52 protein-coding genes, 1 tRNA gene and 3 pseudogenes (1 of these 56 only partly in view) are annotated in these 56319 nt (G+C 64.3%); 18 read left to right on the top strand and 38 right to left on the bottom strand.

Annotated features, from left to right (window positions below; genetic code table 11):
- On the bottom strand, positions 1 to 209 hold the 5' portion of the coding sequence (locus tag G5A46_RS19175) for a MerR family transcriptional regulator (RefSeq protein WP_163852163.1). The gene continues 202 nt to the left of window position 1, outside the view; the window shows 209 of its 411 coding nt (coding positions 1–209); its start codon is at positions 207 to 209; the stop codon falls past the left edge of the window.
- A gap of 66 nt (positions 210 to 275) precedes the next feature.
- Between G5A46_RS19175 and G5A46_RS19170 the strand changes: the two genes are divergently transcribed.
- Positions 276 to 914, top strand: a complete 639-nt coding sequence (locus tag G5A46_RS19170) for a cation efflux transmembrane domain-containing protein (RefSeq protein WP_163852161.1) — start codon at positions 276 to 278, stop codon at positions 912 to 914.
- A 13-nt stretch (positions 915 to 927) separates the two neighbouring features.
- The gene (locus G5A46_RS19165) at positions 928 to 1206 is read left to right on the top strand and encodes a helix-turn-helix domain-containing protein (protein ID WP_204318817.1); all 279 of its coding nucleotides are present in this window, start codon (positions 928 to 930) and stop codon (positions 1204 to 1206) included.
- Positions 1207 to 1379: 173 nt separating this feature from the next.
- Here the strand turns inward: G5A46_RS19165 and G5A46_RS19160 are convergent, their stop codons facing one another.
- Positions 1380 to 2420, bottom strand: coding sequence for a zinc ABC transporter substrate-binding protein (locus G5A46_RS19160; RefSeq protein ID WP_163852156.1), 1041 nt, complete (start codon positions 2418 to 2420; stop codon positions 1380 to 1382).
- Between the two features lie 86 nt (positions 2421 to 2506).
- On the opposite strand from G5A46_RS19160, the gene G5A46_RS19155 reads away from it, so the two are divergent.
- The 3 genes from G5A46_RS19155 to G5A46_RS19145 are packed head-to-tail and all read left to right on the top strand — an operon-like array spanning position 2507 to position 4532.
- Complete coding sequence (locus tag G5A46_RS19155) at positions 2507 to 2992, top strand: helix-turn-helix domain-containing protein (protein ID WP_163852154.1); 486 nt, start codon at positions 2507 to 2509, stop codon at positions 2990 to 2992.
- Entirely contained in the window at positions 2989 to 3723 is a 735-nt protein-coding gene (locus G5A46_RS19150) for an ATP-binding cassette domain-containing protein (protein WP_163852152.1), read from the top strand. Before G5A46_RS19155 ends, G5A46_RS19150 begins: the two co-directional genes overlap by 4 nt.
- Positions 3720 to 4532: a metal ABC transporter permease gene (locus G5A46_RS19145; RefSeq protein ID WP_163852150.1), complete on the top strand. Its 813-nt coding sequence runs from the start codon at positions 3720 to 3722 to the stop codon at positions 4530 to 4532. Before G5A46_RS19150 ends, G5A46_RS19145 begins: the two co-directional genes overlap by 4 nt.
- Before the next feature lie 7 nt (positions 4533 to 4539).
- On the opposite strand, the gene G5A46_RS19140 is transcribed toward G5A46_RS19145, so the two are convergent.
- From G5A46_RS19140 to zigA, 3 genes are read right to left on the bottom strand one after another with little or no spacing between them, the layout of a single operon-like run.
- On the bottom strand, positions 4540 to 5019 hold the full coding sequence (locus G5A46_RS19140) for a methyltransferase domain-containing protein (protein WP_163852148.1): 480 nt from the start codon (positions 5017 to 5019) through the stop codon (positions 4540 to 4542).
- 6 nt (positions 5020 to 5025) lie between these two features.
- Positions 5026 to 5388 (bottom strand): DUF1826 domain-containing protein, encoded by a 363-nt coding sequence (locus G5A46_RS19135; protein ID WP_163852146.1) that lies wholly within the window; start codon positions 5386 to 5388, stop codon positions 5026 to 5028.
- Positions 5388 to 6608, bottom strand: a complete 1221-nt coding sequence (gene zigA, locus G5A46_RS19130) for a zinc metallochaperone GTPase ZigA (RefSeq protein ID WP_163852143.1) — start codon at positions 6606 to 6608, stop codon at positions 5388 to 5390. Before zigA ends, G5A46_RS19135 begins: the two co-directional genes overlap by 1 nt.
- 143 nt (positions 6609 to 6751) lie before the next feature.
- On the opposite strand from zigA, the gene G5A46_RS19125 reads away from it, so the two are divergent.
- Positions 6752 to 7966, top strand: coding sequence for a metallochaperone AztD (locus tag G5A46_RS19125; protein WP_239521125.1), 1215 nt, complete (start codon positions 6752 to 6754; stop codon positions 7964 to 7966).
- An 88-nt stretch (positions 7967 to 8054) separates the two neighbouring features.
- Here G5A46_RS19125 and G5A46_RS19120 read toward each other — a convergent pair whose 3' ends face one another.
- Entirely contained in the window at positions 8055 to 9218 is a 1164-nt protein-coding gene (locus G5A46_RS19120) for an S-(hydroxymethyl)glutathione dehydrogenase/class III alcohol dehydrogenase (protein ID WP_163852142.1), read from the bottom strand.
- Between the two features lie 122 nt (positions 9219 to 9340).
- Between G5A46_RS19120 and G5A46_RS19115 the strand changes: the two genes are divergently transcribed.
- Positions 9341 to 10357: a GlxA family transcriptional regulator gene (locus tag G5A46_RS19115; RefSeq protein WP_163852140.1), complete on the top strand. Its 1017-nt coding sequence runs from the start codon at positions 9341 to 9343 to the stop codon at positions 10355 to 10357.
- 40 nt (positions 10358 to 10397) lie between these two features.
- Here the strand turns inward: G5A46_RS19115 and G5A46_RS19110 are convergent, their stop codons facing one another.
- The 5 genes from G5A46_RS19110 to G5A46_RS19090 all read right to left on the bottom strand — a co-directional run bounded on the left by G5A46_RS19110 (position 10398) and on the right by G5A46_RS19090 (position 14940).
- Entirely contained in the window at positions 10398 to 11045 is a 648-nt protein-coding gene (locus tag G5A46_RS19110) for a DUF1826 domain-containing protein (RefSeq protein ID WP_163852138.1), read from the bottom strand.
- Complete coding sequence (locus tag G5A46_RS19105; protein ID WP_163852136.1) at positions 11042 to 11530, bottom strand: phosphoribosyl-AMP cyclohydrolase; 489 nt, start codon at positions 11528 to 11530, stop codon at positions 11042 to 11044. The genes G5A46_RS19110 and G5A46_RS19105 overlap by 4 nt, the downstream gene beginning before the upstream one ends.
- A gap of 20 nt (positions 11531 to 11550) precedes the next feature.
- Positions 11551 to 13485, bottom strand: coding sequence for a threonine--tRNA ligase (gene thrS / locus G5A46_RS19100; protein WP_163852134.1), 1935 nt, complete (start codon positions 13483 to 13485; stop codon positions 11551 to 11553).
- Entirely contained in the window at positions 13482 to 13712 is a 231-nt protein-coding gene (gene yidD, locus G5A46_RS19095; protein ID WP_420821369.1) for a membrane protein insertion efficiency factor YidD, read from the bottom strand. Before yidD ends, thrS begins: the two co-directional genes overlap by 4 nt.
- Positions 13713 to 13800: 88 nt before the next feature.
- A complete protein-coding gene (locus tag G5A46_RS19090; protein WP_163852130.1) occupies positions 13801 to 14940 on the bottom strand; it encodes a CobW family GTP-binding protein in 1140 nt (379 codons plus the stop codon).
- Positions 14941 to 15042: 102 nt separating this feature from the next.
- Here G5A46_RS19090 and hisI point away from each other — a divergent pair, with 102 nt between their 5' ends.
- Genes hisI through G5A46_RS19075 form a run of 3 tightly spaced genes read left to right on the top strand, consistent with a single transcriptional unit; the run spans position 15043 to position 16452 of the window.
- Positions 15043 to 15507, top strand: a complete 465-nt coding sequence (gene hisI / locus G5A46_RS19085) for a phosphoribosyl-AMP cyclohydrolase (protein ID WP_204318816.1) — start codon at positions 15043 to 15045, stop codon at positions 15505 to 15507.
- 10 nt (positions 15508 to 15517) lie between these two features.
- Positions 15518 to 16201: a bifunctional diaminohydroxyphosphoribosylaminopyrimidine deaminase/5-amino-6-(5-phosphoribosylamino)uracil reductase RibD gene (ribD, locus tag G5A46_RS19080; RefSeq protein ID WP_239521122.1), complete on the top strand. Its 684-nt coding sequence runs from the start codon at positions 15518 to 15520 to the stop codon at positions 16199 to 16201.
- Positions 16198 to 16452 carry a hypothetical protein gene (locus G5A46_RS19075; RefSeq protein WP_163852126.1) on the top strand — a complete coding sequence of 85 codons (255 nt, stop codon included), beginning with the start codon at positions 16198 to 16200 and terminating at the stop codon, positions 16450 to 16452. The genes ribD and G5A46_RS19075 overlap by 4 nt, the downstream gene beginning before the upstream one ends.
- Before the next feature lie 379 nt (positions 16453 to 16831).
- Here the strand turns inward: G5A46_RS19075 and G5A46_RS19830 are convergent.
- A pseudogene (locus G5A46_RS19830) lies at positions 16832 to 17038 on the bottom strand (nucleotidyl transferase AbiEii/AbiGii toxin family protein); the annotation flags it as partial.
- On the opposite strand from G5A46_RS19830, the gene G5A46_RS19065 reads away from it, so the two are divergent.
- The 5 genes and pseudogenes from G5A46_RS19065 to G5A46_RS19955 all read left to right on the top strand — a co-directional run.
- Complete coding sequence (locus G5A46_RS19065) at positions 17009 to 17851, top strand: IS110 family RNA-guided transposase (protein WP_163852124.1); 843 nt, start codon at positions 17009 to 17011, stop codon at positions 17849 to 17851. The pseudogene G5A46_RS19830 and the gene G5A46_RS19065 sit on opposite strands and share 30 nt — an antisense overlap.
- Positions 17852 to 17916: 65 nt before the next feature.
- A tRNA-Arg gene (locus G5A46_RS19060) sits at positions 17917 to 17993 on the top strand.
- A 403-nt stretch (positions 17994 to 18396) separates the two neighbouring features.
- Positions 18397 to 19271: pseudogene (locus G5A46_RS19055) on the top strand (IS91 family transposase); the annotation flags it as partial.
- An 86-nt stretch (positions 19272 to 19357) separates the two neighbouring features.
- Positions 19358 to 20469, top strand: a protein-coding gene (locus G5A46_RS19050; protein ID WP_163852255.1) for an IS3 family transposase whose coding sequence is annotated in 2 segments (ribosomal slippage) — positions 19358 to 19625 and positions 19625 to 20469 — 1113 coding nt in all. Because the reading frame shifts where the segments join, the coding sequence is not laid out codon by codon here.
- Positions 20470 to 21267: 798 nt separating this feature from the next.
- Positions 21268 to 22680: pseudogene (locus G5A46_RS19955) on the top strand (P-loop ATPase, Sll1717 family); the annotation flags it as partial.
- Between the two features lie 108 nt (positions 22681 to 22788).
- Here the strand turns inward: G5A46_RS19955 and G5A46_RS19045 are convergent.
- Both G5A46_RS19045 and G5A46_RS19040 read right to left on the bottom strand, forming a co-directional pair.
- A complete protein-coding gene (locus tag G5A46_RS19045; RefSeq protein ID WP_163852122.1) occupies positions 22789 to 24723 on the bottom strand; it encodes a TRAP transporter permease in 1935 nt (644 codons plus the stop codon).
- Positions 24724 to 24804: 81 nt separating this feature from the next.
- Positions 24805 to 25809, bottom strand: coding sequence for a TAXI family TRAP transporter solute-binding subunit (locus tag G5A46_RS19040; RefSeq protein ID WP_163852120.1), 1005 nt, complete (start codon positions 25807 to 25809; stop codon positions 24805 to 24807).
- 225 nt (positions 25810 to 26034) lie between these two features.
- Here G5A46_RS19040 and G5A46_RS19035 point away from each other — a divergent pair, with 225 nt between their 5' ends.
- Together G5A46_RS19035 and G5A46_RS19030 are read left to right on the top strand one after the other, a co-directional pair.
- Complete coding sequence (locus G5A46_RS19035) at positions 26035 to 26919, top strand: ABC transporter substrate-binding protein (protein ID WP_163852118.1); 885 nt, start codon at positions 26035 to 26037, stop codon at positions 26917 to 26919.
- A 70-nt stretch (positions 26920 to 26989) separates the two neighbouring features.
- Complete coding sequence (locus tag G5A46_RS19030) at positions 26990 to 27280, top strand: putative quinol monooxygenase (protein WP_163852117.1); 291 nt, start codon at positions 26990 to 26992, stop codon at positions 27278 to 27280.
- A gap of 53 nt (positions 27281 to 27333) precedes the next feature.
- On the opposite strand, the gene G5A46_RS19025 is transcribed toward G5A46_RS19030, so the two are convergent.
- The 11 genes from G5A46_RS19025 to G5A46_RS18975 form a co-directional block, all read right to left on the bottom strand.
- Entirely contained in the window at positions 27334 to 28767 is a 1434-nt protein-coding gene (locus G5A46_RS19025; RefSeq protein WP_163852115.1) for a hypothetical protein, read from the bottom strand.
- Between the two features lie 4 nt (positions 28768 to 28771).
- Entirely contained in the window at positions 28772 to 29617 is an 846-nt protein-coding gene (locus G5A46_RS19020) for a fumarylacetoacetate hydrolase family protein (RefSeq protein WP_163852113.1), read from the bottom strand.
- 37 nt (positions 29618 to 29654) lie between these two features.
- A complete protein-coding gene (locus tag G5A46_RS19015) occupies positions 29655 to 30611 on the bottom strand; it encodes a C-terminal binding protein (protein ID WP_163852111.1) in 957 nt (318 codons plus the stop codon).
- 52 nt (positions 30612 to 30663) lie between these two features.
- On the bottom strand, positions 30664 to 31452 hold the full coding sequence (locus tag G5A46_RS19010; RefSeq protein ID WP_204318814.1) for a FadR/GntR family transcriptional regulator: 789 nt from the start codon (positions 31450 to 31452) through the stop codon (positions 30664 to 30666).
- Positions 31453 to 31783: 331 nt separating this feature from the next.
- Positions 31784 to 32818 (bottom strand): siderophore-interacting protein, encoded by a 1035-nt coding sequence (locus G5A46_RS19005; protein ID WP_239521120.1) that lies wholly within the window; start codon positions 32816 to 32818, stop codon positions 31784 to 31786.
- Positions 32802 to 34949, bottom strand: a complete 2148-nt coding sequence (locus G5A46_RS19000; protein ID WP_163852107.1) for a TonB-dependent receptor — start codon at positions 34947 to 34949, stop codon at positions 32802 to 32804. The genes G5A46_RS19005 and G5A46_RS19000 overlap by 17 nt, the downstream gene beginning before the upstream one ends.
- A 134-nt stretch (positions 34950 to 35083) precedes the next feature.
- Complete coding sequence (locus tag G5A46_RS18995) at positions 35084 to 35908, bottom strand: ABC transporter ATP-binding protein (RefSeq protein ID WP_163852105.1); 825 nt, start codon at positions 35906 to 35908, stop codon at positions 35084 to 35086.
- Complete coding sequence (locus tag G5A46_RS18990) at positions 35901 to 36908, bottom strand: FecCD family ABC transporter permease (RefSeq protein ID WP_163852103.1); 1008 nt, start codon at positions 36906 to 36908, stop codon at positions 35901 to 35903. Before G5A46_RS18990 ends, G5A46_RS18995 begins: the two co-directional genes overlap by 8 nt.
- The gene (locus G5A46_RS18985) at positions 36905 to 37930 is read right to left on the bottom strand and encodes a FecCD family ABC transporter permease (RefSeq protein ID WP_204318813.1); all 1026 of its coding nucleotides are present in this window, start codon (positions 37928 to 37930) and stop codon (positions 36905 to 36907) included. Before G5A46_RS18985 ends, G5A46_RS18990 begins: the two co-directional genes overlap by 4 nt.
- Complete coding sequence (locus tag G5A46_RS18980; protein WP_163852101.1) at positions 37927 to 38859, bottom strand: iron-siderophore ABC transporter substrate-binding protein; 933 nt, start codon at positions 38857 to 38859, stop codon at positions 37927 to 37929. Before G5A46_RS18980 ends, G5A46_RS18985 begins: the two co-directional genes overlap by 4 nt.
- A 207-nt stretch (positions 38860 to 39066) precedes the next feature.
- Entirely contained in the window at positions 39067 to 39927 is an 861-nt protein-coding gene (locus tag G5A46_RS18975; RefSeq protein ID WP_163852098.1) for a LysR family transcriptional regulator, read from the bottom strand.
- 95 nt (positions 39928 to 40022) lie between these two features.
- Here G5A46_RS18975 and G5A46_RS18970 point away from each other — a divergent pair, with 95 nt between their 5' ends.
- Positions 40023 to 41033, top strand: a complete 1011-nt coding sequence (locus G5A46_RS18970; protein ID WP_163852097.1) for a permease — start codon at positions 40023 to 40025, stop codon at positions 41031 to 41033.
- A 16-nt stretch (positions 41034 to 41049) separates the two neighbouring features.
- Here G5A46_RS18970 and G5A46_RS18965 read toward each other — a convergent pair whose 3' ends face one another.
- The 13 genes from G5A46_RS18965 to G5A46_RS18905 form a co-directional block, all read right to left on the bottom strand.
- Positions 41050 to 41754, bottom strand: coding sequence for a hypothetical protein (locus G5A46_RS18965; protein ID WP_239521111.1), 705 nt, complete (start codon positions 41752 to 41754; stop codon positions 41050 to 41052).
- The gene (locus tag G5A46_RS18960) at positions 41754 to 42161 is read right to left on the bottom strand and encodes a response regulator (RefSeq protein ID WP_163852095.1); all 408 of its coding nucleotides are present in this window, start codon (positions 42159 to 42161) and stop codon (positions 41754 to 41756) included. Before G5A46_RS18960 ends, G5A46_RS18965 begins: the two co-directional genes overlap by 1 nt.
- A complete protein-coding gene (locus tag G5A46_RS18955) occupies positions 42158 to 44155 on the bottom strand; it encodes an ATP-binding protein (RefSeq protein ID WP_163852094.1) in 1998 nt (665 codons plus the stop codon). The genes G5A46_RS18960 and G5A46_RS18955 overlap by 4 nt, the downstream gene beginning before the upstream one ends.
- Before the next feature lie 3 nt (positions 44156 to 44158).
- Positions 44159 to 45091, bottom strand: coding sequence for a response regulator (locus G5A46_RS18950; RefSeq protein ID WP_163852092.1), 933 nt, complete (start codon positions 45089 to 45091; stop codon positions 44159 to 44161).
- Positions 45092 to 45101: 10 nt separating this feature from the next.
- Positions 45102 to 46511, bottom strand: coding sequence for a hypothetical protein (locus G5A46_RS18945; protein ID WP_163852090.1), 1410 nt, complete (start codon positions 46509 to 46511; stop codon positions 45102 to 45104).
- Positions 46508 to 48421 (bottom strand): glycosyltransferase family 2 protein, encoded by a 1914-nt coding sequence (locus tag G5A46_RS18940; RefSeq protein ID WP_163852089.1) that lies wholly within the window; start codon positions 48419 to 48421, stop codon positions 46508 to 46510. The genes G5A46_RS18945 and G5A46_RS18940 overlap by 4 nt, the downstream gene beginning before the upstream one ends.
- 6 nt (positions 48422 to 48427) lie before the next feature.
- Complete coding sequence (locus G5A46_RS18935) at positions 48428 to 50371, bottom strand: cellulose biosynthesis cyclic di-GMP-binding regulatory protein BcsB (RefSeq protein ID WP_163852087.1); 1944 nt, start codon at positions 50369 to 50371, stop codon at positions 48428 to 48430.
- Positions 50372 to 50395: 24 nt separating this feature from the next.
- Positions 50396 to 50746 carry an Hpt domain-containing protein gene (locus G5A46_RS18930; RefSeq protein WP_163852085.1) on the bottom strand — a complete coding sequence of 117 codons (351 nt, stop codon included), beginning with the start codon at positions 50744 to 50746 and terminating at the stop codon, positions 50396 to 50398.
- A 262-nt stretch (positions 50747 to 51008) separates the two neighbouring features.
- Positions 51009 to 51623 (bottom strand): hypothetical protein, encoded by a 615-nt coding sequence (locus tag G5A46_RS18925; protein WP_204318812.1) that lies wholly within the window; start codon positions 51621 to 51623, stop codon positions 51009 to 51011.
- 245 nt (positions 51624 to 51868) lie between these two features.
- Positions 51869 to 53152, bottom strand: a complete 1284-nt coding sequence (locus G5A46_RS18920) for a TRAP transporter large permease (protein ID WP_163852081.1) — start codon at positions 53150 to 53152, stop codon at positions 51869 to 51871.
- Entirely contained in the window at positions 53152 to 53772 is a 621-nt protein-coding gene (locus G5A46_RS18915) for a TRAP transporter small permease subunit (protein ID WP_163852079.1), read from the bottom strand. The genes G5A46_RS18920 and G5A46_RS18915 overlap by 1 nt, the downstream gene beginning before the upstream one ends.
- Positions 53769 to 54806, bottom strand: a complete 1038-nt coding sequence (locus G5A46_RS18910; RefSeq protein ID WP_163852078.1) for a TRAP transporter substrate-binding protein — start codon at positions 54804 to 54806, stop codon at positions 53769 to 53771. The genes G5A46_RS18915 and G5A46_RS18910 overlap by 4 nt, the downstream gene beginning before the upstream one ends.
- 28 nt (positions 54807 to 54834) lie before the next feature.
- Positions 54835 to 56319, bottom strand: a 1485-nt coding sequence (locus tag G5A46_RS18905) for a hydantoinase/oxoprolinase family protein (RefSeq protein WP_163852076.1), incomplete at its 5' end; no start/stop codon positions are given.

Raw genomic sequence — 56319 nt, 5'->3', positions numbered from 1 at the left:
TCCCGGATCTGTTCGATCGAAAAGCCAAGTGAACGGCACCGTCGAATGAAGCGCAGGCGGTCTATCTGCACGTTGCCATAGACCCTCTGGTTGCTCGCGCTGCGCAGTGCGGCGGGCATCAGGCCTGTCTGTTCGTAGTACCGAATGGTCGGAACCTTCGTGCCGGTCAGTTTTGCCAGATCGCCGATGCGGATGTTTTCGGTTTTCATGCCTTGCCCCTCAAGTGGCTAGAGGGGCTATGCATAGTCCGAATCAAACGCCTTTGCGAGGTCGCCATGCCATGCTGTTCCACTGATACCTGTGCCTCCTCGAACGCTGCGACTGCGGACGAACGGTTCCGCCGTGTGCTCTGGGTCGTCCTCGTCATCAACGCGGGCATGTTCATGCTGGAGCTGGCCGCAGGGATGATTGCGGGCTCTGCGGCACTACAGGCCGATGCGCTGGATTTTCTGGCTGATGCGGCGAACTACGCGATCAGCCTGGCGGTCATCGGGGCGGGCTTGCGCTGGCGCGCGGGGGCGGCATGGGTCAAAGGCGCATCCATGGGCCTTTTCGGGCTTTGGGTGCTGGGGACGATCCTGTGGCACATTGCGAAGGGCTCCGTGCCGGATGCGCCGACGATGGGGGTCATCGGGATGCTGGCGTTGGTGATGAACCTGATCTGCCTGCTTTTGCTGACGGCCTTCCGGGCGGGGGATGCGAACATGCGGTCGGTCTGGATCTGTTCACGCAACGATGTCATTGCGAACGGAGCGGTCCTTCTGGCCGCTGCGGGCGTGTTCGGCACAGGCCATGGCTGGCCCGATTTCACCGTGGCCGGGTTGATGGCCACGCTTGCCCTGCATGGGGCCTGGCAGATCATGCGGGATGCACGCCGTGAATGGCGACTGATGGCTATACCCGCGCTGCACTAGAACAACACTTGGAATGAGGTTTGGAGATATGCTGACATTGCAATCGGATCGCCTGCAGGAGCTGCGCCGTGTCCGCGGTATCGGCCGGACGAAACTGGCCAAGCTTGCGGGGCTGACCGAGCGTCAGATCGCGCGGCTGGAAGGGGCATTGCCGATGAAGGGAGACCTGACGGCAGATGTGGCGCTGCGTCTCGCGGCCGCGTTGCAGGTCGAGCCGGAAACACTGCTGGGCGACAAGGCGTTGACAGATATGGATCTTGCCAGACCCGCACGCAGTTGCAGCTGTTGCTGACACGCGGTCAGGTTTATGCGACGCGTAGGCCCTTGTCGTGACATCGGCTAGGCGAGGCCTCCGCATGGGCCTGAGCCCACCAGGGGGCGGGGCGTCTCGAACGCCTGTCAGCCAAAGCTTGAATGACCTGCGAGTGCAGGAAAGGGCGCCGCATATCGCGGCGCCCTCAGAGGTTAGCCGAGGCAGTCCGTCAGGCTGGAGGCGAGGTTGCGCAGCAGCTGCGGGTAGAGGTCCGCGCCCGGTTCCAGATCTGTGCCCAGCGGGTCCATGATGCCGGTCTGCGCATCGGTGCCACGGAATACCGTTGCGACGAGATCAGGGTTGAACTGTGGCTCGGCAAAGGCGCAGGAAACGCCCAGTTCGGCAACCTTGTGCTGGATCTCCTCGATCCGGGCCGGGCTGGGGTCCGAGGCATCGCCCAGGGTGATCGAGCCGCGGGCCGGAAAGTCGAAGCGGTTTTCAAAGTACTGGTAGGCGTCGTGGAACACCACGAAGTTCGCGCCGCGCACCGGATCGAGCTGGGCCGAGATCTCACCGATCAGGTTCTCGAGGTTGGTCTTTCCGGCCTCTGCATTGGCGCTGTAGGTGGCGGCGTTTTCTGGGTCGAGCTCCGACAGTTCCGACGCGATGACGTCGAGCCAGACGCGCGCGTTCTCCGGGTCTAGCCAGGCGTGCGGGTCATGGCCGTGATGGTCGTGGCCCTCGTGTGCATGCTCGTCATGATCATGGTCGTCGTGTGCATGCTCGTCGTGGTCGTGTTCGTCGTGATCATGTTCCTCGTGGTCGTGATCATGCGCATCTTCATGATCATGGTCGTGGTGATCATCCTCACCGTGATCATGGCTGTGCGCCTCAAAGGTTGCACCTTCACGGAACTCGAGTTCGGTCGTTCCGTCCGTTTCCACCAGCTCGATCACGTGGGCGTTGTCCGCCAGTGCCTCAATCGAGCCTGCCAGCCAGGGCTCAAGCGACTCGCCGATCCAGAAGACTGCATCTGCGCGATTGAGCGCCGCAGCCTCTGAGGGACGCAGCGAATAGCCATGGGGGGATGCGCCGGGCTGGACCAGAAGGTCAGGGGTGCCCAAGTCACCCATGACGATGGAAACCAAGGAATGAACCGGCGGAATGTCGGCGGCAACCGAGGGAACCTCGGCCGAAGCCGCGCTTGCGAGACCCAGGACGGAGACAGCTCCAAGGAGTAGTTTTCTGGACATGACGACCTCTGCGTTATGTTGTAACACTGCGCGATTGGCTATACGTTACGATATCACATTTCAACCCAAAGCTACGGGAGAACCAAATGAAAGTGGTCGGGTTTTCAAAGCATGACCATGCCGTCTGCATGGCAGAGCAGGTCGCCGTGGCAGAGGATCGCTGCGCGGAACGACGCCTTCAGTTCACGCCGGTGCGTCGAAGGGTTCTCGAGATCCTGCTGGAGGATCACAAGGCGCTTGGCGCTTACCAGATCCTCGATCGGCTGAAGGGTGAAGGATGGGGGGGGCAGCCGCCGCTGGCCTACCGGGCGCTGGACTTTCTGGTGACCCACGGTTTCGCGCACAAGGTCGAGCGGCTGAATGCCTATGTGGCCTGCCTGCACCCTGGAGAGACCCATTTCCCTGCCTTCATGATTTGTCGTGTATGCGACTCGGTGGCCGAAACGGTCTCGGCGCCGTCGAAAGGGTTGCTGGGCGCAGCGGCGCGCGCGGCTGGGTTTCGGATTGAGCAGACCGTCGTCGAGGCCCTCGGGGTCTGTCCTGCCTGCATCGAGCAGGGACTTGAGCAATGAGTCTGTTTGAGTTCTCGGACGTCAGCCTGCGCCTGGGAGACAGCCAGATCCTGGCACGTGTTTCGATCAGCATGAAATCGGGTGAGATCGTCACCATCGTCGGGCCGAACGGATCGGGGAAATCGACCCTGCTACGCCTGCTGATTGGCTCTCTTGTCCCAAGCGAAGGCCGCATCACCACTGCGCCGGGGCTGCGTATCGGCTATGTGCCGCAACGACTGGCGCTTGATCCGACGCTGCCGATGACCGTTGCTCGTTTGCTGTCGCTGCGCCGCAAGGTGAGTGCGGCGCAGATTGAACAGGCGCTGGTCGAGGCAGGCGTCGCGGGGCTGTCACGTCGGCAGATCAGCGCCTTGTCGGGCGGGCAGTTGCAGCGGGTCATGCTTGCCCGGGCTTTGCTGGCCAATCCCGATCTTCTGGTGCTCGATGAAGCGACGCAGGGCCTCGACCAACCGGGGGTTGCCGCTTTTTATCGACAGATCGAGGAGGTCCGCCAGAGCCGCGGCTGTGGCGTGTTGATGGTCAGCCACGATCTGCACGTGGTGATGAGCGCCAGTGACAGGGTCATCTGCTTGAACGGCCATGTCTGCTGTCAGGGGGCACCGCAACATGTCGCCTCGGCCCCGGAATACCGTGCTCTCTTTGGCGAGGGCACACGCGGGGCATTGGCCCTTTACACGCATCACCATGATCACCGGCACGATCCGGTTGCGAACGAGGCGGCAGAATGACCCTGGTGAACACCATCCTTGACGATTTCATCCTGCGCGCCGTGCTGGCGGGCCTTGGGCTGGCGCTGGCAACGGCACCGCTTGGCTGCTTCGTGGTCTGGCGCCGCATGGCCTATTTCGGCGACGCCACCGCGCAGGCGGCGATCCTTGGTGTGGCCCTGTCGCTGACCTTTTCCGTGTCGGTCTTCTTGGGCGTGCTGGCGGTGGCTCTGGCCATGGCGCTGACCGTCTCGTCGCTGAGCGGGCGCGGCTTTGCCATGGACACCATGCTGGGCGTTCTGGCGCATTCGGCATTGGCCTTCGGGCTGGTGGCGGCTTCCTTTCTCAGTGGCATCCGCATCGACCTGATGGCCTATCTCTTCGGGGACATTCTGGCGGTCATGCCCGACGATCTTGCAGTGATCTGGGGCGGCGCGGTGCTGGTGCTGGGTCTTGTGGGCTGGCGCTGGTCGGGGCTGCTTACCGCCACGCTCAACCCCGATCTGGCGCGGGCCGAAGGCGTCGATCCGCGGCGCGAACAACTGGTTCTGACGCTGGCGCTGGCGATCACCGTGGCCGTGGCCATCAAGGTGGTGGGGGCGCTTTTGATCACCGCCATGCTGATCATTCCCGCTGCCACCGCCCGCCCTTTCAGCCGCACGCCCGAGGTGATGGCCGGGCTTGCGGTGCTGATCGCGGGTGGCTCGGTGATTGGCGGGATCGAGGCGTCTTACTACTTTGATACGCCGACCGGGCCGACCATCGTCTGCGTGGTCGCGATCCTCTTTGCGCTGTCGGTTTCGACCGCAGGGCTGTGGAGGCGGCGCTAAGCCGGCCTCAGCCGCGGCGCTGGAGAAAGATCACATTGTCCTCCACCCGCGCGGTCTGGCCCTCGGGGCCGCTGGCGTCGCGCGCGATTTTGCAAAGGCAGAGCTTGTGCCAGTCCTGCAGGGCTAAGCGCATGCCTGCCAGCGAATCTTCGGCCGTGGGAAAGTGCGTGTTCTCGGGCGACCAGGACCAAGGCGCGCGCGAGCCATGTTCGGTGATCAGCAGGTGACCATTCGGCGCTACCGCAGCGGCGGCGCGGGCGAGCACCTCAGACCGTGGCCAGTCCTGTGGAGAGTGCAGGAAGCTTGCCGTCACCAGATCGAAACTGCCCTTGGGGAATGAGGTCGCCAGATCGTGCTGGGCAAAGGTGATCCGCTCGGTCACGCCGTTTCGGGCCGCATTCTTGGCGGCGAAGTCAAGCGCGACGGAGGAGACATCCACCGCCGTCACCTGCCAAGTGCAGAGCAGGCGGGCCGGCACGTAATCCACATGGAACTAGCTGCAGGCGTTGCCGCGCACCACGTCAAGCCGGACCTGCAGCCTGTCCGGCCCGGTGATGCGCGCAAACTCGGCGGCGAGCCGCGCGATGTCCTGAGCCAGCAGCGCCTGTCCGGCAGCCGCCCCGCTGCGGGCGGCGCGGCAGGCGCCTTGTACCAGATCCGCGACGTCGCGCAGAGGAACGCTGACGTGCAGTCCGGGCAGGCGGCCGTCTGGCAGAGCGTCGAGCCATTGGCTGAAGAGCGGCGGCAGACGGCGCTGCCAGATCGCGGCGGCACAGCCGGGTCGGTGGAGGTCCCGCAGAACCTCCACCGACCCGCCCTTCACCACATCTGTCGCGCCCTTGGCAAGGTCCAGCATCACGCTGCCTGCGGTGCGCGGCGCCAGCCGGGGAACGGATCGGGCAGATCTTCCCACTGGTGCGGTACGAAGTCTGCCTCGTCTCCGACAAGCGCCGCATCAAGGGCCGCCGTGATTGCAGCCTTGTCCATGCCGGCACCGATGAAGACCAGTTCCTGCCGGCGATCGCCGTAGGGCTCCTGCCAGTGCTGCGCCAGATATTCGCGCGCCTGCGGATGATCGGGCCAGCGGTCTTTTGGAACTGTCGCCCACCACTGTCCCATCGGCGCGATGCTGCTCAGCGCGCCGGCAAGCGAGAATTCCGCCAGCCAATCGGGGCGCGTTGCGATCCAGAAATGCCCCTTGGCGCGGATCACGCCGGGCAGGGGTCCGTTCAGCACATCGTGGATCTTCTGCGGATGGAAAGGGCGCCGTGCCCGGTAAACAAAGGAGGACACGCCATATTCCTCGGTCTCGGGCACATGGTCGGCAAAGCCGTAGAGTTCCTTGGCCCACATCGGGTGCAGATGCGCCTTGTCGAAATCGAACAGGCCGGTGCCCATGATGCGATTGGCCGGTACCTTGCTGTGATCGGTCTCGATGATCTGCGCATCGGGATTGAGCGAGGTGATGATCTTGCGTGCGGCATCCAGCTTGTCCGGCCCGGCGTCCGACACCTTGTTCAGCACCACCACATCGGCGAATTCGATCTGATCGACCAGAAGGTCAACCAGGGTGCGGTCGTCCTCTTCGCCCAGGCTTTCGCCGCGATTCCGAATGAAGTCGTGACTGGAATAGTCGTTCAGCAGGTTCACCGTGTCGACCACGGTCACCATCGTGTCGAGGCGCGCGGTGTCGGAGAGGCTTTCGCCGAATTCGTCGCGGAAGTCGAAGGTCGCGGCGACAGGCAGCGGCTCGGCGATGCCGGTGCTCTCGATCAGCAGATAGTCGAAGCGCCCTTCCTCGGCCAGGCGGCGCACTTCGATCAGCAGGTCGTCGCGCAGCGTGCAGCAGATGCAGCCGTTGGTCATCTCGACCAGCTTTTCCTCGGTCTGGCTAAGGTTGGCGCCGCCATCGCGCACAAGATCGGCGTCGATGTTCACCTCGGACATGTCGTTGACGATAACCGCAACGCGGCGGCCATCGCGGTTGTTCAGCACGTCGTTGAGAAGCGTGGTTTTGCCGGCTCCGAGGAAGCCCGACAGCACGGTGACAGGCAGGCGGGTGTCGCTGGCTGGCATCTTTGTCTCCGCTCTTGAGTTGATATGTTATAGCATAACATACTAGGGAGGCGGCAGGGCGCCCGCAACCGGGATTTCGTGGGCAGGCGACCGCGAAGGCACGGAACCGCCCAACAGTTGACACGAACACAAGGACTTACCTCATGTTGAGAACACGTATGGCGCAAGGTGCCGTGGCAATGCTCGCACTTGCCGCCGCCCAGGGGGCGCTGGCCGACGAAGATCGCACCGCTTGGAGGCTTTTCATCGCCGATCAGGCAGACGGCACGGTGACCGTGGTGGATCGTGACACGCCGGATCAACGGTGGAGCTTTGACTTCGCCGGACCGTCGCGGCTTTACGGGTCGCCCTCCGGGCAGGCCGTGATCGCGGTGCAATCGGATGATGACCGGGTCGACTTCCTCAGCAGCGGCATCGCGCTGGAGGGACATGGCGACCATTCCGACATCGCCATCAGCGATCCCGCAGCGATGGACGCGCATCTGACCGGGCCGCGCCCCTTCCACGTCGTGACCCATGGCCACGAGACAGCGATCAACTTCGATCAGGGCGGCTATGTCTCGTTCCTGTCCGAGGGTCCGTTGCAGGACGGCACGCTCGAGGTCGAGGAGTTTGCGCAGAACCGGGCGCATCATGGGTTTGCCGCCCCGTTGGGGAACGTGATCGTCAGCTCTGTCGCCTCGGAAGGCGAGGTCGCGGAGGGCAGCGCGCCGCCCCGCGTCGGAATCGCGGCCTATGACGCGGACGGCACCCTGATCGGCGACGTCGCCACCTGCACCGACCTGCATGGCGAAGCCTTCTCGGGCAGCTACCTGCTGGCAGGCTGCAAGGAAGGGGTGATTGCGGTGTCCGAGGCCGATGAAGGCGCCGAATTCACCATGTTGTCCTATCCCGAGGACTTCCCCGAAGAGAAAACCGGCACATTGCTGGGCTCTGCAGCGATGCAGATCTTCCTCGGTGATTTTGGCCGTGAGTCGGTGGTGATCATCGACCCCACGACCGAGCCCTATTTCACCCGCGTCGAGCTCTCCTTCCGGCGTGTCGACTTCGTGCTGGATCCTGCCATACCGCAATTCGCTTATATCCTCACCGAGGACGGGACGCTGCACCGGCTCAATATGCTTTCGGCGGAAATCGAAGCATCGGCGCGTATTACCCAGCCCTATTCCATGGATGGTCACTGGCGCGATCCGCGTCCGCGGCTGGCCGTGGCCGGGGATCGCATCGCGCTGACCGATCCGCTGCAAAGCCTGGTGCGGCTGGTCGATCCCGCCAGCCTTGAAGAAACGGCGACCATTCCCGTCGAGGGGCTGCCCTACAACATTCTCGCGATCGGCGGCAGCGGTCTGACCCACTGACGCGCTCTCGGAAGAATAGGGAAAGGGCCCGCCATTGGCGGGCCCTTTCTGATTGGTTTGCTGACTGTGGCCCTTTTGGGGGGGGCGATCACGCGGGGACGATGACACCCGGCAGAGTGTTGTTGAGCATGGTCTCGTTTGGCTGGAAGTGGATGACCGATCGGATCGACTTGCCCGCGTGCAGCAGGTCGAAGGCGGTGTTGATCTGCTCATGCGTCATGTTGTGGGTGATGTAGGGATCGACATCGAAATCCCCTCGCAGCCATTCGTCCACCATGCCCGGCAGCTGACTGCGTCCCAGCACACCGCCGAAGGCAGACCCGCGCCAGACCCGGCCCGTGACCAGCTGGAAGGGCCGGGTCGAGATTTCCTCGCCGGCACCAGCGACGCCGATCACGGTACATTCGCCCCAGCCCTTGTGACAGCATTCCAGCGCCGCCCGCATGACGTTCACATTGCCGATGCACTCGAAGCTGTAGTCGACGCCGCCATTCGTCATCTCGACGATGACCTCCTGGATCGGCTGGGAGAAATCGGCGGGATTGATGCACTCGGTCGCGCCCAACTGCCGCGCCAGCGCGAATTTCTCGGGGTTGGTGTCGATACCGATGATGCGCGACGCGCCCTGCATCTTCGCGCCCTGGATCACGGCCATGCCGACGGCGCCAAGGCCGAAGACGGCAACGGTGGCGCCGATCTCGACTTTTGCGGTGTTGCGCACGGCGCCCATACCGGTCGGGATAGCGCAGCCCATCACCGACGCCTTCGACAGCGGGGCGTCCTTGCTGATCTTGGCCACGGCGATCTCCGGCAGCACGGTGTATTCGGCGAAGGTCGAGGTGCCCATGTAGTGGTGGATCTTCCGCCCCTTGTAGCTGAACCGCGAGGTGCCGTCGGGCATCACGCCCGCGCCCTGCGTCTTGCGGATGGTCTGGCAGAGGTTGGTCTTGCCCGACTTGATGTAGGGGCAGTTCGGATCCTCGGGCGTGTAAAGCGGGATCACGTGATCCCCCGGCTTCACGGATGTCACACCGGCGCCCAGCTCTTCGACGATCCCGACAGCCTCATGGCCCAGAACCGCTGGGAACAGCCCTTCGGGATCGGCGCCGGACAGGGTGAACATGTCGGTATGGCACAGGCTGGTGGTGACGATGCGGATCAGGACTTCGCCTTCCTTGGGGCCGTCGAGGTCGATTTCCTCGATTTCCAGCGGACGGTTCGGCTCCCAGGCGACGGCGGCGCGGATCTTCATGATGCGTTTCCTTCTTGTTGTGCTGGGTATGGGTGTTACATGGTAACGCCCGTGCCGCGAGCGTTCTGACCCGCGCCTTTCAGCCAATCACCGGGCCATATTGGCCACCACAGGACAGGACGATGCTTGAGCAGACCGAGGGCGCCGACCAGAGGCGGCAGAGTGCGCTGATCGTCTACCCCGGCTTCAAGACCCTGGAGGCGACAGGGCCTCTCAGCGTGTTGGGCTATGCGTCGCAGCACCTGGCCGCCGCAGGGCGCCCGGGGGGCTACGATGTGGTCATCGCCGCACCCGAAGCCGGGGCCGTTCCCTCGGACTCGCTGATGTCGTTGGACGCCTCCGTCGCGCTGCGCGATCTGGAAGCGTCCGACACGGTGCTGATCGCCGGCGCTGCCCGGATCGAAGACGCGCTTGCGAGAGAGACGGCGCTGGTGGCGTGGTGCCGGGACCGTGGCCCGAAGGTGACCCGCTGTGCGGCGCTCTGTACGGGGTCGTTCTTTCTGGCAGAGGCCGGTCTGCTGGAGGACAAGCGCGCCGCGACCCACTGGAATTACGCGGACCGGCTCCGCCAGCGCTTTCCGCGGGTCGAGGTGGATGCCGACGCGATCTTCGTGCAGGCGGGTCGCTTCTGGACCTCTGCCGGGGTGACGGCTGCCATCGACCTGACCCTGGCCTTCGTTGAGCAGGACTATGGCCGCGACATCGCGCTGGCCGTGGCGCGCGACATGGTGATGTATCTGAAGCGTCCCGGCGGTCAGTCGCAGTTCAGCACGCTGCTGACGGGCCAGATGGCGGGGCAGGGGGGCGGGCCGAACAGCATGACGGAGGTGCTGGCCTGGATGGGGGCTCGGCTGGGCGAGCCCCTGACTCTCGACGGGATCGCAACTGCCCATGGCATGAGCGTGCGCAGCCTGAGCCGCGCCTTCGCCGCCGAGATCGGTGCCTCGCCGATGGCCACGCTTGAAAGCCTGCGCTGCGACACGGCCAAGGCGCTTTTGCTGGACACTGACCTGCCGATGAAGACCGTCGCCTTTCGTGCGGGGTTCAGAACCGACGAACAGATGCGCAAGGCGTTTCGCCGCCGCTTTTCCCTGTCCCCGCGCGACTACCGCGCCCGCTTTGCGACCGCCGGGATGTAGACGGACGTGTCCCAAGGGTGTTGAAACCCCGGGCGCGCGATCAGTGAATGTAGGCGGTGCCACGCTCCTTCTCTGGATCTTCGACTGGGTCCAATACCAGCAGCAGGCGAGTTTCGCCGGTGCCGGCGATCGGGGGCGAGCGGTGCAGCAGTCCGGAGGGCGGGTTCTCCGACCACCGCGTGCCGCGCAGAACGATGGGCGCGCCGGTCGGAACGGTCAGCACCGTGTTTGGATCATCCCCGTTTGTCGACAGGCCGTATTGCGTTCCGGTGCCGCGATAGGTGCAGATCAGACGGGCGGTCACCGCGTCGATGTGGAATTTGCTACAGGCGTTGGTCTGGATGACATCCAGTCGCAGCTGCAGGTGGGCACATCCCATGACATCGGCAAAGATCGCCGCCAGCGCCGATGCATCTTCGATCAGCATGTTGCGCTCCGCACATTCCGGCGTGCCGCAAAACCGCGACACTTCGATCAGCGCGTCACAGAACGCTTCGGGCCTCAGAATGATGCGCGCCCTTGGTAGTTGCTCGGCCGGCAGGGTGTCGATCCAGCTCTGAAAACGGCTCAGTGGAGTCCGCTCCCAAAGAGCGGCGGCGGTGCCGGGGTTCCGAATGGCGGCCAGTCCTTCGGGGTCGGACGAGACTTGCGTGCAGTGCTGCAACTCTGTTGCTTCGTTGGTGATCATGCCTCGGCCTCCGGCGGCTGGTAGGGCAGGGACGAGTGGTGCAGCACGATCCGCAGGGTGCCCGTCTCGTCCTTCTTGTAGCCAAAGCTCTTGTCGACCGTCGTGACGGACCCGTCCTTGTTGGTGAGCTTGATCCAACCCATCCACATGGCGATGTCGCCCTGAAGGAAGGTCGCGGAGGTGATGTGTTCGCAGGCCCGCCAGCCCATGATCGCAAAGCCGTTGTCGAGGGGGTAGTCTTCTGAATGGCCGCAGAAATAGGCAAGCGCCCCGGCCTTGGTCGAGCGGAAGGTCTGTTCCCCGCTCGCCATCGTCGGTTTGAACAGCACAGGCCCGAGATTGTAGCCATAATATGCGTCGAGATTGGCCGAGGCGACCTGTCGCGCAGCCTCGATGCCCTCCTCCTCGAAAGCCTTGGAAATGGCGATCTTGCCATTGCCCCAGGTGACGAGCGCCTGCGCGATGTCTTCTTCGGTGATCTTCATGTCGGGATCCTTTTGCGTGGTCATTCGGGTTGCGCAGATGCGGCGCCGGGCGCGCGTGCCTCTGTCAGCAGGGCCTGCACGGCATCTTCCAGCGAAAGCGTGCGGGTGTCGGGCGCGCCATGGCGACGAATGGTCACGGTCTTCTCGTCGGCCTCCCGCCCGCCGAGGGCGATCTGCACGGGGATCTTGGCGAGCGCATGTTCCCGGACCTTGTAGCCGATCTTTTCGTTGCGCAGGTCGGTCTCGACCCGCAGCCCCCCAGCCTTTAACCGCTGCGCCACTTCCAGCGCCCAAGCGTCGGCCGCCCCCGTTACCGTCGCGACCACCGCCTGAACGGGTGCCAGCCATAGCGGCAGGTGGCCCGCGTGGTGTTCGATCAGGATGCCGGTGAACCGCTCAAGCGAGCCGAAGAGCGCGCGGTGCAGCATCACCGGGGCCAGCTTGTCGCCCGAGGGGGCGACATAGGTGGTGCCAAAGCGTTCGGGCAGATTGAAATCCACCTGCAGCGTGCCGCACTGCCAGTCCCGCCCGATGGCATCGCGCAGCACGTATTCCAGCTTGGGCCCGTAAAAGGCGCCTTCGCCCTCGAAGATCGTATAGGGATGCCCCGCACGGTCCAGCGCGTCGCGAAGCGCGCCCTCGGAACGGTCCCAGCTTTCGTCGCTGCCGATGCGGTTTTCGGGGCGGGTCGAAAGCTTGATCCGCACGTCCTGGAACCCGAAATCGCGGTAGATCGACAGCACCAGATCGTTGACCTTGAGGCATTCCTCGGTCAGCTGCTCGGGCGTGCAGTAGATATGGGCGTCGTCCTGCGTAAAGCTGCGCACGCGCAGAAGGCCATGCAGCGCGCCGGAGGGCTCATACCGATGCACCTTGCCGAATTCGGCCAGTTTCAGCGGGAGGTCGCGGTAGCTTTTTGTGCCTTGCCCGTAGATCAGCATGTGACCGGGGCAGTTCATCGGCTTCAGCGCATATTCGCGATCATCCACCGTTTCCGCCAGGAACATGTTGGCGCGGTAGTTCTGCCAGTGCCCTGAGGTCTCCCACAACGCGCGGTCCATGATGTCAGGGGAGTTCACCTCGACATAGCCCGCCGCCTCCTGCCGGTCGCGCATGTAACCGATCAGCGTCTGGAACAGCCGCCAGCCCTTGGAATGCCAGAAGACAGAGCCCGGCGCGACCTCCTCGAAATGGAACAGTTTCATCTCGCGGCCCAGCCTGCGGTGGTCGCGTTTCTCTGCCTCGACCATCATGGTCATGTGGGCGTCCAGCGCGGCCTTGTCGGCAAAGGCCACGCCGTAGATCCGGCTGAGCATCTTGTTGTTGCTGTCGCCCCGCCAATAGGCCCCGGCGACGCGGGTCAGCCTGAACGCCGTTCCTGCGTCAGCGGTGGTCCGCATGTGCGGCCCCCGGCACAGGTCAAGCCAATCGCCCTGCCGGTAGATCGTTACCGGCTCGCCCTCGGGGATCGCGTCCAGCAGGGCCAGTTTGTAGGGCTCGCCTGCCGCCTCAAAATGAGCGCGGGCCTTTTCGGGGCGCCATTCCTCGCAGGTAAAAGGGGTCTTGGCCGCGATGATCTTGCGCATCTTCTTCTCGATCACCAGCAGGTCTTCGGGGGTGAAGGGCGTGTCGCGTTCGAAGTCGTAGTAGAAGCCATGCTCGATCGCCGGGCCGATGGCGGTTTTCGTGCCGGGCCAGAGCGCCTGAACCGCCTCGGCCAGCACATGGGCAAGGTCATGGCGGATCAGCTCCAGCGCCCGGGGATCATCGCGGGAGAGCAGTTCGACCGAGGCGCCGTCCGTCAGGGGTGCTGACAGATCGCAGACCCGGCCGTCGACAACCGCCGCAACGGTGCGTTTGGCAAGGCTCGGGCTGATGGCCTGCGCCAGGTCTGCGGCAGAGCTGGACGGGGCGAGCGGACGGGTGGCCCCATCGGGCAGGTGGACATGGATCATTCAGGGGTCTTTCGTTGGAGTATCGGAGCAGGGGGCACCGGGTCGTATCCCGCGCCTCCCCAGGGATGGCAGAGCATCAGGCGGCGCAGGGTCAGCCAAGTGCCGTAAAGCGGGCCGTGACGTTCGAGTGACTCAATGGCGTAGGCGGAACAGGTCGGTTGAAACCGGCAGGCATGCCCGACCCACGGCGACCAGAGCAGGCGATAAGCCCGGACCGGCAGTTTCAGAAGCCAGACGGCCCCTGTGGCAAGGACGGAGCGCTGCGCCGGTCCATCTCTCTTTGCGCGCTGGCAAGGACAGGTCCCGCACATCCGGTCAGAACGGCATTTCGACGGTTTCTGCGATCAGCCCACCAAGGGCGTCAGGCGTTTCCTGCGGCGTCAGCAGCAGCATCCCGAGGCTTGCCTTCAGCTCGGCCTCCTCCATGTCGCGGGCGATGACCACGACGCGGCTGGTGGTGTCGCCCCCGGACCAGGCCTTGAAGGGCACCGGCGCATCGAAGATGTGCTGCACGCCATGAAACACGAAGGGATATTGCAGCCCCTCCACATGCACGATCCCCTTCATCCGCAGAACGTTCGGCCCCTTGAGGGCGATCAGCGTATCCAGCCAGAGATCGAAGACCTCAGCGGGGATCGGCTTGGTGACTTCGATGGAGGCAGTGACGATGCGCTGGTCGTGCCGCCCCTGATGGATCGGCGCGGCGGAATGAAAGGGGGCCGGCATGTCAGAGGGTTTTTTCAGCCCGGAGAGATTCGCCAGCGGATCCGCCTGTGTCGTCTGCTCCATCAGGCCCAGCCATGCGTCGATTTGCGGCGCATCGGCCCCCAGCCGCATGGCGGACAAGCCGAACAGAGTTCCCGGCGGCACGCGGCCGTGTCTTGCGTGAATGCGCGCAGCCCCGGCATTGATCCCAGCAAGCCGCGTCTCGAAGCGCGCCAGCGTGACGGCGTCCGCCAGATCGGTCTTGGACAGGATCAGCACATCGGCCATGGCAACCTGCTGGACCGCTTCAAACTGCTGATCCAGCGTGCCCATCCCAGTTGCCGCATCCGCCAGCGTGGCCACGCCGTCGAGCCGGAAGCTTTGCGCCAACAGCCGATCTGCGGCCAGCGTATGAATGATCGGCGCGGGGTCGGCGATGCCGCTGGTCTCGATCACGACCCGGTCGAAATCCACCCCGCCAGCCGTCCGCCGTTCCTCCAACGCGCCCAGTGTCTTGGCCAGATCCCCCAGAAGCGCGCAGCACAGGCACCCTGATTGCAGCAGGATCGTTTCTTCGGTCGCTTCCTCGATCAGGTCGTGATCCAGACCGACATCGCCGAATTCGTTCATGATCACCGCAATGCGACCGGCTTCGGGGTCGCGTATCAGATGGTTCAGAACGGTTGTCTTCCCTGCGCCAAGAAATCCCGTCAGCAGCGTGACAGGTAGGCGTTTGTCGTCCCATGCCATTCTCGCGTGCACCCCTCTTTACTTCTGATCGCTCCTGGATCACTGGGTGATATGTTATAGCATAACGTATCGCAAGACGATGACGGATGAATGGAGGCAACGATGGAATTTCATGCGCGCCAGAGCATCGAGCAAGTCGAAGAAGGCACCGAGCTTGCACCGAAATTCGGCCCAGACGGTCTGCTGCCCTGCATCACCACGGATGCCGCCAGCGGCGAGGTGCTCATGCTGGGCTGGATGACTGCCGAGGCCTTTCGACTGACCATTGAAACCGGCGAGGCACATTACTTCAGCCGCGCGCGGCAGGTGCTGTGGCACAAGGGGGCGACCTCGGGTCTGGTGCAGAAGGTGGTCGAGGCGCGTATCGACGACGATCAGGATGCGCTGTGGCTGCGTGTCTCGGTGGCCGATTCTGGCGCCTCCTGCCATGTGGGCTATCGGTCGTGCTTTTACCGTTCGGTTCCGCATGGCGATGAGGCCGGAGGCCCGCTGACGTTCCGCGAAGACCACAAGACCTTCGACCCGGTGGCGATGTATGGTGATGCACCCAACCCGACCCAGCTCTGATCTGGGGTGGATGAAGCGCGCGCTTGGTCTTGCGCGGGGCGTGCGCGGTCAGGTCTGGCCGAACCCGCCGGTCGGCTGCGTGGTCGTGCGGGACGGTCAGTTGCTGTCCGAGGCCGCCACCCATCCCGGAGGCCGCCCCCACGCCGAGCGTGCGGCGCTGGAGCAGGCCGTCAATGCGGAGGGCGCAACGCTCTATGTGACGCTGGAGCCCTGCTGTCACTGGGGCCAGACCCCGCCCTGCACCGATGCGGTCATCGCCGCGGGCATCCGCCGGGTGGTCTGCGCCATCAGGGACCCAGATCCACGAGTGAACGGTGGGGGTTTCGCACGGCTGGAAGACGCTGGCATAGCGCTGTCAGTGGGCCTGTGCGCGCAGGAAGCGGCGCTGGTCATGTCGGGCTTCCTTCACCGCGTCAGAACGGGGCAACCGGAACTGTGCATTCTGGCCGGTCCGAAAAACGCCATTCCCGATGGTGTCGACGCCCTTCTCGTGACAATGGGCGGCTGGGTATCTGTGCAAACCAGGACGGAGCAAGACCTGAAAATACCTGACCTTGCCTATCCCATCACAGACGAGTTTCTGACTGTGCTGGGGGATATGGGGTTGACCTCTGTGGCCGTTCCCGCGCGCGATCCAATCGCCGCTATCATGCGCCGCGACACTGCGGCTCGCGCATCGCCGGGCCGTACATGAGCGATCAGAGCGCGCTCCAAACGGCCAGGGATCTGTGGCACCGGCAGCGGATCAAGCGGCTGGTTCGGGACCGCCTCGGCAGAGGGGCGGTTCAGCTGGTGTATGTCCGCAGCACAGTTTGTCTGGATCCCGATTGCCCCGGACCGGCGACAGAAATCCGGGTCGTGGATCTGGCGCTGATGGAGACCCGTTTCGTCATTCACAAGCCTTCGGATCAGGTGTCCGCGGCTGACGTTGCGGCGCTGCTCTGATGGCTGTGAGGAGCAGCTCGGGCCTGATCAGCTTTGCCCTGCTTGCACGCCCGAATAGGAGGCAAGGCGCGATACCCCGGTGTCCGGGTTCAGCGGAACGGCCCCTATCTGTCATTGCGCTGGCGCGCGCTGCAGGGCGTTGAACCGACCTGCCGGAGCAGGAGCTCTTGGCGGATGCGGGGGTGGAAGGCGGTCCGTAGGAACAGGCGGCGGGGCGCGTCGAGGAATCTCGAGCTTGTGCCTGTGCTCTTCGTATAGACGTCCGCGATTTTCAGCCGAGGAGTTTCTCCAGTTCCTCCCCTTGTGCGGCATGCTTCTTGGGGTTTTCTGCTTTCAGCTTGTTCACGTTGATGAGCTTCCATCGGACCGCTGGAAGCTCCGCCGCTTGAGGGCGGTCGATCGCGTCGTTGATCTCGACGAGGCTTTTGGCGCGGTCCTTGACAGGCAGATAGGTCAGATCGATATCGACCGAGAGGCGCGGAAGGTCGCGATAGAAGAGGTTGATGGCCGTCCCGCCCTTGAGCGCATATATCTCCTCCTTGGCGACATTGGGAATGTGCGCACGTCCGATCTCGCTCACAAGCAGGAGGCCGTCCTCTGCTTCGAGGTGACGGGCGGGCAGGAGTGGCGGCTCTGGTCCGCTCTGGACGGCGCTGGCATCGAGGCCCGCCAGGTGCCGCCGGCCCAAGTCAAGGCCTTCGCGCGTAGCTTGGGAACCCGCGCCAAGAGCGATAGGATCGATGCCGAACTCATAGCGCGCTTTCTGATCTTCAGGCCCGACGCCGGACGAACACTTCCGGCGGAACATCTTCGTCTTCTCAGGACCTTGACCACCAAGCGAGCACAGATGGTCGAGATGCGAAAGCGACTCCTGGCCCAGATCCGGGCGCATCGGAAATCCGGAACTGCGGAGCTGTTCGAGGATCTCGATGTGGAGCTGAAGGAGCGGTTGGATGTAGTAATCGCCGAGCTGGAAAGCCGAACTTCAGAGCTTCTCGGTCGCGACATGCGTCTCGCGGACACCGCGCGGATTCTCCGTTCCGTGCCCGGCATCGGACCGGTAGCCAGTTCGACGCTGATCGCCGAACTTCCCGAATTCGGCGCCCTCACAGGCGAAGAAGCTGCGGCGCTGACCGGTCTGGCGCCAGTGGCGCAGGACAGTGGGACGCTGCGCGGCAAGCGAGCCATCGCCGGTGGCAGACGCGCCTTGCGGCATGTTTTGTTCCAGGCGGCACTGGTCGCCTCGCATCACAATCCGACGCTCAAAGCCTTCGTGGATCGGCTCCGAAAAGCCGGGAAACCACACAAGGTCATCGTCACGGCCGTCGCGCGCAAGCTCGTTATCATCGCCAATGCGCTGTGCAAAAGACGGCAGGAATGGGAGCCCAGACACCCCTGAAAGATAAAGATACAGTTGCTAGCTGCTTGCCCAGAAAGCCTTCGACATTTAGAACATCGATCCGTGGCCCCTTAGCTCAGCTGGATAGAGCATCCGCCTTCTAAGCGGACGGCCGAGGGTTCGAATCCTTCAGGGGCCGCCAATTGCATAGCATGTTGAAGATGGCGCATATGAATGCGCAAAATGGCGTTTTGCCATGCACGCCGTGTCAAGAGGTTTTCGAAGCGGAGCCCGAGAAAGATCTCAACATGCTGATAAATATATATTAAAAATAAGAATCAAGCCTCGCGAGCGTCGGGTGCGGGAAGCGCGTCGGGTTCCATGGGAACGTCGACACGGAGTTCCCAAAGTCGTCGATGAGAGAAAAGATTGTACCGTCAGAAAGCCCAGAACCTGAGGTGAGGCCCTCTGACAACGCCAGGATACAAAATTCGACTGATTGGACCTGAAAGATTTATCTCTCTGACCGCGCCTAGAATCCCCTACCTGTATAGCGAGGTCGCGAGGACACCACCTCGACCTAGGGCCCAACCTCACTGAGGTGGTACAATTCCTGCAAGAACCGCCATTGTCCGAAGTGTCAGGGCCGGAAGCGCGTGACTGGATGGCCGCGCGCGCCGAGGACCTGCTGCCCGTAGTGTATCTCCACGTGGTCTTTACCATCCTGGCGGAGATCGCGCAGATCGTCTTCTGGAACAAGAAGGCCGTCTATGGCCTGCTGTTCCGCGCGTCCGCAGAAACGGTCATGACCATCGCCGCCGATCGATCCCAAGCGCCTTGGCGCCCGGCCCGGCATGACCAGCGTGCTGCACACCTGGGGATCGGCGCCGACACATCACCCCCACATCCACATGATTGTGCCGGGCGGAGGCGTGTCGCCGGACGGCACCTGGTGGATTGCCTGCAAGCCCGGGTTCTTCCTGCATGTCCGCGTGCTGTCCCGCCTGTTCCGGCGCTTGTTTCTCGACGGGCTGCAGGCCCTGCATCGCGCCGGGGAACTGGACTTCTACGGCGACCTCCAACGGCTGGCACTTGCTTTGCCGCGTGGCTCGCACCATTCCGCAAATCCGAATGGGTGGTCTATGCCAAGCCGCCGTTCGGTGACCCCGAAGCGGTGCTCGCCTACCTGGGCCGATACACCCACCGCGTCGCGATCTCGAACCACCGCCTGATCAGCGCCGACGCCGAGACTGTCGCGTTCCGCTGGAAGGATTACCGCATCAAGTCTGGCAACCGGCAAAGGGTCATGCGCCTGTCGACGCCAGAGTTCATCCGCCGGTTCCTGATGCACGTGCTCCCTGACGGCTTCCAACGCATCCGGCACTACGGACTGCTGGCCAGCGCGACCCGCAAAGTGAAAATTGATAGGATCCGTGCGTTTCTCAGCGACCCTCGGACCAACCCGGTTTCCGTCCCGGAACACGAGGCAGAGATCCGGTAATCCCCCCCGATCTTAGGGGGATGCGGAAGTAGAATTTTCTCGGCAGGATGAACGAGGAGATTCCGATCAAGAAGACACGATTCACAGAAGCGCAGATCATGGTCGTGCTGCGCCAGATGGAGGGCGGCGTGCCCGCTGCCGAACTCTGCCGCGAACACTGCATGAGCAGCGCCACGCTGTACAAATGGCGTGCGAAGTACGGCGGCATGGATGCCAGCCTGATCAGCGAGGTGAAGGCGATGGCCGAGGAGAACCGCCGCCTGAAGCGCATGTATGCGGATGTCAGTATGCAGAACGATCTGCTGAAGGAAGCGCTCGGAAAAAAATGTTCTGGCCAGCTCAACGCCGAGAGTTGGCCGTGAAAGCGGTGGCGATGAAAGGCTTCAGCATCGCGCTGGCGTGCCGAGCGTTCGATGTCAGCGAGACCTGCTACCGATACAGCCCGAAGCTCGATGACGAGAATGAGCAGATCGCGGATCTGCTGATCGGGCTGACGACGGCAAAGAAGACCTGGGGCTTTGGCCTGTGCTTCCTGTACATGCGCAACGTCCAGGGGCACGGATGGAACCACAAGCGGGTGTACCGGATCTACCGCGAGCTGAAGCTGAACCTTCGGATCAAGCCGCGCAAGCGGCTGAAGCGGGCCAAACCGGACGAGCTGGCTGTGCCGGACGTGCCGAACGAGGTCTGGTCCATGGATTTCATGGCGGATCGCCTCGGCGACGGTCGCCAGTTTCGGCTGCTGAATGTCCTGGACGATTTCAACCGCGAGGGCCTGGGCATCGAGATCGACTTCTCTCTGCCCGCCGAACGCGTCGTCCGGGCCCTGAACCAGATCATCGAATGGAGCGGTGCTCCTGAAACAATTCGTGTCGGTAACGGCCCGGAATACGTCAGTGGCACCCTCAAGGAATGGGCTGAGCACCGGGGCATCACCTTGGCCCATATCCAGCCCGAAAAGCCTCAGCAGAACGCTTACGTCGAGCGCTACAACAGGACGGTCCGACATGAATGGTTGGACCTGCACATCTTCGAAAGCATCGACGAGGTGCGGCAGATTGCCACTGAATGGCTCTGGTCCTACAACAATGAACGTCCGAACATGGGCAACGACGGGATGACACCCGCACAAAAACTGAGAATGGCCGCGCAAAATTCTACGACCAAGCCCCCGTAAGAATGGGGGGATTACCCTTCCACCTTGGGAGGATTTCCAACGTGGGCGACGAAGCGCAAACCGGCACCGTCACACCACGGCCCGCATCGAAAATCCTTCACCTGAGCTGCCATGGAGCACCGCACTCGAATGCTTCAACCGCAGCTCGTATCGCCGACCCTCATGGCTTCTGAACAGAATCCAATCTGCCGCATTCATACTGTGTAGGACATACGCGTCGCATCCTACTCCACTGATGCCTATCAGTGGGCGCTTTCTGCCATTGGCAGCTTGTCATGTGATTTCAGCTTTGCCATGGTCGTCGCATTCAAACCGAGAATAAAACGAGCACATATCATGAACGCGTCGAAGCCGTCCGCTTTCGTAGCCTACACCGGCCGAGACAAAGCATTATCCACACTTATTTTTAATTGAATTGGCAAGGCGAATGCGGTCGACGCTTGCTCCAGGAGATATGAGCCCTGGGAGTATAATGACATTGCAGGTACTCACCTACTGTCACCCATTCTTAAAGGGATTGATTCATCCCCCTTCATTGTTGCGGATATCACCTATTTAAATCCGAACGTGGTTTACGAAATTGGCTTTGCGATTGGGCGGAAGAAGAAAGTTCTCCTAATCAGAAATAGTGACTGCGAAGGGGACCGGGACCTCTCAAAGACCGTAGGTATCTTCGACACAATAGGATATTCAAGCTATCGGACAGAGGATGATCTTCGAAATAAGTTGACCAGCCATATTTCCAACCAAGCCTTGCCATTTGACATTACGCTTAACAGCAAGGCTCCCGTTTACGTGATGCCAGATAATGGAAAGTCCGCAGCTTCTACACATTTGATTGGTCGCGTTAAAAACGCGCGGTATCGGTACAGATCATTCTCGGCGACAGAGGATGTGCGCCTCTCTGCAACTGACGCTATTGCGCAAGTCGCTCAATCGGCTGGCGTAATTTCTATGCTGGATGGCGACAATGTCGAGCAGACAGTGCGCGCGCTATTCATAGCTGGTCTCGCCGATGGTATGAGCAAACCATCCCTCCTTCTATCACCGTATATGGCGGAAACTCCGCTGGACGTTAGGGATATAGCGAAGCCGTACAAAGATCCGAGCGATATAGCGGATATTGTTGCCGATTTTTGTCTTGAAATTAATGCTAAGCTCCAAGAGTCATTACCTCCCCCAATCATCGCCCCGAACTTGCTAGGCCGGATTTCCGTCGGCGACCCCACGGCCGATAATGAGATGACAACTCTGGAGAACTACTACCTGCAAACAGATCAATACCTCAGAGCATCCAGAGGCGAGGTAAATCTTGTAGTTGGGCGAAAGGGCGCTGGAAAAACAGCGCTTTTCATCCGCTTGCGGGATACAACCCGGGCGGACAAAAGGAATATCGTCGTTGACTTAAAGCCCGAGAGTTACCAACTTCTCAAACTTAAAGATGAGATTTTGGAACATTTGGCCGAAGGGTCAAAACAGCACCTTATAACTGCTTTTTGGGAATACCCAATCCTCTTGGAAGTTACTTGCAATCTACTCGAAAAAGATCGGAATACTCATAGGTATAACCACAACATCCATGATCTGTACGAGAAGCTAGAAGATATCTATGCAGGCAGCGAGGGGATATCAGAAGGGGATTTTTCTGAACGTATTATGCAGCTTTCGCAACGTTTGTCCGAAAATTACTCGTCAAAGTTTCACGAAAACGTAACCAAGATCACTGGGCAAAATCTAACCGAGTTACTTTACTCCCATGACTTAAAGTCACTCAAAGAAGTTTTGTCGGAATATTTAGAGCACAAACACAACGTTCTGGTTCTTTTCGACAATTTGGACAAAAGCTGGTCCACAATCGGAGTGGATAAAACCGATGCGACTACACTTCGGTGTTTGATTGACGCCAGCCGTAAAGTTGAACGAGACATGCAAAAGCGGGGCCACGCGTTCCGGTGCATCGTGTTTGTTAGGAACGATGTATATCAGCATTTGATGGCAAACTCGCCAGACTACGGGAAGGAAATGCGGGCCACTCTTGATTGGAGCGACCCTGATTTACTAAGAGAGTTGTTGCGGCTAAGACTAATTTCAAGCTTGGGTGAAGAGTTTGAAGGGGCCAGCTTCCAAGATATCTGGGCGGGAATATCGGAGTCTCACGCTTTCGGCGAAGAAACCTCTAGCTTTGTCATCGATCGATCACTTATGAGACCGCGCAACGTACTGCCGCGATATCCGAGAAGGACAACGCGATCAACTTGGCAATTCCGTGCGGAGCGCGGACCGGCAGAAGGGGGGCACGATCTGTGCCCCCCGTCGGGCCTATGCGGTTTTCTGTTCGTTCTGGGCGGCGCGGGATGTCCGGTGGAAATACACCAGGCAGGCCGTTACCCCGATTGCGCCGATGGAATTGGAAATCATCCCCGGGGTCAGCATGCACATCCCCAGCCCGCCCATGATCAGCCGCATCACGAAGTTCACCGGCACGAACGCCCAGCCGATGGTTGCGATCGCCAGGGCGGCGACGCCGAAGAGACCGGTGGTGAGGGCCATCGCGATCTGGAACGCGCTACCGTCCATCAGCAGCGCGGGCGAGAACACGAACAGGTAGGGGATCAGGAACCCGGCCAGGCCGATCCGTACCGCGGTGAACCCTGTGCGTGACGGATCCGCCCCGGCAAGGCCGGCGGCCGCATAGGAGGCGATCGCCACCGGTGGTGTCATGGAAGATAGGCAGGCAAAGAACAGAACGAACATATGCGCCGCCAGCTGGGACAGGCCAAGCTCCACCAGCGGCGGGGCGGCGACAGAGGCGACGATCACGTAGGCCGCGCTGGTGGGCAGGCCCATGCCGAGAATGATCGAGGCCACCATCACCAATGCGAGCGCCAGGATGGGGATCCCCTGGGAGAACGACAGGATCGTGCTGGCGAACTTCACGCCGACGCCAAGCCCGTTGACGACGCCGATGACGATCCCGGCCGCCGCGCAGGTAACGGCGATGAGCGCCGCATTCCGGGCGCCGACTTCCAATGCTTCGAGGATGCCCTTCACGCTGAGCCGGGTGGATTTGCGCGCCATCGCGGTCACGAAGAGAGAGACGAGCGCCCAGAACCCGGCCTTGATCGGGGAGGCGCCGTCCATCAGCAGGTAGATCAGCACCGTAACGGGCACCAGGAACGGGATCATGTCGATCATGATCCGCCCTGCCTCGGCCCAGGTCTTCTTTTCCAGCACCGGCAATTCCAGGCGCCCGGCCTCCAGGTGGACGGCAAAGAGGACGGCAGCGAAATACAGCATCGCCGGGATCGTGGCGGCCAACAGGATGGTGCCGTAGCCGATGCCTGTGATCTCGACCATGATGAAGGCCGCCGCGCCCATGACCGGCGGTGTGAACTGTCCCCCGACCGAGGCGACCGTCTCTACCGCGGCGGCGAAATGCGGCCTGTAGCCGATGCCGTGCATCAGCGGGATGGTAAAGGAGCCGGTGGACACGACATTCGCCACGGAACTGCCGTTGATCGAGCCGAAGAAGGCGCTGGAAATGACCGCGACCTTGGCCGGGCCGCCCTTGGTATGGCCGGTAAAGGCCTGCGCCATGTTGATGATGGTCTCGCCCATCCCGGTTTTCACCAGGAAGGCGCCGAACATGATGAAGATCACGACATAGGTGGCGGAGACCGCGATGGGCGTGGTGAAGACGCCATTCATGGTCATGACCTGCTGGTCGAGGAAGGTCTGCCAGCTCAGCCCGCGATGGCTGAGCCCGCCGGGCAGCCATGGTCCCACGAAGGCGTAGACGATGGCCACAAGCACGACAATCGCCATGGCCCAGCCGATCACGCGGCGCGCCGCCTCGACGATGAGCGCGATAAGGAGCACGGCCATGATCTGATCCAGCGTGGTCAGTCGGTCGACATATTCGATCCGGTTCAGGATCCGGTCGTAATCCAGATACAGCCAGAGCATCGGCAGAACCGACAGCGCCGCCAGCACATAGCCGGACCAGGTGATTTCACCGGGATGGGCGAATTTCTGCGGTGGGGAATAGATCAGGAAGGCCAGGACCAGCGCAAAGGTCACGTGCAGGCTGCGTTGGAGCATTGGCTCCAGCATGCCGAACCCGGCTGTGTAGATGTGGAAACTGCCCATCGTCACCGCGATGGCGCTGATGAGAAGAACCGCGCGGCGCCAGCTGCGTGGGACATCCTCGGTTGACGGGTCTGGACTGCACTCGGCGTTAGGAAGCTGGGCCATCAGTTTTCCTGATATTGGAAGAGTTCTGAAAAAGGGCGACGCGCCTCCCGCGCGGAATGGCAGGGGAGGCGCGTCTTCGGGTCAGTTCAAGTAACCGGCCTTCTCGTAGGCGCGCTGCGCCCCTTCATGAAGCGGTACGCCCATGCCTTCATGGGCCGTGGCGGGGTCGAAATCCTGTTTCAGCCGCACATGCGTCTCCTTCAGGGAGCCGACATGCTTGATCAGCGTATCGACGATCGCCTCCACCAGCGCCGGGTCCGTGTCGGAACGGGCGTAGAACGCGGAGGACGCCCCGATCGTGGGGATCGCTTCGGTCTGGCCGGGATAGGTGTTCGCCGGCAGATCGACGTTGGTATAGCCCCGCGCAAGCATCTTCTCGCGCTCTTCGTCGTTGAAGCTCAGCAGCTTGATGTCGCGGGAATTCGCAAGGTCGAGGATGCTGCTGTTCGGCGCGGCGGTCAGCGGGGTGAACAGGTCCACCTGCCCGTCCTGGATCATCGAGGTGGCATCGGCGAATTCCGCGTAGACCACGCGGGAGCCCCATTCCTCCATGTCATCGAAGGTGATTCCATAGGTCGTTTGCAGCAGGTCATTGGTTGCCTGCACCCCGAAGTGGCCACGCGGCCCGCCGGGGACGATGGTCACCGGGATCTTGTTTTCGATCACCTCGGCAAAGGTATCGGCCTCGAAATCCGCGCGGGCGACGACCTGGAAGTGCTGGTCGTAGATCGAGGCAACGCCGCGCATGTCGCTGAGCGGCCCGATTTCCACCAGGCGCGGATCGCCCGCGCCTTCGTAGGCCTGTTGCGCCGTGAGGCTGGTGATCATCGCCAGCGGGACTTCCCCCCGCCCGAGGCGAATGGAATTGCTGAGCGAGCCGCCCGGAATGATGTCGATGTTGACGCCTTCGTAATCCGACTTGAGCTTTTCGACCACGGCTGTGACCACGATGTTGTAGGTCCCCCCGACGGAGCCGCTGGCAAAGACCGCGTCCCAGCCCTGCGCGGCGACGGCGTTGCCGAACGACGCGATCCCGATTGCGGCGGCACATGCGACCTTGGCCGAGCTTCGTACAAATTTTTTCATCTGTTCCTCCCTGATGTCTTGAGGAGCCGCCCCCTCCGAAGCGGCTTCCGACCTGTTTCATTCGACTAAAAAAGTGGTCAGGCCAATTGCCAATATGCTGAGGGTGTGTATCTTCGTCAACAGTCTTGCCGGGGCGAGAAACGCCGACGGCGATCAACACGGCGCTGGCCCGCGAGATTTCGCGGGCTTGCGAGAGACGTTCAGAGGAGAGGAGGCCGACCCGGCATGAGCGACAAGATAACCATAGCGGCAACGCGACATTCGGCGTTCTACAGCCCCATTCACGCGGTCATCGCGGGTGGGTTCCTGGAGGATGAGGGCATTGCGGCGGAATATTGCGTCGCCCCGCCCGCGCAATGCACGGAACGTTTGCTGGACGGTACGGTCCAAATTGCTCAATCCGCCGTCAGCGCAAGCTGGGACGAGAGGGAGCGCGGCCAGGTGCTGCCCCTGCGGCATTTCTGCACCATCAATCGCCGCGACGGCTTTTTCATCGTGGGGCGCGATACCGGCGCGACCTTCAGCTGGGACCGGATGGCGGGGGCGGACGCGCTTGTCGATCATGGCCGGCAGCCCTACGTCGGGTTTTGCCATGCGGCACAGAGCCAGGGCATCGACCACGGCGCGATCAATCTGATGGATGTTGGCGGGGAACCTGACATTCTGGCAGCGTTCCGTGAGGGGCAAGGCGATTTCGCCCACCTTCAGGGGCCGGCGGCACAGCAGCTCGAAATCGAGGGGCACGGCCGTGTTGTTGCCTCCTGCGGCACGGCTTCCGGCCTTTTTGCGTTCAGCAGCCTGCGCGCGACGCAGGATTTTCTGAACACCGACGTGGCGGTGCGGTTCACGCGGGCCTATGCCAAGGCACGGGACTGGGTGGCCAGTCAGCCGGTGGAGAATGTGACGCAACTGATCAGCAAGGTCTTTCCCGACATCGGCACCGATGAATTGCGCGCCGCCGTCCGGGCCTATCAACACGTGGGAACCTGGCTTGGCCCGGTCGAGATCGACGACGAGAGTTACGCGGCAGCCCATGCGGCCTTTACGCAGGCGGGCCGCAACACGACGGATCATCGCAAGGCCGAGGTCGTCGCCGCACCGCCCGCCTGACGGACCCCACGACCAGGCCCCGCGGCATGCCGCGGGGTTTTGCCCCATCATTTCAAACCAGGAGAGACCAATGTCTGGAAAAGCAATCGTTGTGAAATTCTCGTGCACTGCCGAGCAGATCGAGGAATTCGTCAAAACCGCAATCGGCCATGCCGCCAAGGTGCGGACGGAAGAGGGCTGCCTGCGCTGCGATGTGCTGCGCCCGGATGACGATCCGAATTCCGTCTACCTCTATGAGCTGTTCAAGAGCCCCGAGGCCCTGAAGGAGCACGCGGCGATGCCCTACATGAAGGATTTCGGCGCCGCGATTCAGAAGATGGTGGAGTCGCGCCATCGGGTCGATGTGACCTTGCAGAACTGAGTCCACACCGGACACAGATCCGGGGGCCGCAATCGTCCCGGCCCCCGGACTTTTCAGCGCCAGAGCCGCATCGCGACGAGGATCCAGACCGCGAGCGCCAGGATGGAGAAGAGCAGGAACAGCCCGTTCCACACCAACCCCACGCGGGCCGCGCGGACATTGCCGAAATAGGCGACCAGCAGCGTGGAGGCCGTGAAGGGCGAGGTCGCGCCGCTCAGCGCCCAGCCGCCGGTGATGGCGACGACCACGGCCACGGGCGACACGTTCATGACCTCGGCCGAGGGTAGCAGCGGGGCGATCAGCGATACCGTCAGGATCGGGTTCATGCCGATCTGGCCAGTGAACGGGATCAACAGAAGCAGGCTCAGCAGCAGGAGTTCGGGGGGCAACGCCGACAGGTCCAGCTCTGCCACCAGGGGGCCAAGCAATCCGGACCCCAGGCTGCCGATGAACCCCGCCATGGCCAGCAGGACCACTTCGCCCCGTGCTTCGGGCAGGTCGACACCGACAAAGGCCCGGCAGCGCTGTCCCAGGCCGGTCATGTCGAACCGGCCGTTTTCGACGACGATCTGGGCGGACATCCAGCACAACGCGATGAACGGCACGGCCACCATCACGATCCCCTGAAAGCGCACCTCGGATATGATCATCAGGGCGGCGAACACCACCGCCAGCCCCGACAACAGCAACAGCAGCGGAGCGATCTTGCGCATCCAGGTCGCCAGATTCGGCGCCGGTGGGGATGCGGATCGCGGGCGGGCCGGGGGACGCCATTCGAAGAGTGTGTCCACGGCCCAGCCGACGCTCACCAGGATCAGGCCGCTCAGGAAACACGGTCCCACCACGCTGCCCCAGGTCGCACCGGGGACAAGGGGGATCGTGACCGCCAGGGTGAAGGCCACGGGCGACCAGGGCAGGATGGAGACCAGCCCGCGCTGGATCGCCAGCAACATGCGGCGCAGGCGGATCTTGCGCAGCCGGGTGTCCGGTTCGCGCAGGGTGCTGGTCTGCACCATCGCACCCAGAACGGAGATTGCGCCGTAGATGATGACCAGACCGAACAACTGCCCGCCCACGGTCAGCGCCAGGTAGCGGCGCCCGGGCGGCTGTTCGCCCAGGAAGCGCCCGCATTCGGCGATGGCGCTGGAGGCCCCGGCGGCGACCCTGAGCGACAGGAGCGCGACGAAATAGGCGACGATGAAACTGGCGCTTCCGAAGGCGCGGCGCAACAGCGCGGGCCAATCCGGCAGCGTTGCCATCGCCAGGATGACGAGGACGAAACCGATCGCCAGAAAGGCCCGGTGCACAAGGCGGACGCGCAGGGCCAGCAGGGCCAACGCCATGATCAGGAACCCGGCAGAGGCAAGCGCAAAGCCCGTGCCGCCGACCCATTCCGACAGGATCACCGCCACCGTGGTCGCCATTAGCGCACCGCCGGCGTGCAGGTCGGGGCGCGCGCGCAGCGGCGCGCCGTCCCCCGCCGTCATATGGTCACTCTCCGGCTTCCACGAGCTGGCTTTGCCGGCCCAGCCCGTCGACCCCCAGCGTCACGCGCTGGCCGGGCCGCAGGAAGGTCTGGGGTGTCTGGCCCATCCCCACGCCGGCGGGGGTGCCCGTCAGGATGACGTCACCGGGCTGAAGCGTCATGAACCGGCTGATGTAGGAGATCAGGAACGGCACGGGAAAGATCATCCGGGCCGTGGTGCCATTCTGGTAGCGATGGCCATCCACCTCCAGCCAGAGCGCCAGATCATTCGGGTTCTCCACTTCGTCGCGCGTGACCATCCAGGGGCCCAGCGGTCCGAAGCTGTCGGCCGATTTCCCCTTGACCCATTGTCCTCCGCGTTCGTTCTGGAACGCGCGCTCGGAGACATCATTGGCCACGCAATAGCCGGCAACATGATCCAGGGCGGCGTCTTCGGTCACGTAGCGGGCCGTCCGGCCGATGATCACGCCAAGTTCGACTTCCCAATCGGTCTTTTCCGAGTCGCGCGGAATGCGGATCGGGTCGTTGGGGCCCGAAACGGCGCTGGTGGCCTTCATGAACAGGATTGGCTCTGCCGGGGCGGGCAGGTTGGATTCCTCCGCGTGGTCGGAATAGTTCAACCCCACGCAGACCACCTTGCCGATGCCGCCCACACAGGGACCGACGCGCACGCCGTCTTCCACGCGGGGCAGGGATGCGATGTCCAGGGTGCGGATGTCGTCCAGCGCCTGATCCGACAGGGTCGCGGCACCGATATCGTCGACATGGCCGGAGAGGCCGCGAATTTCGCCCTCCGGACCGATGATGCCTGGCACTTCGTATCCGGCGGGGCCATAGCGGAGCAATTTCATGGCGGGAACCTCTTTGTTGTCGTGTCTTGGTGGGGGGTCATGCGCCGGCGAGCGTGGGGACCGGCTTGCGCAGGGGGCGGCCCGACAGGTGATTGACGATGTCGTCACCGGCAAGCTTTTGCAGAAGGCCGATCGCCGCTTCGGAATACCACGCGGAATGCGGGGTCAGCAGCAGGTTCGGCGCGTTGCGCAACGGTGAGGCCGGGGGCAGCGGCTCCTTCTCGAACACGTCGAGCGCGGCGCCTCCGATTGTGCCTGCGTGCAGCGCCTCTGCCAGCGCGGCCTCGTCGATCAGGCTCCCGCGGGAGGTGTTGACGATGACGGCGTGCGGTTTCATCGTCCGCAGCCTTTCGGCGTTCACCACGCCGTTGGTCGCGGGCGTCGCGGGGGCGTGCAGGCTGATGACATCGCAATGCGCAAAGAGCGCATCGGCCGACATCAGCGTCACGCCGTCCGCCTGAGCCTGCGCCGCGTCAAGCGTGGGATCGGAGACGGCGAAGGAGAAGCCGAAGGGCGCCAGCCGGTCGCGCAGTTTTCGGGCGATGTTGCCAAAGCCGAAGAACCCGACCGTGACATCCTCGGACGCCAGGATGGGCCTGGCGATCTCCACGCTTTTCCATTCGTCCCGGCGGACGGATGCGTCAAGCTGGGGCAATTTGCGGTGCATCGCCAGCACCATCGACGCGGCATGATCCGCGACTTCACCCGCACAATAATCGGGGACGTAGCCCACGGAAATGCCGCGCGCCGCACAGGCCTTCAGGTCGATGTTGTCATAGCCTATCCCGTAGCGGACAACCGCTGCGCCCTCGGCCAGTCCCGCGATGGCGGTGGCGTCGAGGGGTGCGAACTGGACCAGAACCATGTCGGCGCCCTTGACGGCGCGCGCGACCTCCCCGGTATCCTGGCATTGGTGACCGCTCAGCCGCGCACCGACCGATTCCGCCGCTGCGGTCTCCTGAAGAAGGTCGGAGAATGTGTAGTCCGTGACCACGACATTCCGTATTGGTTGTTCCGACACTGTGCATGTACCTCTAGTCTGAGTTTCAAAAGTTCGTCACCGTCGTGTCCCGCGCCGCACCAGCGGCACCACCGGCATGCGTCCCGCGCTGGTCATCCTGGGTTTCGATGAACATGGAGGTCGTCCGGAACACGCGGTTCATATGGGCGACCATCGCGACCCGTGCCCCCTCCGCATCGCCGGCGGCGACCGCATCCAGGATGGCATTGTGATCGGCCACCGAGCCGGAGAGTACCTCGCTGCTTTCCGAGGCGATCTTGCGGAAATCATTGCCCAGTTCGAACAGGCTTTCGGCGGCGCGGGCCAGAAACGGGTTCTGCGCCAACTGGGCGAGGCATTGGTGAAATTCGGCGTCGACCAGGCGATAGGCCTCCGCATTGCCGAGCTTTCTGCCCTGGTCCTCGATCAGTTTTCTGAGGACTTCGACATCCTTGGGAGTGGCGTTCCGGGCGGCCAGTGCCGCAAGCTCCCCCTCGATCAGGCGCCGCGCATCGTAGAGCTTTTCCACCGCCGCGCCTTCAAGCGCGAGGAAGAAGGACAGAGGCTGAAGCAGGTTGCTCGCCTCCAGCGAGGTCACGAAAACCCCGCCGCCATGGTTGGATTCGACGACCCCCAGCAGCGATAGCCCGCGCAGCGCCTCCCGGATGGTGGGGCGGCTGATATTGAACATCTCGGCCAGATGACGTTCCGAGGGAAGCCGATCCCCCTTCGACAGATTCCCCATCTTCACCTCTTCGAGGATCTTGGCGATGACCATGCTGGCCAGGCCTTCGCGCTTCAGAGGCTCAATCTTCATCGGTCGCGGATCCTTCATGGCGAACCTCCTTCGGCTGGGTTTCTGCCTATGTGAAAATGGTAAGGCCAATTCAGTTTAGGCCGCTGGTTCAGTGGGGTCAACGCCTCCTTGTTGCGGGAGGCGCTGCCGGTTTGATCATCCGGATGCTGAACCATGCGTCAAATGCCCCTTTTCGAACCAGTCGAGACCCGCCTATCCGCCACCGCCCCTTCGACAGGCCCGGCGGCCAGACGTGAAAAGGCCCCCGGCAACGCCAGGGGCCTGTGACAGGAATGCCGAGATCCGAAATGCGCGGCAGGTCGGGCCTGCATGGCGCGCGCGCCTGTCCCGCCGGGGGGGGGCGGGGCGGTCAGTCCTCGGGCGCGGACCAGTAGCTTGCGGATTGGAACTCCGTCTTGGCCAGGCCAAGATCCAGCAGATGCGCGCGGGCGGCCAGCGCCTCCTGCCGCTCGGCGGCAAAGAAGACGAAGCGATCGGCGTCGGGCAGGGTCTGGGCGCGCAGGGCCGACAGGGGCGTCTGCGCGCCGTCGCGCAGGATCCAGTGCACCTTTACGCCCGGCGGGTGATCCAGCGTCTGCGCATCGCCGGCGTCAGGCACGAACAGCAGCGCGGTTCCCGTCGTGGTGGCGGGCAGTTCCGTCAGGATGCGGGCGATCACCGGCACGGCCGTCTCGTCCCCGATCAGCAGGTGCCAGCCCGCAGGCGCCGGTCCCCGGCCGCCACCCGGCCCGGTCACTGCGATCTCCGCCCCCGGTGTCAGCGTCCGGGTCCATTCGGTGACCCGCCCGCCGGCATGGAGAAAGACGTCGAAGGCGATGCGGGCCACGCCGTCCGGCGCGACGTCTATGCTGCGCGTTGTGTAGACGGGACGGTGCCAGGCCGCCGCCCCGCCGGGCCATTGGGTCACGCCGCCCGCATCCGTATGCGGCCAATCGGCCCCGTCCGGGCCGAACAGAAGCCGGAAATGCATCGGCCCGGTGGCAAAACGCGCCAGCTGCGGTCCCTCCATCACCACGCGGGTGTAGCTGGGCGTCAGGCGCCGCACCTCCGTCACCTGCGCCAGGCTGAGGTTGGCGGGACGGCCCGGCGCGGTCTTGTCCTGCCAGTCGAGGGTCAGGCCCAGGTCCGCCACGCGGGCGGCTACGGCATCGCGCACCAATTGCAGGTTCACCGCCTCGGGAGAGGCAATGTGCAACGCGGTGCGGCCGTCGGCTTCGGCCAGTGTCACGGTGCCCACGCCGATGCGGATCGTGGTTCCGGTGGCGGTGTTTTCCACCGACAGGCCGCGTTGCGCGGCAAAGTCGCGGAACCCCGGCGTCGCGCGACTGGACGGGACGTTCAAAAGGGCGCGGGCGGTGTGCATCGTCTCAGAAGGTGTAGTCAAAACGCACCCCGATTTCGCGCCGATCCCCCAGCGTCGCGAGTACGCCCGGCCCGTTTTCATAGGTGAAATACTCGGTATCGAACAGATTGGTGCCATATACCGTCAGCTTGGCCCCGTTGTCCCAGGCATAGCCGACGGAGGCGTCGACGGTGGTATAGGCCTCAAGCGTGGCGGGCCGGGCCACGCCGTTTTCCAGCCGCGACATGGAGGCACCGGTGAACTTCACGTTGCCCAGGGCAAACCAGCCGGTGTCGCCGCCCCAGCGGGCGCCAAGGGCCAGCGTGGTTTCCGGCGCGTTGGGAAAGGACAGGCCGGCATAATTGATGCCACCGGCCGAGAAATCCTTGAACTCCGTGTTCAGCAGCCCGATGGAGCTGTAAAGGCTGAGCCGTTGGGAGGCGGTGTATTCCAGCTCCAGCTCCGCACCATAGGATTCGGAGCGCCCGGCATTGGCCACGTAATTGTCGGGATAGCTGCCGATTTCGACCTGCTGGTTGTCCCATTGCTGAAAGAACACGTTGCCAGCGAACCGCAGCCGATCCTCCAGTGCGCGCCCCCGATAGGACAGTTCCAGCGTCTTTGCCGTCTCCGCGTCATAGGTATAGGCGGCGCCGGTCGCGGCCAGGATGCCGGATCCGCCGGGGCGATACCCTTCCTGATAGATCAGGGAGACGCGGTCATCATTGGCCAGCGCATATTCCAGCCCGATCTTGGGAATGAACACAGTGTCGGAAAAGCTGGAGCTGGTCTGCGAGGTCAGCACGCCATTGGTGGTCAGGGACGCGGTTTGCGTCTGGTCGAAATAATCCAGGCGCCCGCCCGCGATCACCGTCCAGCTGGGGGCGAATTCATAGGCGACCTCGCCAAAGGCGGCGAGGTTGAACAGGTCCGCGCTGTTCCGGCTGTACTGGTTTTCCGGCATGAAGGTGGAGAAGTTGGGCAGCGTCGCATCGCGGAACGCGCCCTGATCCTCCTGCCCGGCATACAGGCCAGCCACCCACCGCAGGCCCGGTTCCTCGTGGTTCAGGCGGAATTCCTGGGTGATCAGCGTCTGATCGAACTCCCCGTCGACGGTCAGGAATTCGCCGGCGGTGCCCTCGTTGATGGAATGGCGTTCGGTGACAGAGTGGGAATAGCCGGTCTGCGCGGTAAAGGTCAGGCTGTCGCTGATCTTGTGCGTCACCTCCAGGCCGACATTGTCCACCGTGGTCTTGCGCACATCCTGAAAGGCGGGGAATTCGGACACGGCGACGGTGTAGAAATCGGGCAGGATAGTGCCCCAGATGTCGCCGCGCCGGGCGTCATAGCCGGTAGAGGCAGTCGACCAGGACGGGCCGGCCACGTCATCCGGGATCGGGCTGTCGTAGGAATGCGAATAGCTGAGCAGGACATTGGTGCTGTCATCGCCCGCCGGTTGCCACAGCAGCTTGCCGCGCAGGGTCCAGTATTCTTCGGTCGCGATCTCTCCGTAGCGGTCGAAGCGCCGGTAGGAGGGGTAGTTCAGGTCGTTGTCCTTGGAGAAATATTCGCCGCTGATCCGATAGGCCAGGTTCGGCGCCAACTGATCGCCAAAGGCCAGTCCGACGGATTTGCGGTTGTTCTCGCCATAGGCGACATAGGCCTTGCCCGACCGGCTGAAATCGGGGTCGCGGGTGCGCAGATACATCGCCCCCGCCAATGCGGACCGGCCCGAGAGGGTGGATTGCGGACCGCGATAGACCTCCAGCTGTTCGGCGTCAAAGACGCTGCGCGGACCCCGGCGCGTGCCCTCGACCGTCTGTTGCACGCCGTCGATGTAGTAGGAGGCCAGCGGCGTGCCCAGCCCGCCGGGGGTCTGCCCTTCAGAGTTCACGCCCCGGATGATGAACCCGCTTTCGACGAAATCCCCGGCCTGCACATTGGCCATGGTGCGAAAGGCGTCGCGATAGGTGGTGATGGTGGATTGGTCCAGCGCCTGCGCATCGACGACGGCCACGCTATTGGCGCTTTGCCCCGCTTCGCTGGCGGCGCGGTCGCCATAGACGAACACCGGGTCAAGCGCGAAAACGTCGCCATCCTGCGCCAGCGCTGCATTGACGGCCAGGACAGAGATGCCCCCTGCAAGCCATGTGATTGTCTTGAATTGGCCCATTGCGCCGCCTCCAGCCTGAAAAAGTATATCGGCTGGCGGAGAGCTGGCGATTTGCGCGGATATAGACACAAGTGTTTTAGTCAGGAAACGGGTTTCGTGAAAAAACACACCCGCCTGCGGGGATTTGACGCCACCTATGACCGAAATGCACCACTGCGCCCGCGGGGCAGGGCATAGGGGCGTCCGCTGCGCGGATCCGTCAGCACATCGACCGCCACACCAAAGGCCGGTTCGATCATGTCGGGCCGGAAAATCGTGGTGACATCGCCGCGCGCCACGATCTGGCCGCCCTTCAGCATCACCAGGTGATCGCAATAGCGCGCGGCCTGGTTCAGATCGTGCAGCACGGCGACGATGGTCATGTTCTGCTGTTCGACAAAATCGCGGATCAGCTCCATCAGGTCGATCTGGTGGGCCAGGTCCAGATAGGTCGTCGGCTCGTCCAGCAGCAGGATCGGCGCGTCCTGCGCGAGGACCATGGCGATCCAGACCCGTTGCCGCTGCCCGCCCGACAGGGCGTCAAGTGGACGTTCGCGCAGATCGGTGATGGCGGCGCGGTCCATGGCGTGCGCCACTGCGGCTTCGTCCGCCGGGGTCCAACGGCCCAACAGGCTGCGGTGGGGATAGCGCCCCTGCCGCACCAGGTCCGTCACGTTCAGGCCCTCGGGCGCGGTGGCACCCTGGGGCAACAACCCGACCTGCCGGGCCAGCGCCCGCGCGCCCATCTCGCGCAGCGGCGTGCCGTCCAGCAGCACGGCGCCGCGCCGGGGCGGATGCAGCCGGGCCAGCGCGCGCAACAGGGTGGATTTCCCCGACCCGTTCGGCCCCAGCAACCCGGTGAAGGCACCGGGCGGAATCCGCAGGTCGAGGCCGGTCACCACCGGGTCGGAGCCGTATCCGAGGGTCAGCGCCTCGGCGCGCAGCCCGGATGCGGGACGGGGCGAGGAAGTGTCAGTCATTGCGTCTTTTCCACAGCAGATAGCCAAAGAACGGGGCGCCCAGCAGCGCGGTGGTCAGCCCGACGGGCAGTTGCGCCGGGGCCATGGCGCGCCGGGCCAGCAGGTCCGCCAGCACCAGCAGCAGCGCCCCGGCCAGCGCGGCACCGGGGATCAGCGCGGCGTGACCGGGCCCCACCAGCCTGCGCGCCACATGCGGCGCGGCCAGCCCGACAAAGGCGATGGGCCCGGCAGCGGCGACCGCGCCCCCAGCCAGAAGGGCGACAGCCAGGATGATCGCCCCCTGCACCAGCTGAACGCGCTGGCCGCGTCCGCGCGCGACATCGTCCCCCAATCCGATCAGATCCATGTCGCGGGACAGCGCCGCGATCATCACGGTTGCGGGCAGACCGGTGCAAAGCAGCCACCAGACCTTGGGCCAGCGGCTGTCGTTCAGCGATCCGGCCAGCCAGATCATGGCGCGCTGCACTTCCGCCACCGGGCCGAAGACCGACAGAAAGGTCGCGCCCGCCCCCGCCAGCGACCCCAACCCGATCCCGATCAGGATGATCCGCAACGAGGTCACTCCCGACCGCCAGGCCAGCCCGTAGATCGCCAGCGTCATGGCCAGCGCGCCGGCGAACGCCAGGACGGGCAGGGCGGTTTCCGGCACCGCTCCCAGCCCGACGATCACCACCATCGCGGCAAGCGCGGCGCCGGAATTTATGCCCAGGATCCCCGGTTCGGCCAGCGGATTGCGCATCAGCGCCTGCATCGCCGTCCCCGCTATGGCCAGCGCCGCGCCGACCAGCAGGGCCAGCACGATCCGGGGCAGGCGCAGGTCCAGCACGATGATCCGGGCCACGGCGGGCGTACCCTCCAGACCTGTCAGGGCACCCAGCACGTTGACGGGGCGGATCGGCTGATCGCCGATCGCCAGCGCCGCCACCCCGGCCAAGGCCAGTATCAGCGCCAGCACGCTCAGCCGCAGGCCGGTGCGGGTGGGCGGCACCGGAGGCCTCATGCCGCGCCCCCGGCGCGCCGGGCCAGCCAGACAAAGACCGGCGCGCCGATCAGTGCCAGGGTGATGCCCACCGGCATGTCACGTCCCCAGAGCGCGCGCGGCAGAGTATCGGCCAACAGCGTCAGCCCCGCCCCGACCAGCGCCGCCACCGGCAGCAATCGCCGGTAATCGCCGCCCAGCGACAGACGCACGATATGCGGCACCACCAGCCCGACAAATCCCACCGGCCCGGCCAGAGCCACGGCGCTTCCCGCGAGCACCACCACCAACAGCGCCGCAATCGGCCGCCACAGCGCCTGCGACTGGCCCAACCCGCTGGCCACATCCGCGCCCAGGGCCAGAGCGTCGAATTGCCCCCGCAACGCCAGCGCCAGGACCAGCCCGACCAGCGCATGGGGCAGGACGGCCAGGATATCCTGCATCTGCCGGCCCTTGACCGATCCGGCGGTCCACAGGCGCACCACGTCAAAGGTCTGGGCATCTACCACCATCACCGCGGTTGTCAGCGCGGTCAGGAAGCTGGCGACGACGACACCGGCCAGCACCAGTTTCACCGGGGTGGCGCCGCTGCGGCCGGCTGCCCCCAGACCGTAGACCGCCCCGGCCGCCAGCCCGGCCCCGGCGAAGGCGATCCAGATCAGCGTTCCGGTTGCGGTGATACCGGCCAGGGCAATGGCCAGCACCACGGCGAACGCCGCGCCCGCATTGACCCCCAGAAGTCCCGGGTCGGCCATCGGGTTGCCGGTGACAGCCTGCATGATCGCCCCCGCCACGGCCAGCAAGGCGCCGATGATCAGGGCGGCGGCCATACGGGGCAGGCGGACGTCATGCAGGACGATATCTGCGCGACGCCCCTCGGGCGCGGTGAAGGCGCGCAGAACCTCCACCGGGGTGATCTCCGTGGCGCCGATGGTCAGCGACCAAAGTGCCAGCGCGATCAACATCAGCATCAGCAGGATCAGGATCGCGCCATTGCGAGGGGCGCCGAGCCGATACGCCTCGTTCCGGGCGCCAGGGGTCAAGGCTGGCCGATCACATAGCGTTCCAGATCGTCCAGCACGCGATGGGCCGACGCCAGGCCGCTGAACTCCATCCAGACCGCAGGATCAATGCGGTGCACCCGCCCGGCCTGAACCGCGGGCAGCATCTGCCAAAGCGGGTTGCCCAGCACCTCCTCGTGCCGCCCGTCGGTGGCAGAGGCATTGGTGCCGCCCACGATATACAACAGGATATCCCCGTCCAGCCGGGCCAGTTCTTCCCAATCCGGGCGTTTCATGGCCAGGGAGGGATCATCCGTCGTCTCGTAGGCGCTGCGGTGAACCCCGGCGCGGCGCATGATCTCGAACGGGGCATAGGTCACGGGGCTGTCCATGTAGACCTGAAAATCCCAGGAGGTGATCCGCAGCACCGAGACCGTCGTTTCGGGCATCCGGTCCCGCAGATCGGCCAGCCGGACCTCGAAGGCGGCCAGGGCGTCCTCGACCTCGGCCTGCTGTCCCGTCAGCCCGCCCAGCAGCCGGTAGAATTCGGCCCAGTCGAGCGAGGTATAAAGCATCGTCGGCGCCAGTTGTGCGGCCATCGGATAGATGCCGGAGGCCATGGATTCGGATCCGGTAAAGCCGAGGATCAGGTCCGGTTGCAGGGCCACGATGGTTTCCAGGCTGGGTTCCGTCACCAGCCCGATGGAGGTGACGCCCGCCGCCTCGGCGCGGGATTTCAGGGTCGCGTCGCTCATCAGGTCCAGCGGTGCGCCGACCACGGCCAGCCCGGCATCCAGCGCAATTCCCAGGCCGAAACTGGCGTCCAGCACCACCACCCGCTGCGGTTCGGCGGGCAGGCAGAGGGGGGCGTTGTAGATGGCCGGATCTTCGATCAGCCGCCCGTCGCAGGCCTGCGCCAGCCCCGGCAGCAGGACGGAAAAAAGAAGGGCAAGAGCCTGAGTTCTGAACATCGCCTGAGCATCCCGGTCGGTTCGGTTTCTGGCTCAAGGCGGGGCGCCGCAGCTGCCCGCATAGAGCGGACAGGCCCCCCACTTGTCAACCGGCAGGGCAATCCGACGCATGGCGCGGCTGGGCCGGCCCCTCCACGATTGACCTGCCGCCTCCTGGCCGGTTTCCGGGCCGAGAGGGCGGATCACGTCAACCGGGTCCGGCGGGGGCTATGGGGCCTTTTCCCGGTAGGAGCGGATGACGGTTTCCGCCATCGCCTTGGCCAGTGGACTGGAGGGCACGGCCGCCATTTCGAGCACGAGTTTCGAGGGGGACGGTGCCGCCAGCCCCGCGATGGGGGCAAGCGGGACGAGGGCCTTCGGCAAGTTTGAACAATCCAGCAGACCTATGGCGATACCGGCCTCGATCGCCGCGGCGATGCCGCCCGAACTTTCGCTGGTGAGGACCACGCGGTAGTCGCGTTCGCATTTTTCCAGCGACCGAACCGCTGCGGCCCGCCACCAGCAGGCGCTGTCAAAAAGCGCCACCGGCACCGTGCCGACCGGGGGCAGCGGATGGGATCTACTGCCGACCCAGCCCAGGGGCACGTCCCGCAGCAAGGTCATGCGCTCTGTCACGGTTTCGACGTCGTGGATGGCCATGTCCAGTTGCCCGGAGGCCAGCGCGGCTGGAAACGCGCTGCTGTTCGCGGATCGCACCATCACCTCCGCTTCGGGGTGGCGGCGGGCGAACCGGCCGATGATGGTCGGCAGGTGGCCCGTGCCATGCTCCTCCGGTATGCCCAGCCGCAGCCGACCGGCAAGGCCCTTGCCGCCGATTTCGGCCCGTGTGCGATCCAGAATCTGAACGACCTGCCGCGCTGCGGTCAGAAGCGTCTCTCCGGCTTCGGTCAGGTGGACACCCCGCCCATGTCGCAGAAAGACCGGCGTGCCCAGCAACTCTTCGAGCTGGCCGATCTGCAAGCTAACGGCGGATTGGGAGCGATGCACCTGCTGCGCGCCTCCGGTCATGCTTCCGGCATCGGCAACCGCAAGGAAAGATCGCAGGAGATCGCTGTCGAGTTGTCTCATCCCACCAGTTTATCTTATGCTTGCTATTTGTACTATTCGTTTCAACGATACCTTTTCTTGCGCCATAGATGCGGGCACCCGGAACGGAGCCCCTGATGATCAAACGCGTCCTGTCCGCATCCACCGGCGGTGCCATGGCCATTACCTTCGTGGCCTCTCTTGGCCTGTTTCTCGCCTGGCCCGGCGCCATTCTGGAAACCCTGGGCTTTGTCTTCCAGGGTCTGATGGACGTTGCCCCGTTGGTGGTCCCCGGAATTCTCCTTGCGGCCTGGGTGATGGCCAGTGGCGCGTCGGCGCATGTGGCGCGGGTGTTTGAGGGGAGGCGCTACCAGGCGATCCTTGCGGCCTCTGTCGTGGGGGCCTTCACGCCGGTCTGCGGGATCACGGTCCTGCCATTGATGGCGGGGCTTCTGGCCTCCGGGGTGCCACTGGCCCCGGTCATGGCGTTCTGGCTGGCCTCGCCGATCACGGACCCGGCGATGTTGGCGGCGACCATCGCAACCCTTGGCCCAGGATTTGCCGTGGCCAAGACCCTTGCCGCGTTTGGCCTGGGTGTATTCGCCGGTCTGGCCACGCTTGCAGCGCCCGTGGCGTGGACCGCCAGCCCGTTGCGACAGACGCGGTTCGCACCCTCCCTGCACGGTTCAGGCGCGGGCTGTCGCCCGGACGGCTTCCGGCTCGCCTTCTGGAAAGAGCCCGCGAGACGACGCAGGTTCCAGAGCGAAACCGTGGCCACCTCCCGGCTGGTGATCCTCTGCCTGGTGCCGGCCTTCGCGGCGGAATACTGGCTGAACGCGGCGCTCAGCCCGACGGCCCTTGCCCTCTACCTGGGACCGGAAAGCTGGTGGGCCGTGCCGCTGGCCGTAATTGTCGGGGCGCCGGCCTATCTGGACGGGTTCGCCGCCCTGCCGCTGACCCGCGCGATGTTGGACCACGGCATGGCGCCGGGCGCGGCACTGGCCTTTCTTGTCTCCGGCGGGGCGGTCAGCATCTGGGGCGCCATGGCGATCTTTCCGGTGCTGAAGATCCGGCCGTTCCTGTTGTACCTGTCGCTGGCGCTGGTGGGCGCGACCTTGGCAGGCTGGGGGTTCGGCGCCTTTCTCTGAATGTTCGGGATGTGCCCTAGAACGCGGTCCACATCCCCAGTTTCAGGGTCGTGACATCGTTGCGGAATTCGTGGACCCCGCCCAGTTCGAGGAAACTGCTGTCCGACAGCTTGATGACGTGGGACGGCGCAAGGGCAATGGTGCTGTCTCCGCCGGAAGGGGCGGAGAATTGCAATTGCCCGATACTGAGCGAGCCATTGGCGTGGTTGATGCCGAAGGTGGTATCGACCTTTCCAAGGCTCTCCCCGCCTTCGTAGAGGGCGTAGTTTGCCTCGATCCCCATCCAGCCGTTGCCCCAGGCGGCCTGGTAGGATCGGCCCCAGGCCAGGCCGGGGCGCAGCACGGCACGGCGGGCGTCCGCGACCTCGGCGACGCCGACACCAAGATCGGCGGCGAATAGATCCGGCCCCGCCGAAAGCGGCAACGGCGTCTGAAGAAAGACGATGCCGAAACTGTCGCCGGTCTCTAGGTTGTGCCCGGCATCGACGCCGAGGGTCAGCGCCTCGGTCAGACCGTATTCGTAATAGAGCGACGCATTCTGCCCGAAATCCGGCCCGTCGACCGTGGACTGGAGGGAAAACGACAAAAACGACTTGCCCTCCTCACGCTGCCAGGCATTGGCCTGCGCCCCGGACGGGACAAGAAGATGCAGCGCCACTGCGGCAAGCGCCAGCGGGTTCATCGCAATGCGCGGTCGAATGCAACGTTTCAGCAGCAGCATCACAGCGGTTTCCGGGCGGACCAGCTGTCCCGCGACGGGACGGAGGACCTGGAAATGGAGCGGATGTACTCGGCGAGTTTCAGAGGTTTGAACGGCTTGTGCAGGATGTGATCAGCGCCGAGCGCGCGAAATTCGGCCTCTGACTCCGCAGAGGTGCGGGCGGTGCACATGACGATGATCGCGTCGCCCTGGTCCGTATTGGCGCGCGCCGCCCGCAATACGGCCAGACCGTCGGGGGGTGGCATCATCACGTCCAGGAACAGGATGTCGAAGACCTGCGTTTCCAGCAGGGCCAGCGCCTCAAGGCCAGTCCCGGCAAAGGTCGCCTCGATGTCGTCTTCGATCATGACCGCCATTTCGATCAGTTCCCGGATGTCGGCTTCGTCGTCGACGAACAGAATTCTCATGCTGTTTGGCCCTCCGTGCCGGATTGGCGCTGAAAACTGACGTGAAAGGTCGTTCCGCTGTCCTTGGCGCCATCGGCTTGCGCGCGGGATTCGACGGTGATTTCTCCGCCCTGACGATGGACGAGCTCGCGGGTGATGGCGAGTCCCAGCCCGGTGCCGCTGACCTGGATGTCATGCCCGTGCACCGGCTTGGTGAACCTGTCGAACAGCCGGTCGAGCGCATCCTCGGGAATGCCGGGGCCGGTGTCGCTGACGTAGAACCGGACGGATCGCGGGTGGATCTCGGCACCGATACGGACCTGTGAGCCCGGCGGCGAATACTTGATCGCGTTGGAAATCAGGTTGGCCAGGACCTGTTGCAGCCGCACCCGGTCCAGCAGCAGCACGGGATCTTCACCCGTCGGCAAAGGATCGGCGGCGATGGAGACATCCCGCCCGACGCCATAACCGGTGTTGGTGGTCACGGCTTCGGACAGCGCTTCCGCCACGGCGACGGGTTCGCGGTTGATCGACAATTGCTGCTGGTCGATGGCTTGCAGCGTCAGGATGTCATTGACCAGCACCAGCAGCCGGTCGGCATTGCGGGCGGCCATGTTGACGAGTTTCTTCGCGCCCGCCGGCAGTTCGGCCTCGAACCGGGCCCGCAGCAGGTCCAGCGCGCCGGACAGCGAGGTCAACGGGGTGCGCAACTCGTGGTTCACCGAGGTGACGAAGGACATCCGCGTCTCCGCCAGGCGTTCCTCGGCGGAGATGTCTTCCAGCACGCAATAGGCGATGTCGGTGCCGTACAGGTGAAGCTTCATGACCCGGCATTGCAACCGCTGGGGGGGCCCACCGGGATCGCGCGGTGCGAGGTTCAGGGGATAGACGGCCGTTTCCTTGGGAATATCGGCGAAGGGCGGCAGCCGCTCGCGCAGGCGGTGCACGGCGGATTCGTCGTCGTCCACGTCCAGAAACCGCCGCGCGGCCAGATTGGAACGGTGCAGGGTATCGATGTCGTCGAACACCACGATACCGTCGCCCACATTCTCGAAGATCGCGTCGAATTCGCGCTGCGTCGTCTGGATCTTCAGCCGATCCTGCTCCGAGCGTTTCAGGCCGGCGGCCAGCATCACCGATTGCGACCGCGCCCGGATCGCCGACAGCAGAACGGTGAAGAACAGCAGCGTGGCGATGAACCCGAAGGCCAGCGTGCGGTCCCAGTAATTGCGCAGGACCGCCCGGCGCGACCGGCTGACCTGGATTTCCAGGCCAAGCGCGCCGATCGGGCGGCTGGCGGTCATCAGCCTGCCGGGATCGGCGAGGCCGTCAGTTCCGGTGGCAAAGGCCGTTGCCCCGTCGGCGGTGACGATCCGCACGATCATGTCGTCCTCCACGCCCTGAAGGCTCAGCAGTTCGGCGAAGTAGGGTTCCCCGAGGGAGGAGACGAAGATCCCCCGAAGTTCACCGGCGGAGCTGATGATGGGCCAGGCGATGGGGGTCAGCCGACGCGCCGTACCACGCGAATTGATGGGTGATCCCACCGTGAATTCCCCGCGCGACATGGTGATCGCTTTCTGGAAATAGGCGCGGTCGGCCAGGTTCAAGCCCACCATCACTTCGGTCGTCGACCACATGACCGTGCCTTCGGTATCGATCAGCAGCAGGCTGTCAATCTGGGGCACGTCCTCTACCGTGCGGCGCAGACGGCGCCCGTAGATGTCATCGACATTTTCGGTCTGGCGGAAGGGGACATAGGAGATGTCGTCGATCATCGCCCACATCTTCAGGTTGGCTATATTGAGCGAGGCCTCCAGCGATTGCTGGAACAATTCGGCGAAATATCCCAATTGCTGATGGGCCCGCGCCGCGGACCTGCGGTGATCGGTCCAGGCCAGAAGGAACATCCCCGCCAGGAAGACCAGGACAACCGTGATCATCAGCAGCCGGAACTGCGTTCTGGACCGGCGGTCGACGGCGAAGTCCGCCTCTGGGTAATAATCCGGGCGTGCCATGGGTCAGTTACCTACCGCAACAGGGGACGTGACCTGGATGCCAGGCCCGGCCGTATTCGCAAAACGTTCAGCTGCCGCGATCCCCTGACCAAGTGCCGAGGCCGGGGGCAGTTTGCCGGGCAGAACCAGAGTTGCACACAGGGCCAAGGGTATCTTGGCCCAGCTTTCCCGGTAGGACAGCCTGACCTGGCTCACGGCGTCGATGAAGGTCTGAGCGGTCCGGCGCATGCTGTCCTCGGTTGCGTCAAGGGTGGCGAGACAGAACAGATCCTTGTCCCAATGGCAGAAGATGTCGCGCGCGGGCACCGGCACCGCGCCCAGCAGGCCGCCGATGCTGCCGTAGATCTCGGCGCTTTCGGAGGGCGTGCGGTCCGCCGCTTCATGCAGCCCGACCACGCGGAACACCGTCAGCCCGAACCGGTGGTGCACGGCGGCCGGGACCGCCTGTAGCGCCGCCTGAAATCCCGCCTTGTTGTTGAGAACCTCGGTCATTTCGGCGACCGGCACCCTGGGCGCCCGGCGGTGCCCCCCGCCGGAATGCCGCCGGTCGAGTTCGGATTTCAGCCGCAGGCAGCTGCGCATCCTGGCCTGAAGTTCGATCCGGTTGAACGGCTTGGTCACATAATCGTTCGCCCCGGCCAGGAAGGCATGGTTCAGGGTCTCCATGTCGGTGCGGCTGGTCAGCATGATGATCGGCGTGTCCACAAGATCCTTTACCCCGCGAATGCGCGCGCAGAGTTCGACGCCGTCGATCTCGGGCATCATCACGTCGACAAGGATCAGGTCCGCCGTTTCCTGCCCGCTGGACAGGGCTTCGAACGCCTCCAGCGGGTTCAGGAAGCTGACGAGATTTTCGTAGCCGATGTCGGACAGCGCGGCGCGGATGAACTCCTGCGCGATCTCCGAATCGTCCACGGACATGATGCGATGTGCCATCTGGAACCCCCTAGAACCCTGTCTTCCCGAATACACGCCAACGGCTGTTGCCGTAAATCTCGTCATAGCCGGCAAGGCGATCGTGGTGCAGCTCCGGGAAGCGGCGCAGCACGCGATCCGCCGCCGGTGCACCCTCTGTCACCTTCGGAACCACGATATAAGGCGCCTGCGGCACGCCGCCCTCCAGTGCCCAGTCATAGGCCGGTTGCCCCGAGGTCACGAGGCGGTCCGCCGTGCCGATGGCGACCACCATCGCGGGATTGCGTTCCACGTCCAGCATGATGCCGTCCTTGTCCCTCAGGAATTGCGCGGCCTGGCGGGTGGGGTCGTCGGCATCCGAACTGCGCCCCAGGCTCGCTTGCAGCCAGTCGCGGGTTTCGGCCACCGACGTGTTGCTGACCACCAGGACAGATTGCATCAGGTTGAATGCCAGCATGACGATGATGAGCGGCTCGCGCAATCGAACCGGCGGCCAGAACCGCAGGCCGGCCACCACCACGCCCAGCATCGGCACGATGGCGATCAGCGGGTCGCCTTCGACGTTGAAGAAGATGTTCAATACGTAGGCGCCCAGCACCGTGCCCACCGCCGCCACGATGGGCATGAACAGGCGCGGCATCAGGATATGCCGGAACGCCACCATCAGCGCCACCGGGACGACGCCCGACAGGATCAGCAGATGTTCGGCCAGCGGCACGGGCGAGGGCTGTTCCAGCAATTGCGGCACCAGCGCGCTGTTGAAGATCAAGCTGACGAAAATCAGCGATCCGACGGCCGCCGCCACCGGGTAGAACATCGCGAAGAGATAGCCGAAAGAGGAGGTCGCGATCATGCTGGGGCGCGCGGCCACGATCAGGAACGGCACCGCGCCCAGGCTGATCATCAGCCCGTAGCTGTCGGACAGCGCCACGGTCAGCAGCCCTACGGCGACCTTCATCATGTCGGGCGCGTTCCCGGTCAGGCGCAGGTTCACGATGCCCCGGGCGAACAGCCAGGTGCCCAGCAGGGTCAGCATCGTCTCGGGACCGTCGGCCAGGGCGCGCAGGAAGACGGGGTTCAGTCCCAGCAGGGCCACCGTCACCAGGCTGCCGGGCAGGGAGATTCCCGCCACGCGCCGCAGGTTGCGGAACCAAAGCAACAGGATCGTGGCCCCCAGCAGGGCCGACAGCACGATGGGTCCGGGCGCGGCGGATTGGCCGGGCAACGACTGGATCAGCAGGGTCAGCGCGAAGGGCACCGGCGGATAGAACGCATCCGAAGCGGCGAATTGGCCCGAGCCGTCGATCTGCACGATCGCCTTGGCCCACAGCTCGGTCACGGCGGGGGAGGTGAAGCCATGCGCCTGGGTCCAGCCCAGCCAGAGCAGGAGGCCCGCGAACAGCGGCAGGGCCAGGGCCAGCCAGACGGCGCTGCGGGTCATGTGCCCACATCCTGCGGCAGGCTGCCGGTCGGACCCAGGCTTTCCGCCTCGGCGCCGGCAAGTTCACTGGCGGTATGTTTGGACAGGCCGTGTTGGGTCTTTTCCCAGTAGAACGGGTTGGAGATCAGCTGCCACAGCGCCTTGTAGGCCGCGATGGTCATCAGCACCCAATAGCCGATCACCGTGACGCCCCAGGGCGCAAGATCCGTCCATCGTCGCCGGAATGGCGCCACCATGGTCAGGTAGATCAGCAGCCCGTTGCCGGCCAGCAGGTTGATCAGCGACAGATACAGCACCGGCAGGGGGAAATAGGGTTCGATGGCCACCGATCCGAACACCATCCACAGCCCGAAGATCGCCCAGAACACCGGGTTCAGCAGACCCGACAGCACGGTGCCGCCGATGAAGAAGACGAACCCGAAGACGCCCGCCGCCCCGACCGAGTTCCACAGGTGCACCGGCCGCCGCGAATGCACCAGGAAAGTCTGCATGTAGCCCTTGATCCAGCGGGAGCGTTGCCGGATCCAGTTGGGAATGGAGACGTTGGCCTCCTCGAAGGTGGTGCTGTCGATCACCCCGACGCGATAGCCCTTCTGGGTCAGGCGGATGCCCAGGTCGGCGTCTTCGGTCACGTTGAACGGATCCCAGGCGTTCAGCTCGCGCAGCACATCCATGCGAAAGTGGTTCGACGTGCCGCCCAGCGGGATCGGGATGCGCATCTTTTCCAGGCCCGGCAGCATCAGGTCGAACCACAGCGAATAATCCAGCGTGAACATCCGCGTCAGCCAGTTCTCGCGCGCGTTGTAATAGTTCAGACGGCACTGGATGCAGGCCGTGTTGGGCGTGGATTGGTTGAAGGCGGCGACAACCTTGCGCAGCTGATCCGGTTCGGGCTTGTCCTCGGCATCGAAGATCACCAGCAGGTCGCCCTGGGCGTAGCGCAGCGCGAAATTGCAGGCCTTCGGCTTGGTCTGCGGGTGCGAAGCCGGGACGCGCACGATTTCGAACACGCCTTCCAGGTCCAGCCGCTCCGCCGCTTCGATGGTCTCGTGGTCGCCTTCCTCCAGCACGATCTTGATGTCGAGCTTGGCCAGCGGATAATTCAGGTTCCGCAGCGCCTGCGCGAGGATCGGCAGCACCTCCGGTTCGCGGAACATGGGCACCAGCACGGTATAGACCGGCAGATCCTCGTCGCGCAGGATCTGGGCTTCGGCCGCGATGGCGCGCGACGATGTTTCCTGTGCGGCGCCGCCGACCCAGACCAGCAGCCCCTTGAACAGGAAATTCCCGGTGTAGAACACCGTCAGGCAGACGTTCAGTACGATCAGGGTGGCGATTGGTGCAAAAGCCAGCCCCAACAGCAGCGCCGACAGCAGCAGGTAGATCACCAGAACCTGCGGCGGCGTCACCACCTGCTGCGCGGACATGTCGGGATCCAGCTCTGCCAGCGCATAGACCGCCTCGTGCGAATGCTGGTCGCGGAACGCCTGTTGCAGCGCGGCGGAGACTTGCAGGTGCGAAGCCACGACGATCCGGGTCCGCGTGCCATAGGTGTCGCGGATATGCAGCAGGGTGCGCGGTCCGGGGCGCGAGGTTGCAACCGTGACGGTCCCGTCGCTTTCGCCGATCGGGATCGTGGTAAAGCGGTTCAACTCAGCCGGATCGAACCGCCGCACCAGTTCGGCATCGGCGGGCGTGTCCTCCAGATCGACCAGCGGCAGATCGTGGTAGATGGCGATCTGCGTGTACAGCTCTTGGGTGGTCAGCCAGCGCCGCGACAGCAGAACCTGCACCAGTGACAGGTTCCAGCGTTCTGCCAGCTCCTCCGCCGCATCGAGCTGCTCCGCCGTCAGGGCGCCACGCTCCAGCAGCAGCGTCCCGATGGCGTGGCTTTCCGCATCCAGCTGCATTCAGGGTCAGCCGCCCGGCCCGCTGCGCCGGTTCCGGTAGATGCGCTGGAAGACGATCAGTACGATCAACGTCAGCAGAACCCACGCCCCGCCAACGATCCAGGGCCGGTACTTGGCGAAGATCTGGGCCAGGCTGGTGCGGTCGGGATAGACCACATCCAGCACCGGGTTGATCCGGGTGGAGGTGGCGACGATCACGCCCTCCTGTCCGAGCAGGGCCAGATCGCCACGATTGAGGACCAGCGGGTTCCGCGCGGTGGGTTCCGGCGCTGGCCCGTTGCCCGGACGCAGCCACAGGCCCGGCTGTTCGCCCCGCGTGACAATCTGGGCCACGCCCAGCCGATCCAGAGCGTCGCCGGCAAAGATCACCTCCGCGTCGGTGTTGCGGATCTCCACCGCGCCGGCGTCAAAGGTGATGGCCGGTTCGGCGTCACCGGGGTTGGTGGCGGAAATGACGAAGAAGGGCAGCCCCGGCTCGATCGCCGCAACGCTGGCGCGCGGCAGGATGGACGCGCGGTCGGGGATCATGCTGCCCGCGACCCCGGCAATCCACGGCAGCGCCGTTTCGAGGTCAAGGCCAAGCGCAGGATCGAGAACGACCTGCACGCCTGCGCCGAATTCCTGCCGCAGACCGAAGAAATGGCCATCGTGCACATCGGCATCGGCCAGGCGCAGCGCACTGCCCGGCAGCACCTGCGCCGGGTAACCCTGCGGCTTGAACCGGCATTCGCCGCCGGAGGGCTGGCGCTGGATCGACACGCGCAGCTGGTTGTCCCGGCCGATCAGCCCCGACGGCACGTCGAAGTTCAACCGCTCGGGCGCGCCACTGGGCAGCGGACGGTTCCCCAGCAGGGTGTCGTTCAGATAGACCGAGGCGGTCGCGCCGCGCCCCTCCGCATCCAGCGCTGCCGCCACCACGAGGTTGACCGCGTCGACGGTCTTGCCCGCCGGCAGATCGGAGGATTGGAACGGAATCAGCACGTCCTCGGTCGAGACCACATTGCGCGGCGTCAGGTCCGCCGCCAGAGCCGAAAGCGGCAGCAGGCCATCATCCGGGCCCGCGTCCGAGATCGCCGTGGTGATCGCCGTCTCTCCACCCGCCAGCCCTGCCCAGCCGGAGGCCAGTTGCCACAGCCCAAGCTGCGGATCGGTGCCCCGCACCCGCAGGGCGGGGAAATCCGCATCGGGCGTGACCTGCATTTCGGCTTGCACGCCGGAGGTCGCAACCTCCAGCTGCACATGGCCTTCGGTCCAGTCCTGTCCGTTGTTGCCCGGTGCCGTCCCGAACCGCACGCCGCCGGTTTCCGCCCCGAAGAGTGCCGCGGCCCGTGTCGCCGCCGCCAACCCCCCAAGGGAGGCCTGATCCGGCAGGGTCACGCGCATGTCGGCGGGACGGAACCCGGCGAACAGCGCCGGGGACAGGATGCCGTCACGATCCAGGTCGAGCGTCACGGCAGAGCGTGGGGAGATATCCAGGAAATCGCCCGAGGCGCGTTCGTCCACGCAGACCCGATCGGTGAAGGCCCCGGAATAGGTCAGCCCGACGGCCAGAAACCCGCCCGACACCGCCGCGGCGTCGAAATCCACCGGCAGACTGAACGTTTCGGCGCGATTGCCCAGCGAATGTGTCGCCACCGGCCGGCCGCCGACGGACACCTGCAAGTAGCGATCCACCGCGACCGTGGCGCCATGGGTGATGTCCAGCGTGATGGTCCCGCCGCGCAGGGGGGCGGTGTCGGGGACGGGGATGAAGACGGTGGTTTGCCCTGACAGCTGCCGAAAGGACAGGCCGTTGCCGAAGCCGAGGTCCGCCAGCGTGATCGTGCGGCTGATCGTCTCTGCGCTGGTCGTGGCCGCAGGGCGCGAAGCCGTTGAGATTTCGGCATCCTGGCCAAATGCGGCGAGGGGCGTGCAGGCGAGGGCGCCTATGAGGATCTTGGCAAGAGCCACTCGATTGTCATCCTTTTGCTGGGGCTAGCTTCGGGAGGGGTCCGGCGCCACCGCCGCGAGAATCTCCGATAGCGCGGTGTCGATGATCAACAGATCCGCGTGATCGAAAGGCGTGTTCTTTGCATCGGCGCTCTCTGCAATGTCCAGTGCTCTCCGTACGGCACCTTCAATTTCGGGCAAGTCCAGCATCGCGGCGCTGCCGGCCATGTCGTGCAACAGGCGATGCGCCTTGCGCAGCTGGGTTTCGTGCGGATCGGTACTTTCGGCGCAATGTACTACATCGCGGATGGCGTTCAATCGTGCGGGGACGCCCTCCATGAAACGGGCGCGAATCTTCGCAACGCGTTGTGAAAAGTCCTCGCTTGCGTTGGTCATGGCGGCCATCCTCCCGGAAGGTCTGTCACAGCTTCGAAGCCGCAGGCCGCGCCCGGTGCGGATGCGGGGTCATGCGTGGCGGTCGGGGCTTTGCATCCTGCCGTTGAATTGACTGTCATCGTTTTCGTGCCCCCTGACCTTCGGATGTTTTGCCCGTAGCGGCAAGACCTCCAGGGCTGAAGCGTTGAGCAGCGGTGCGACTTGGCCACATGTTTGCCCGGGGGCGGGGCAGGGGGCGACGAAGCGCGCAACCGCGCCTTTCCTAGCAGCCCGGGATGGGCGCGAAGCCACGGGCCAGGCTGACATCATCGCCATAGATGCGTTGTTCGTAGAACGGACCGTCCAACGCGTCGGACGTGCCGGTCAGGCAAATCGTGATCTGTTCGGACTGATCCTTTGCCGACCAATTCACCCCCTCGTCTTCCAGCGGCATGACCATGAGCGTGTCCCGCGCCACGACCTTGCCATCGGATCGCACCTCCACTTCCAGATCGATGGGAAAAACGGAGGGGTTTTGCAGGACGAAGGAATACCGGTAAGGCCCCGCAGCGGACGGGAGGAGCCGGTAGGTGGGCGGGGTTTCGAACACGAGCCAGTAGGGAATTGCATCGGCCAGCCGACGCGTGTTGTCAGCGGTTCGGCCGGTGTTGTCCTCGATCTGTTCCGCCTTTTCCGCGATAAGGCCAAGATCCTGGCGCGCCGCGATCAGGTGCTGTTCGAACCCCACGGCCATGCGCGCCACGTCACCGGGATGGACAAACGCCCAAACCGCGCCAGCCAGGGCGACGACTTCCGCCAGGTTGGCAAAGAAGCCGACACCGCCACCGATACCCGCAAGCACTTTCCGCGACAACGGGGAGACAAGGATCAACCGCATTGACCTGATCATGAAGCGTTCTGCCCCTTCCCTGACAACGTATCGCCCCGTCACGTCGCCGCAGGCGATATACATCATTTAGATTATCGTAAGTATGTATCTATACAGACGACATTCCGGTTGAAAAGCGCCAAAATGCAGGCAGGCGGCCAGATCGCTGACCGCCTTGCCCTGATCGTGCCCGCCCGCCCGCCGGACGTGATGCTCACCGGTTGGCTGGTCCCGTATCGGCGATGGCGCACCGATCACTCAAGGAGAGAAGGAAGCCAAAGGGCGATCTCGGGGAAGGCCACCAGCAGGCCGATCAGGCCGAACATCGCGACCACGAAAGGCAGCGCGCCGATCATCACATCCCCTATGCCGCCGCGCGACCGGATGGCCTGCACCACGTAGAGATTGATGCCGACCGGCGGCGTGATCAGCGCCACTTCGAGCAACACGATCAGCAGGACGCCGAACCACACCGGATCATAGCCCAGAGAGAACACGATCGGCGCCACCAGCGGGGTCATCGTGACCAGCATCGACAGGCTTTCCATGAAGCAGCCAAGCGCCACGAAGAACACCACGATGATCAGGATCGTGCCCGTCGGTGACAGGCCCAGCTCTCCGACCAACCTGGTCAGAGCCTGCGGGATGCCCAGGAAAGAGAGGATGAAGTTGAGGAAATACGAGACCATCACGATCAGCATGATCATCGCCGTGGTCCGCATGGTGCCGGTAAAGGCCTCCTTCAGCATCTGGATCGAAAGCCGCCGGTAGCAGGCAGCCAGGATCAGGGTGAAAACCAGCCCGAGGGACGCCGCCTCCGTCGGGGTGGCGATGCCGGCATAGATCGAACCGACCACGACGAGGAACAGGCCGATGATCGGCAGGATCGAAGGCAGGCTGCGCAGGCGCTGGCTCCAGGTTGCCGCGATCCGCTGACCGCCCATGGAGGGGCGCAACAGACAGGTCAGGATGACAATTCCGCCGAAGATCAGCGCCAGAAGAAGGCCCGGCACCAGCGCCGCCGAATAAAGCTGCGGGATCGAACTTTGTGTCATCATCCCGTAGAGGATCAGATGGATCGACGGCGGGATCAGAATCCCCAGCGTCCCGCCCGCCGCCAGAGAGCCCAGGAACAGCCGCTCGTTGTAGCCGCGCCGTTCGATTTCGGGGAGGGCGACGGTGCCGATCGTCGCGGCGGTGGCAACGGATGACCCGGAGGTCGCGGAAAACAGGGTGGAAGCCGCGATATTGGCATGCAGCAGCCCGCCGGGCAGCCGGTTCAGCCAAAGTGCCGTCGCCGCGTACATGCGCTCCGCCACGCCGGCGCGCAGCAGCAACTCACCCAGCATGACGAACAGCGGGATGGTCGTCAGGGTGAATTCATTGGCCACTTTCCAGAAGATTTCGGACCCCGCGACATGCAGGGGCATGGGCGAATGCAGCCAGCCCATCACCAGCCCGGTGATCAGCAGCACGGCGGCGATCGGCATGGAAATGGCCACGAGGCCCAGCAGAATGGCAAAGGTCTGGGCAAACATCAGCCGTCTCCTCGGGATTGCAACACGGCGTCGCGGGCTTCCTCATCCGGCGTCGGCACGCCGTGGCGCGCGATGACGGAGACGGCACGGCCCGCAAGGAGATCGGCGAAGCTGCGCGCCAGCGCGGTCAGCAGCGCCGCCAGAAAGACGAGAATGCCCAGCATCCAGATGGCCTGCGGCACGACCAGCGGAACCTGGAGGGAGGAGGCCGAATGCGCATCGCGCGTCCAGGAGGTGGTGAGCACAAGCCAGCTGCTGTAGGTCAGGAACCCGGCCACGATCAGCAGCGACAGCATTGCCGAGATGTCCAGCGCCAGACGCGGCACGAAGGTCAGCTTGCGATAGAGAATGTCGACCCGGATATGGGCGCGGGCATGAAAGGCCGAGGCCAGCGACCAGCTGACCCCGATGGCAAAGAGGTAGCCGGCGATCTCGTCCACCCCGCCCAGGTTGCGCCCGCTGAGCGCACGCCACAGCACATCCGTCGCGACCAGCAGGCCCATGGTCAACGTGGCCGCGCCAGCGGTCAGCACCATGCCATGGGCCAATTGGCGCAGCGCCTCGTCAAAGGCGGTGGTCAGGGGCGCTCGCCCCTGAACTTTTTGCGCCGGATCGCTCATTTAACGGCGGTCAGACCGGTCAGCGCGCCGACCGTCTCGTTCCAGTTGGCGATGCAGGCCGCGTCGCAACGGGCGGCCCAGTTCTTGAGGATCTCCTCCTCGAGCAGGTCGCGGCGGCGGGCGTCGTCCGCCTCGGAGACCGGCACGAAGGACATCGCGGCCGGCTCCCCGTAGGGGCATTCGCCGTTGCCGGTGTTGCAGGCGATCCCGGCCGCGTCATCGATCCGCGCCAGATCCCACAATTGCCCTTCGAGTGTCTTGGCACCGCTGCGCAGGGCGTCCTGCTGCTCCGCGCTCAGCCCGTCGAAGGTGGATTTGTTGGCCGCGATGAATGTCAGGCCCCAGCCAAGGCGCAGACCGTAAAGATCGCTGGTGACTTCGGGAAACTTGAAGGAATAGCCGGTCAGCGTGCCGGTAAAGGCGCAATCGACGACGCCGCGTTGCAGGGCGGGGACGACCTCGGCCAGCGGCACGCCAATGCCGGTTCCGCCGGCGGCTTCGATGAAATCGTTCATGGAGGAGCCATAGAAGCGGATCTTCTTGCCGGCGAATTCATCCAGGCCGGTCACCGGCTCCGAACAATACATCACCTGGCTGGGATTGGGGTACATGCCCAGGTAGACAAGGTTGTGCTGCTCCGCGAGGTCGGTGGTCATCGTCGCCTCGTAGGCATCCACCGCCTGGCGCAGGGTGTCCATGTCCTGAATGACACCGGCCAGTTCGATCCCCTCGATCACCGGATCGTCGGAGACCGAGTAGCCGACCACGATATGGGCGACGTCGAAAACCCCCATGGAGGCCAGGCGCAGCAATTCGGCCCCGCCAAGGCCCAGCTCCGAGTAATTCGACAGTTTGGCCGTCAGGTCGCCCCCGGTCGCGGCCGGAAAGTCCTTGGTCCAGAAGGGTTGCTCCACGGCGCCATAGGCGTTGAGGCTGGACCAGGGGGCCACAACGTTCAGTTGGGTCTGGGCCTGTGCCGTGCCGCAGGCGGTGGCCAGAAGGGCGGCGGTTGCTGCGCTTTTGAGAAATGTCATGAGGAAGTCTCCCTGTTTGGTGGCCGTTCTAAACTGGGGCCGGTTGATTATGAATCGTTTCGGTGGCGGCGCTGGCGGCTACGGATTTCGGCGCAACGGTGATGTCCAGCCAGCCATGATCCGTCAGGCGTGCCCTGTCGCCGCGCCCCAACAGGACGGAGGTGGTTTCGGAGACCACCATGCAGGGACCGGAGAGCGTATGACCGGGGGCCAGCATCGCCAGGTCGTAGACGGCGATCCCGGCCTGTGTGCCGGATTGCCAGACGGGCCGGGACGCGACCGGCCGGGCGGGACCGTCGGCGGGGGCGAGGCGCCGCGCCATATCGCCCCGTTCCACCGCGCCGACAACTGCGACACGGGCATTGACCAGGTCCACCTCCTGCTCGGGCGAGGCGTAGGTATAAAGCGCTTCGTGACGGGCATGGAATCGCTGGCGGACAGCTTCGGCCAGTCCCGGTGCGGCCAGATCCAACCCGTCGAGCGGTACGTCGATTTCGAAAATCTGCTCGCCGTAGCGCATTTCTGCCGAAGGTTCGGCGCGCAAATCCAGGGCCAGGGCCTCGGGCATCTGTGCCCGGGCCTCCGCCTCCAGCTCGGCGAGGACGGCGCGGATCGCCGGGTCCGTCAGGCCGGTGGCATCCATGGGCCGGGAACGCGTCGCCTCTGTCCGCAGGTCGGAGGCCAGCATCCCCCAGGCGGACAGGACGGAGGCAACGGTGGGCACCACCACCCGGCTGATATCCATCTCGCGGGCCACGTCCACGGAGTGAAGCCCGGCGGCCCCTCCAAAGCTCAGCAGCGTGTATCCGCGCGGATCGACGCCCCGGCGCAGGGTCATCATGCGGATTCCATCCGCCATGCGGATGTTGATCAGGCGGCGCACCCCTTCGGCGGTGGCCATGCGGTCCAGGCCCATCTCGCCCGCCAGCCGGTCCATCGCCGTCTGCGCGGCCTCCAGGTCCAGGTCACGCGATCCGCCGGACAGCGCCCCGGTGCCCAGGTATCCCAGCACAAGGTTTGCATCGGTCACCGTGACCTCCTGACCGCCGCGCCCGAAACAGGCCGGGCCCGGCTGTGCCCCTGCGGATTGCGGACCAACGGAAAAGCCGCTTTCCGGGTCCATCCGCGCGATGGAGCCGCCGCCCGCCCCGATCGACAGGATGTCGAAGCTGCGCAGGGCGATGCGTTCGCCCGCCAGGCCGCGTTCCGACGTCAGGGCGATTTCGGATCCGGTGATCAGCGACACCTCGGTCGAGGTGCCGCCCATGTCAAAGGGGATGACATCCGGGGCGTCGATCATGCGGGCGCAGGCCCGTGCCCCGGCAATGCCGCCAGCGGGACCGGACAGGCAGGTGCCGGCGGCCAGGGCAATCGCCTTGTCGACCCGCGTGACCCCGCCATGGGACAGGATGATGAACAGCGGGCCGTCATAGCCCGCCTGGTTCAGCCGACCGGTCAGCCGTTCCATGTACAGCTTCACGATCGGGCCGACATAGGCATTCACCACCGTGGT

Origin of the sequence: Pseudooceanicola aestuarii (assembly GCF_010614805.1) — a bacterium.
Lineage (GTDB): Bacteria > Pseudomonadota > Alphaproteobacteria > Rhodobacterales > Rhodobacteraceae > Pseudooceanicola > Pseudooceanicola aestuarii.
Note: the sequence above shows the minus strand (reverse complement) of the source record. Positions and strands in the feature narration are given on the sequence as shown.

Bases quoted from the DNA above. Each gene is read 5' to 3' on its own strand.
- G5A46_RS19160 (WP_163852156.1), bottom strand. From the start codon at position 2,420: ATGTCCAGAAAACTACTCCTTGGAGCTGTCTCCGTCCTGGGTCTCGCA.
- G5A46_RS18955 (WP_163852094.1), bottom strand. From the start codon at position 44,155: ATGGCACGCCCGGATTATTACCCAGAGGCGGACTTCGCCGTCGACCGC.
- G5A46_RS19120 (WP_163852142.1), bottom strand. From the start codon at position 9,218: ATGAAGATCCGCGCCGCCGTCGCCTGGGAGCCGAACCGTCCGCTGGAA.
- G5A46_RS18920 (WP_163852081.1), bottom strand. From the start codon at position 53,152: ATGTTTGCCCAGACCTTTGCCATTCTGCTGGGCCTCGTGGCCATTTCC.
- G5A46_RS18980 (WP_163852101.1), bottom strand. From the start codon at position 38,859: ATGTTCAGAACTCAGGCTCTTGCCCTTCTTTTTTCCGTCCTGCTGCCG.
- G5A46_RS18970 (WP_163852097.1), top strand. From the start codon at position 40,023: ATGATCAAACGCGTCCTGTCCGCATCCACCGGCGGTGCCATGGCCATT.
- G5A46_RS19150 (WP_163852152.1), top strand. From the start codon at position 2,989: ATGAGTCTGTTTGAGTTCTCGGACGTCAGCCTGCGCCTGGGAGACAGC.
- ribD (WP_239521122.1), top strand. From the start codon at position 15,518: ATGAAGCGCGCGCTTGGTCTTGCGCGGGGCGTGCGCGGTCAGGTCTGG.
- G5A46_RS19155 (WP_163852154.1), top strand. From the start codon at position 2,507: ATGAAAGTGGTCGGGTTTTCAAAGCATGACCATGCCGTCTGCATGGCA.
- G5A46_RS18995 (WP_163852105.1), bottom strand. From the start codon at position 35,908: ATGACTGACACTTCCTCGCCCCGTCCCGCATCCGGGCTGCGCGCCGAG.
- G5A46_RS19025 (WP_163852115.1), bottom strand. From the start codon at position 28,767: ATGACGGCGGGGGACGGCGCGCCGCTGCGCGCGCGCCCCGACCTGCAC.
- thrS (WP_163852134.1), bottom strand. From the start codon at position 13,485: ATGATCCATGTCCACCTGCCCGATGGGGCCACCCGTCCGCTCGCCCCG.
- G5A46_RS18910 (WP_163852078.1), bottom strand. From the start codon at position 54,806: ATGACATTTCTCAAAAGCGCAGCAACCGCCGCCCTTCTGGCCACCGCC.
- G5A46_RS19115 (WP_163852140.1), top strand. From the start codon at position 9,341: ATGCTTGAGCAGACCGAGGGCGCCGACCAGAGGCGGCAGAGTGCGCTG.
- G5A46_RS18965 (WP_239521111.1), bottom strand. From the start codon at position 41,754: ATGCTGCTGCTGAAACGTTGCATTCGACCGCGCATTGCGATGAACCCG.
- G5A46_RS19040 (WP_163852120.1), bottom strand. From the start codon at position 25,809: ATGAAAAAATTTGTACGAAGCTCGGCCAAGGTCGCATGTGCCGCCGCA.
- G5A46_RS19035 (WP_163852118.1), top strand. From the start codon at position 26,035: ATGAGCGACAAGATAACCATAGCGGCAACGCGACATTCGGCGTTCTAC.
- G5A46_RS19110 (WP_163852138.1), bottom strand. From the start codon at position 11,045: ATGATCACCAACGAAGCAACAGAGTTGCAGCACTGCACGCAAGTCTCG.
- G5A46_RS19020 (WP_163852113.1), bottom strand. From the start codon at position 29,617: ATGAAATTGCTCCGCTATGGCCCCGCCGGATACGAAGTGCCAGGCATC.
- G5A46_RS18930 (WP_163852085.1), bottom strand. From the start codon at position 50,746: ATGACCAACGCAAGCGAGGACTTTTCACAACGCGTTGCGAAGATTCGC.
- G5A46_RS19030 (WP_163852117.1), top strand. From the start codon at position 26,990: ATGTCTGGAAAAGCAATCGTTGTGAAATTCTCGTGCACTGCCGAGCAG.
- G5A46_RS18945 (WP_163852090.1), bottom strand. From the start codon at position 46,511: ATGACCCGCAGCGCCGTCTGGCTGGCCCTGGCCCTGCCGCTGTTCGCG.
- G5A46_RS18925 (WP_204318812.1), bottom strand. From the start codon at position 51,623: ATGCGGTTGATCCTTGTCTCCCCGTTGTCGCGGAAAGTGCTTGCGGGT.
- G5A46_RS19170 (WP_163852161.1), top strand. From the start codon at position 276: ATGCCATGCTGTTCCACTGATACCTGTGCCTCCTCGAACGCTGCGACT.
- zigA (WP_163852143.1), bottom strand. From the start codon at position 6,608: ATGCCAGCCAGCGACACCCGCCTGCCTGTCACCGTGCTGTCGGGCTTC.
- G5A46_RS18975 (WP_163852098.1), bottom strand. From the start codon at position 39,927: ATGAGACAACTCGACAGCGATCTCCTGCGATCTTTCCTTGCGGTTGCC.
- G5A46_RS19105 (WP_163852136.1), bottom strand. From the start codon at position 11,530: ATGAAGATCACCGAAGAAGACATCGCGCAGGCGCTCGTCACCTGGGGC.
- G5A46_RS19075 (WP_163852126.1), top strand. From the start codon at position 16,198: ATGAGCGATCAGAGCGCGCTCCAAACGGCCAGGGATCTGTGGCACCGG.
- G5A46_RS19045 (WP_163852122.1), bottom strand. From the start codon at position 24,723: ATGGCCCAGCTTCCTAACGCCGAGTGCAGTCCAGACCCGTCAACCGAG.
- G5A46_RS19135 (WP_163852146.1), bottom strand. From the start codon at position 5,388: ATGCTGGACCTTGCCAAGGGCGCGACAGATGTGGTGAAGGGCGGGTCG.
- G5A46_RS19145 (WP_163852150.1), top strand. From the start codon at position 3,720: ATGACCCTGGTGAACACCATCCTTGACGATTTCATCCTGCGCGCCGTG.
- G5A46_RS18990 (WP_163852103.1), bottom strand. From the start codon at position 36,908: ATGAGGCCTCCGGTGCCGCCCACCCGCACCGGCCTGCGGCTGAGCGTG.
- G5A46_RS19010 (WP_204318814.1), bottom strand. From the start codon at position 31,452: ATGAAGGATCCGCGACCGATGAAGATTGAGCCTCTGAAGCGCGAAGGC.
- G5A46_RS18915 (WP_163852079.1), bottom strand. From the start codon at position 53,772: ATGAGCGATCCGGCGCAAAAAGTTCAGGGGCGAGCGCCCCTGACCACC.
- G5A46_RS19000 (WP_163852107.1), bottom strand. From the start codon at position 34,949: ATGGGCCAATTCAAGACAATCACATGGCTTGCAGGGGGCATCTCTGTC.
- G5A46_RS19090 (WP_163852130.1), bottom strand. From the start codon at position 14,940: ATGGCATGGGACGACAAACGCCTACCTGTCACGCTGCTGACGGGATTT.
- G5A46_RS19125 (WP_239521125.1), top strand. From the start codon at position 6,752: ATGTTGAGAACACGTATGGCGCAAGGTGCCGTGGCAATGCTCGCACTT.
- G5A46_RS19165 (WP_204318817.1), top strand. From the start codon at position 928: ATGAGGTTTGGAGATATGCTGACATTGCAATCGGATCGCCTGCAGGAG.
- hisI (WP_204318816.1), top strand. From the start codon at position 15,043: ATGGAATTTCATGCGCGCCAGAGCATCGAGCAAGTCGAAGAAGGCACC.
- G5A46_RS18960 (WP_163852095.1), bottom strand. From the start codon at position 42,161: ATGAGAATTCTGTTCGTCGACGACGAAGCCGACATCCGGGAACTGATC.
- G5A46_RS18950 (WP_163852092.1), bottom strand. From the start codon at position 45,091: ATGGCACATCGCATCATGTCCGTGGACGATTCGGAGATCGCGCAGGAG.
- G5A46_RS18940 (WP_163852089.1), bottom strand. From the start codon at position 48,421: ATGCAGCTGGATGCGGAAAGCCACGCCATCGGGACGCTGCTGCTGGAG.